The organism is Emticicia sp. (assembly GCF_043780375.1).
GTDB lineage: Bacteria > Bacteroidota > Bacteroidia > Cytophagales > Spirosomataceae > Emticicia.
Genome location: NZ_JAYWCU010000160.1, coordinates 1 through 47,125, shown reverse-complemented (window position 1 = coordinate 47,125; position 47,125 = coordinate 1). Strand labels below are relative to the sequence as shown.

Genomic DNA, 47,125 nt, shown 5'->3' with positions numbered 1-47,125 from the left:
TATTAGAAAAATACGATTTGAGGCTGTTTTTCTGAAATCACTCAAAAATTCTTTATAATTTTATATATTTTATTGAAAAATTATAATTAAATCACCTGAATAGTAACAAAGGCGATAGTTTTTTAGGAGCTTTCAGCTCCTAAAAAAAATCTTCTATAGATTGACTGAATGTCCACTCCATCTCAAAACTTTTCCTTAGTTTCTACTTTAAAAGAAAGGAAATTTTCGTAGTCTATTTCATCAAAAATAAAGTCGTCAGGTACTTTATCTTCGGCACTGTGATTGACAATCATATTGTAGTACTTGAAGCTGCTCACAGGCACCGATAAGCGATAGTGTACTCCTCGCTCAAAACTCGTATCTTCAATTTTCCAAATAGCCAAATGAGTCTTTTCATCAAGTACTTTTATGGTAAATTTAGACCCTTGAAAACATTCGATGATGATTGAGTTTTGAACTTTCTTTACCGATTTGATGAAATAAGTATTTGGGCCTTCTCCTTTACTAACAATAATTGTGGAGTCGGTGAGATGGAAATAATAATGACCTTTCAGTACTTTTGGGCAGAAAATATAAGTTTTTCCATTGAGTTCTTGTGCTTCAAACCATTTTTTTGGAAGAGAACTATACACAGGATCGTCTTTAAATGACCACAATTGTTTTATTTTTTTTGAAGCCTTAAAATCTCGACACGCTCGATAAATTAGTGATTGGTGATAATCATCAAATTCGGTTCGTTCGTCGAGGTTTTTACAGAAAACCGAATTTCGAGTTGTGTCAATAAATACGCCATAACGCTTCTTAATCACTTTTTCAGGATTATCTGGGCGAATGGTAATGGTTTCGTTATAGAAGCTGCGATATACTGACTCCGAAAGTATGCTATTTGTTTGAGCAATTGATTGGTTAATCAATAAACACAATATTAAATTTTTAGCAGTTTTTTTCATAAATAGACGAATTGTAGTGTCGTTTTGTTACTAAATGGAGCAAAAATCGTGCTAAAAACAATTTACTATTGAAATATTTATTTTGAAGTATAATTATTTAATAATCAGTTATTTATGTAGTATATTGATGTTATTCAATAATAATGAAGGGTCTTCGGAATGGTAATTGATAAGTAGTATTTACGTTGTTTTATAATTAAAAAGGTGTATATCATTTCTATTAGATGTACACCTTTTTTGGTCATACCAACAACGAACAGGGCTTTGCGATAGTGGGGATTGAGCATTCCGTCGCTCATAACTGAATCGAACCACCGATGCGGCACAATAGAATTACAAATGTTGGGGCTTATTCCGTCAAGCCTCACTATTTCAAAACCTAATGTTAGCAGTAGTGGCTCTATTAATTATTTGTTTGTATGCACCATCCCAAAGGTCAATACGCTTTTGTAAAGATTCGATAATCGCATTTTCAGCTTCTTTCCAAATTTGTTCGTCTGACCCGCATAGGTTTGATGTCATTTGTAATGCAAGATGACTATGATGGTCTCCGTCAACCTCTATATGTCTTTCAAGATAATATTTGAAAATTGAAATACTATCTGGGAAGTTTTTATGAATGTCATTTACTATAGAAATAAACATTCCAGGGATAAGGTCTTCACGTCCAAATGTGAATATTGCCGATTGTAAATAGTCTTTATTGCTTCTGATAATTTTAAATGTAAATTCAACAAAGTTACGAGCTTCTTTAGGTGTTTCGGAAGCAATAAAAGCTGAATTAAAGTCTTCTGTCTTTTTTAATACTGTTATAAATTTTTCAATTTGAGAAATGTCTGCTCCGCATTGGTGCATAGCGTCCAGATACAGTTCAAAATGACTTTTCCTGTTCCCAAAACTATCAATGTCAGCTTCTTCACCAACAACTATTTCATTAATAAGGTGTCTTGTGTCTGCCGAACCCTTAGGAAACCAAGGCACGGAAGTACAGGTCAAACTGTTTTGTAAAGATTTTAATAATGACATAAAGTCCCAAACAGCAAAAATATGATATTGCATAAAAACCTTCAAGTCGTCGATGTCATTGATTGCTGAGTAAACTTTATGGTTAATAATTTGCTGTCTTAAAGGTTCAGTTACTTTTTTAATTTTCTCTAAATGGTCGTTCATATTTTGTGATTGGTCGTTTTTTTAAATTATTTCTAACTATTCTCTTTGTTTTGGTTCGTATTTTTCGGGAGCGTACAAAAACCCAAAAGCCTCTGCACCTTCTTTTGTATGTACTTTGTGGTGAATGTAATGAGCGTGCATGATTCTCTTCATGTATTTGCTTTTGGCTACAAATTTTATCTTCACTCGACGATGCACAATAATATCATGAAAAACAAAATAGGCAATTCCATAACAAGTTACGCCCGCACCAAACCAAGTTAAATACCAGAAATCGGCGTGGGTATTGCCATAAATGATTGTTGATGAAGCAACGATACTAAAAACGATTGCGTAATAATCGTTTTTCTCGAAAAAACCTTTGCGATGATTATGATGGTCGGCGTGCCACCCCCAGCCAAAACCGTGCATGATGTATTTATGGGCAAACCACGCCATAAATTCCATGAATGCAAATGTGCCAAGCACTATTAAAAACTTTAGAAGCATAATATAATCAAACAAATTTATACAATAATAACACAAAATTACAAATGAATGTTTGAGTTAAGCAATAAAAAAGTCCCTATTTGAAAACAAACAGAGACTTTTCAAAACAATCACTAAAGCTTTTATTTCTTAGCAAACGAAAAGTTAGTCAAATACGAAATCCTTACCGTCGGGTTGCTTTCTTCAATCGTATCAGAGAAATTCCAAATATTTTGATGAATATAACTCAACTGTATTTGATGATGCGGATTAATGATATAGCCCAAGCCAGCAATAATTCGGTTTTGGTTCATGAAAGTCTTCCCTACGTTGTTTTTACTTAAATCTGTTCCTAAAGCACCAATATTCATGAATACCTCATCACCTAAAATACCAAACAAGGTGGTTTTTTTGTCTTTTTTCAAGATTGGATAGGTTGCTAAAACCATGTAACGGAGACGATTTCGGTATTTATAATCGTTTATCGAGTATTCAGTAGAACCGCTTGGAGCAGATGCAATGCCTACAAAACGAAATTCGTCTCGCAAACGGTTAGTTAGTTTCAAATCACCAAATTGATGGTTTAAAGTACCTTGTAGCCAAACATGGTTTTCGGGAATTTGTCTTTTATTAATGGCAGGACTTCCATAGACATAAGTATTATAATGGCTATATCCAATACTCCCCAAAAAATGCTTAGTTAGTTGATAATCAAACGATGGGCGAATGAAATATTGCTGTTTTTGACTGAAACCATTGGCATATCGCATAGAGCCTTCTAAAGTAAAGGATAGCTTTTTGGTAAGCATATTTTTGCCGACATAATGCAACCAAATATCATTGTTTTGACTTTTGATTTGAGCTTGTGAAGGCAAGCCAAAGATGGCGATTAACAAAAATATTTTTAGGATTATATTTTTAAAAGTTTTCATAAATTAGTCAATTTTAGTTTTGCTGATAAATTTCATTTAAACACACGTTGATAGAAAAACGATTATATGTGATTGGTAGCAGGAAAGTGAATTTTTAAAATTGGTGTATAGAAATATCAGCTATGAGAACAAAAGAAGTGAAAGTACATAATTTAAGCGATTAAGCCTTCAAATTATACCTTCAATACTTCTTTTGTTTCAGTAGCTTATGTTCTATTTTTGTTTCAGTAGCTTATGTTCTATCCTGTAAAAATATTTATGATATTTGTTTTTTTCTGGCAGCTAAATGATGCTTCGAAACTGGCGTATGAGATTCATGACCAATGATAGAAACATGACCACCATTTGCATTATAATCATGCTCGAAATGATGAAGATTTTCCATTACCGAATGGTCAATCAATTTGGTGTTTTTTAAGTCAATCGTTATATTAAAGCCTGGAGGAATAGCATCTAATTTACTTTTAATTCCTAAATAATTAGTAAATACTGCTGATTTTTCAATCTCAACTAAATAAGAATCTTCAGTAAATGAAACAATTACTGGAGCTTTGAAAAGCGAACCAATAGGAGCTCCGTTGAACAAGTGAATGATAATTTTGAGTAACATACCTGCGGCGATTCCAACCAATAAATCCTCAAATAATGTAAAGAAAATAGTAACTAAAAAGATAGCTAATTGTTCTTTTCCGATTTTAAAAGTTTGAATAAATTCTTTTGGATGAGCTAATTTGATACCGACCGTAATCAACATGGCTGCCAATGCTGTATTTGGAATGAGTTCGATAAGATGCGAAGCTAATAATACAAAGCCCAAGATAAAAAATCCGTGAAAGAAATTGGCCCAACGGGTTTTTGCTCCATTATTAACGTTTGATGAGCTACGAGCTACTTCAGAAATCATGGGTAAACCACCTAAAATGGCGGCTAAAGTATTACCAATTCCAATTGCAATTAAGTCTTTATTGGTATCAGATTTGCGACGAAATGGGTCGAGCATATCAATCGCTTTTACTGTCAGCAACGACTCCAATGTTCCTACCAATGCAAACATAATTACATATTTGATGAAAACACCTGTTTGTGCAAAACCTGCAAAATCGACATTAATTTTAACGTTTTCTAATAGATTTCCGATATGAACCAAGGCATAAGCAGGCTCTGTTTTTTGAAAATCTAACATCAATTCGGCGGGAACTGCGAATAAAAGAACCATCAACGGAGCTGGTATTTTTTTGATTGGGTGATTGATAAATGGCCAAATCAACATGATTGTTAAACTCACCAGACCAACCAAAGTAGCCTTAGGATCCATGTGCATTATAAAAGTAGGAATGGAAGCCAACAATTCGATTGGTCCTTTTCCTTTTACCATTGCAGGTGCAACATCTAATAAAACTGGGATCTGTTTGGCAATGATAATCAAACCGATGGCGGCCAGCATTCCATGAATTGCCGAGAGGGGAAAGAAATCGGCTAACTTACCTAATTTGAAAACACCAAATAAAATTTGAACAATACCAGCAACTACCATTGCTCCGAGAGCGAAGTGCCAGCCTATTTCGCCACCACCAAACTCGCCAACTGCACCTGCTACAATCACAATTAAACCTGCGGCAGGCCCTTTAATTGTAAGGCGAGAGCCCATAAAAAAACTAACTATTATACCGCCAATAATGGCAGTTATTAAGCCCATTATTGGGGGAAATTCTGATGCTTTGGCAATTCCTAAACTTAGCGGAAGGGCCAATAAAAATACAATAAAGCCTGAAATTGCATCAGTTGAAAAATTTTCCTTCAAGCCAGCCAAGCCGTCGAGAGGAAGTTTTAGGTTTTTGTTTTCTGTTTCCATTTTTTGCGTTTTGCTATTATCCTGTTTTTAAATAATATTTCAAAATGATACTGATAAAATTCTTGAAAGCTAAAGGCCATGTAGCTCACAGCTAACTGTCATTTTTTAACTACTTCTATAAGCTACTTCGTGATTCATTTTATAGTGAGGCCCCAAAAATAAGCGAGCATAAATTCGGAAAATAGCTAAACCATCGAGAATCAAACTCATGGCAGTGAGCGTAATCATGAGATATTGATTTTGATGAATATGGCCCAAGATGATATCTTCACCGATAAATGTAGGCGTGATAGGAAAACCTGATAAACCTAAACTAACAATTAAGAAAACAAAGCCTAATGTTGGATATAAATAAGAATGTCCGTGAAAACCATCTAAAGAAACCGATTCTTTTTCTTTCACTAATTTTCTTAATATTAAATAGCCAATTATTCCTGAGACAACGATTCCGCTCAGATAGAGATGAATTTGACTAAACTCAAATTGTTCGTTGAAGGCAATTGATAAGGAAGTAAATAACTGATTGAGAATGATTAGTAACCAAGCCATTCGTGCATCTTTTCTTTCAGTAAATGCTTTCAGAATCATTATTAAACCAATAATTGTGTATAATATTGGCAAATAACCTTTAATATTTACAGGGATTAAGTGGTCGTTATAAACCAAAAATAAGCTAATGGCATAAACAGGAACAAAGAAGAAGAAAATGCCTTTGTTACTAATAAAAGTCAATGAGTTTCCTAATGATTTCAGAGGATTCCAAAGGCATTTGTACATAAACCAATCTAAATTCCATTCTTTTATTGCCAAAACATAAATCGTCATTCTGATTTTTCCCCAGAAATTTGTCTTGATTTGATTTTGTGGTTTAATGAAGTTGAAAAACTGGTCGTGAATCATATAACTTAGCACCGATGGAGAAACTAATAATTGATAAGTTCTCAAAAATGTATTTCCTGCAAAATGGAAAAGTGCTAACCAATGCCAACCCAAAGCTACCTCGACAAACATAAGTCCGATTTGGGCAATAGAAGAATAGGCAATTTGGGTTTTTACGGTTGATTGAACTCTTGCAATTCCGTTGGCTGTAAATGTCGTAAACAGTCCAAAACAGACAACAATTACTTTAAACAAAGTATTGTCTTCCCATAATGGCGAGGTGCGAAGAAGCAAGAAAACCCCAATATGCACCGATAGCGAACCATAGAAAATAGCACTTGACGTTGTGGGCCCTTCCATTGCTCGGGGTAACCAAGATGAGAATGGAAACTGAGCCGATTTTATCAAAGCTACCACCAAAAATATCAAAGGAATAGCTAATTTGAAGGCATCATTTTCGATAATGGGTAGATGCTGTACTTGCAAATCATGTAATTCTTGGAAGGTTATACTACGCTCAAATACATGGTGGCAAACCCAAATACCCAATAACAAGAAAATATCGGCCAAACGATAGAATGAAATTACTTTCAAGGCATTTTTAACAGGCAAATATCTATCTCTGTAAAACGAAATCAAGAGAAATGAAGCAATACCGATAACTTCCCATCCTATGAAAAGCGTTTCGAAATTTCCTGCAAAAATGATGATATTAATTCCAAGATAAAAGAACAAAACGTTATTAAAAAAACGCTTAAAACCTTTGTCACGGTGCATATAGGTACGACTGAACTTGCTCACCAAAAAAGTAATTATTGAAGCTATCATGCCATAAAAGACAGTGATTTTGTCGAAATAAAAATCAATCGAAAAATGGGTGTTGCTGGTCTTGTACAGGTCAATTCCTTCATAAAAAATGGTAGAATCTTTTCCTAGAAGCCAAAATATGGTAAAAGCCAATGCCCCAAGCACATGAGTAACAATGGTTGTGATCGTAATTCCGTAAATAATGGATTCTTGTTTGTTGGCAAAAAATGAACTCAGAATCAGTCCAACAAAAGGAATTAATATAAAATATATTAGCAATTGATTTATCATATCTATTTTTCGATTATGTGAATAGGAAGGTTTTCTTTAGTAGCATGCGAAATATGGTTGGTTACCATTTCCATTCTTTCGGCAGCTTCCAAAAACTTGTTTACATCACTGAAAGTTTTGACTTTATCGCCTATTGGAATATATTGAGTAAATTCACCATTTTTGAAGTAATAAAACTCACTTGTATCAGGGTGAATAGCTACCAACTGTACCCATCCATTATTAAACCATTCGTATAAAGTAGCTTCAGTTTGAATAGTTTTCAAAACAACCTCTGGATAATGTTCTACCAAAATCATCAGGCGAACAGGGTCATGCACTTCAATCATTTGTAGTGGTAAGCCTGGGCGTAAATCGCCATCACTACTATTGGCTACACCAATCAGCCCAACCACATTATGAGGTAGTTTTGTGCCGGCACCCAATTTGTAATTATCCATTCGGGAGAAATAATATTCCAAATTTATACCGCCACAAACGGGTGGTAATGGTCGCATCACTCCTAAGAGCAATTTGCCCGTAGGGTCGGTTTTATAATCATACGAATTCATGAAAGCACGTCGGTCTAAAAACAAATCTTTGGTCAAACTTCTATGCCCTACAAAACACAAAGCATTTGTGCCGTGTCCTAATTCGGGGCGAGGCTCAAACAACGAAACCGATCTTTTACGAATTGCTTTACGTACTTTTTTGATGTCTTGTTTGGTATCAATCGAAGCAAACCTACGTGAACGCTCTTTGGCATTAAGGTCTAAAGCATTTTCGAATGCTTCTTTGTTTTTTATATGATAAGCTGCATTATTGGTTGATAGAATAGACTCATCATAGAAGGCAATTTCATCGCTGGCGGTGTCGTGCAAAGCACCAACAAATTGAGTTTCGTCAGGAATGACCAAACCATTTTTAGCCAAAATCGCTCTTACTTTAGGATGATTTGCCATTGCCGAAAACACTCTGGCATTGACCGAGCCTGGTCGTCCGCTACAAGCACCGCAATCGTGAGCTCCATGATGCGGATTATTGGCACTGCTCGAACCATGAGCAGTTATATAAACAATAGGAGCGAAGTCTTTAATCATTCCGATGCCTCGAAGTAAGTTTTCAACTCTCAATGCCATCTCGTCTATGGTAAAGCCTAATTGTAAACCATTTTCTTTATCATCGGGGCTTTTATTTTCAAAATGTAATTGTCCATTCAAATTCATATGAGCAAAGGCATCTGAAATGGCAGGACTCATTTTAGGACTAAAAATATTTTGTACCAATCTAAATGCAGCTACTGCTCCTAAAGAAAGCGAAATAAAAAATCCTTCAATAAACGAATGGGTTTTCTTTGTGTATAAGAATTCGTGTTTACGCTTTTCTTTTACATCGTATTCTTTTATCAAATACTTTGGAGTAACAGGTGCTGGACAAAGTTTTTCGTAGAACATTCCATTTTGTGGCTGGAAATAAAATTCGACACCAAAGAAACCAGGACAACCTAAAGTTTCGCAATCGGGATCAGTTCCTTCCAAATGTCGGCGTAGTGAATCTTCTCTTTCATCAATACAAAAAATACCTTGGAAAGTCTTCTTGACTATGTCTTTTTTGTCTTTCTTGTTTTGTTTGGTGTGTTTCAGAGCCGAAAGCACTTCGTCATAATAGCTCCATTCGAAAGAATCTTGCCAAATCATCAAAACTTCATGCAATTCGCTGGTTTTTATATCAGCAAATAAATCAAGTGGTTTTGTACTAATATTGGCACATAATGGTTGCCAACGGTCTCCTAAAGTGGTATCTAAGGCATCAATTTCGAACAGAAGGTCTAAAACGATTAGGTCGTGTAAGGCAATTTTTTTAGGATATAATACACTGTCTGGTTGGTCTTCAATGGTAGAAACCATACCACTCCAACCACGATGGCTAAATTGTTGGTCGAATATATACTGCTCGAAATATTCTTCCTTACCAACTACAATAGACAATAATTTTTCGATAGAACTATTTTCGTCTAATAAAAGCTGTTTGGCTCTGGTTGATTTAAAAAAACTGCTCATGCTATTTTCTTCAAGTTCTTTGATCGCATATAGCAAACCTTTATCTTCATTCGGAAAATGCCATAAGGCAATGCCTTGGTCTAAATAACTACTCAGGATTCTGAATAATAATGGTTGAACAAGTGTATCTAAATCAATTTTATAAATTGATTTCCAATTGGCTCTCAAACGACCCACTCTTGGTGCAAATGGGTCAGTATATTGTTTGGTGAGTGCATTTTTTTTCCAAAACGCCGAGTCTTTTTCTCCTTTTCTTTCATTGATTACTTTGGAAAGAATGTCAGCACGAATTCGTCCGTTTCGATACAATTCTCGATAATCGTCGACTGGAAATGTAACTTCAAAACCAAAAATTTCGGACGCTTTAAAAATAGCATCATAAAACTTCATTCCCTGAAAAGCGTGTAGCGTATTGTGGTGGATAAAGTCTTTGAGTGGCGTTTGCGTTGGTAAATAATGCTTCAATTTATCGATAACATGATGTTCATCAAATTGTAGCGGCAACCCTTCTGAATGTTGTACTTTCATAGACATACTATTAGTTTTATTGACAGAAATACTGAAACAGATTCACGAATGATTAATTGCTGAGACAGTGTGGTTTTCTTTGTAGAATACTGACTAACAATAAATTATGAGTTTATTGCAAGGCAGAATTATGCTGAAATGTTCAGGATTGTAGATGAAATTTTGTAAAATCAAAGACGAAAATTTAAAAACAGCCTATAAAGCTGCTGGCAAGAATGCGGTTGCGAAGAATATGCCCAAATAGGGTTGCTTAGTGTAAGTAGTGAAGAAAAGAAATCATGGATACGAAAACTTGATTTCTCTACAATGGTGTGTTTCGAATCATTTTCAGATTCTTCGGTTTCATTCAACTCTTCGTCAAAAGAAGCAATATTAACAGCATTTTGAAATTCTTTGACAATGGGTGTTTTCGTGTCTAATGAAAACATAGCTTTTCCATTGCCTACGGGAAAGGCGATGAGCTTAAAACTAATGAATATCAAGACAAAAAAAGTTTTCATAAATAGCTTAAATTCTTCTAATTAACCTACATGTTTAAAGGTTTAACACACAAATTTATCTTTTTGAATGAAACAAAATAAAAATGGAGGGTTAAAATTCAATTAAAGTTGTACTATTTGGTGATTATTACTATAAAATATTGAAATCGGTATAGTTTTGTTTTCTGTTTTGAATTATTCTTTTTAATAAATTAACGATGCTTCTATACGTTTCTAAAAGAAGATAACTATTTTTGAGGCATCAACCACTTTTTTAATCATCAACATGAAACATTTAATTTATCTGATTCTTTTAATAACATTACCGCTTTTCGTTTTCGCTCAAAAAAAGAAAACGGTTGTTTATGCTGCCAAACCAAAATTAGTTTTGGGAATAATGGTTGATCAAATGCGTTACGACTATCTCTATCGTTATTATGATAAATATAGCGAAGGCGGTTTCAAAAGACTCATGAATCAAGGTTTTAATTGTAAAAACAACCATTATCACTACGCAAGCACCGTTACAGGCCCAGGGCATGCCGCTGTTTATACAGGCTCAGTACCAGCTGTTAATGGTATCATTGGCAATGAGTGGTACGATCCTTTGGCAAATCGCTCGGTTTATGTAGCTGAAGATACAACTGTGCGTGCAGTTGGAACAGATGTTACAGCTATTGAAGGCAAGCGATCGCCTGTAAATATGCACACGACCACCATTACAGATCAACTTAAATTAGCTACATCGTTTCGTTCGAAAGTTATCGGAATAGCAGTGAAAGATAGAGGAGGTATTTTACCAGCGGGACACTCAGCAGATGCTGCCTATTGGTTCGATGCTAAATCAGGGAATTGGATTAGCAGTACCTACTACATGAAGGAATTGCCACAATGGATGAAAGATTTCAATGCTCAGAAAATGCCCGATAAATTGATTTCTCAGAAGTGGGAAACCTTGCTGCCAATTGAGCAATATACCGAAAGTGAAGAAGATAACCAAGAATATGAAAATGTGTTGTCTGGCGAAAAATTGCCAGTTTTTCCGCACACAGTTAGTAACTATGGTGCATTATTAACTTCGCCTTATGGTAATACAATTACGAAAGAAGTTGCATTGGCAACGCTAAAAAATGAAGCTATGGGTCAAGGAAAAGAAACTGACTTCTTGTGTCTGAGTTTTTCAACGCCTGATTATGTGGGTCATGCAACGGGTACTCATTCGATTGAAATTGAAGACACCTATCTTCGCCTTGACCGCGATATTGCTGAAATTCTTAGCAATTTGGACGCTACCTTGGGCAAAAATAATTATTTGGTTTTCTTAACCGCCGACCACGGAGTAGCGGATATTCCTGGATTTTTGAAAAAACACAAGATTCCAGCAGGTGTTGGCGAGGGAGCGAAGGAATTTAATTATCTGAATGGGCAAATGGTTGAAAAATTTGGAGAAGGAAAATGGATAAAAGCCCAAGATAATTATCAGATATATTTAGACCATTCACTGATGAAACAGAAAAATGTGACAATGAGTCAAATGTATGAATTTGTGAAAGAGAAAACCCTTACGCTTGGCTCATCGGTTTATCAGGTTGTAAATCTACATGATTTAAGCTCAGCCGTTATTCCCCCATATTATAAAGCACTTGTTGAAAATCTTTATAACCCCAAACGTAGCGGTGATATTATGCTTTTGCTTGAACCAGCATGGTTTTATGGTTCAAAGAAAGGAACAACTCATGGAACGATGTGGCAATACGATCGCCACGTACCCTTGCTCTGGTATGGCTGGAAAATTCCACAGGGAGAAACTGTTGAGCAAACTTATATTTCAGATATTGCAGCAACATTGGCAGCTTTGCTCAATATTTTAGAGCCAAATGGCTGCGTAGGAAAGCCGATCAAAGATGTTTTTGTGAAATAAAAAATGATAATCATTAAAGGGGTTCCATTCAAAAAAATACAAGGAATTACGCTTTTTCCGTTCATTATTGTTCAACCAAAAAAGCCGAGTATGGTTTTGCTCAACCATGAGCGAATCCATATTCGGCAACAATTAGAATTATTGATAATTCCTTTTTATATCTGGTATTTAGTAGAGTGGCTTTATCATTATGCCCAATGCCGAAGTGGTTGGGCGGCTTATCGACAAATCAGTTTTGAGCGTGAAGCCTACGAAAATGAAGAAGATTTTAGCTACTTAAGAAATAGAAAACTTTGGACTTTTTGGAAATATAGATAGTTGATTGTTGATAGTCTATCCAATAAGTTTTTAAAAATATTGGGTATCGTTTTTCATTCAACTATCTATTAACTTTTGTATTTACTAGCCATAAGTAATCAATTATTGATCACTTTAAATCTTCACATCTGCCCAGTTTTTGCCTGTTTTTATGCGATAAATTGCCATTTCTGACAAACCAAATTGTTTCGCCAATATTGTTTGCTTAGTTTTTCCTTCGGCAAGTTTCTTTTTAATAAGTCGTACTCTATCAACATTCAATTTTAGCCCCTTGGTTCTTGGCTTGAATGATGGGTCTGCTTTTAGATGTGCCAAGGCTTCATCGAGGGTTGCCCATTTCAAGTTTGAAGCAAAATTATTCGTCTTATCATAGTCTATATGAAGCACTCTCTTTTGGTCGGGGTCAGTTTTTTCTAAAAATTGCCCAGCAACCAAATTGTGAACTGGAAAAGACTGATTTTCAGCTACACTTTTAGCATTATCATCTTTATAATATCTTTTAAGCGAAATTTTTAACCCACTTTTCACCTCTCCACTCGTCAATTTTAAGATATACCCATCTATATTTACATCTTTATAAAAAGAAGCTACTCGTCCTAAATTTGAAACCATATAACGCCTCGTTTGTCCTTCGGGAAAAAACTCCTTCCAAATTTCTGTGGGATAAGTTTTAAATGGTATTGTAGCTCTTATTGGAGGGATAACTTTTTTTGACTCTTTAATTTCTTCCATTTTCTTTATCAAATTTCATATTCATTAGAAATGAATAAAAAACCATCTTTCAGTCATTAGCAAAATAAATGTATAAACATTTAAAAGTCTGAATTATTAGCATTATTACAGCATTCAGACCTTTAAACTTAATCGAACGCTTTTTTAAATTGCGAAAGTAATCCTGACCAAGATTTATCTTCTTTTGGTTGTGAAATAACCTTTACTTTGGGAAATTCCTCTTTTACGTCTTTTGCCAAAATATCGGCCGATAGTTTATTTAAATCTATTCCACCAAATGTACCAGAAGACATCATCAATAGATTGGTTTGATACCAGTTTTGACTCATTAAAAAATCTCTAAGTTGCTGACTATCAGTAAAAATCATTAAGTTTTCATCGCCAAATGCCTTTTTTATTTCTTCAGGCGAAATGATGGCCAAACGTTTCATTTCGAGCGTATGTGGCGAATAGAAAACAATTGCCAAGTCGGCATCTTCCATTTTTTGGTCATATTGGGGCAAGAAATCTTTGTTCAAACTACTAAATGTATGCAATTCGTAACAAGCAATCAGTCGACGATTTGGATGCAGTGACTTGGTGGCATTTGTAGTTGCCTCAAGTTTTGATGGTGCATGAGCAAAATCTTTATAAACCAAAGTATTTATATTTTCTCCAAGTTTTTCCAAGCGTTTAGATGCCCCAGTAAAATGCTTTATAGCCTCATAAAATTCTTCATCGGTCACTCCCAATCGGTCGAGAATAATTTTTGCTCCGTTAAGATTTTTCATATTATGCTCTCCAAAAATCTCTAATGGCACTTCACCTTTATCAGTCAGCAAAACACATCTTCCATTTTCTATTTTATATGGATGAGATTTATAAGGAAACTTAGATACATCGGCACGGTCTTTTTCACCTATAACTTTGGCAATATCGTCGGTTTCATCATAAATAATTGTTCCTGCTTTTGGCAAACCATCTGCCAATTCTTCAAAGGTTTGTACATAACTTTCAAAAGTTGTAAAAATATTGAAATGGTCCCAAGCAACGCCACTTATCAAACAAATGTGTGGATGATAGAACAAAAACTTTGATTTGAGATGAATCTTCGACTCAGGATATTCATCGCCTTCGATAATAATTACTGGCGAATCGTCATTGAGTTCAACCATTATATCAAAACCTTCGATTTGAGCCCCAACCAAATAATCAAATTTTCGGTTATAAAACTTCAAAACATGCAGAATAATGCTTGTAATGCTGGTTTTACCATGACTTCCCGCTATTACAACCCTTTGTTTATTAAGGCTTTGTTCATAGATATATTCAGGAAAAGAATATATTTTCAAACCTAATTCTTGGGCTTTTGCTAATTCTGGATTATCAACAAAGGCGTGCATTCCTAAAATAACGGCATCTAAATCTGTCGTTATTTTTTCAGGAAACCAACCAAGTTCAAGAGGCAAAATACCTACTGCCGTTAAGCGGCTTTTTGATGGGTCGCTTATTTCATCATCCGAACCAGTAACTTGATACCCTTTTTTGTGTAAAGCAAGGGCGAGGTTGTGCATCACAGCACCGCCAATAGCAATAAAATGTATTTTTTTGGACATAAGAAAGGCTATTAGCCGTTAGCGTTTAGCTATTGGCTTTTAAATTTTAATAGAAAACTTTAGTTTCTCAATTTGAGAGAATCTTATTTTAAGCTAAATGCTAATAGCTAATTGCTAAAAGCCAAAAGAAGCTAATAAATTCATTGCAAAGTTCTTAATTTAATATGACATTTGCACATATTTTTCAAATTTCCAGTTGACATGAAACGTTACATAGATCTTATAGAACAAACATTTGAATTTCCAACTCGGGAATTTGGTGTTGATGATAACCATACACTCCTTTTTAATAACGTTCGTTTGACTGATATTATCAAGCAATATGGCACGCCACTGAAAATAAGCTATTTGCCAAAAATAGCCGAGCATATTGATAATGCCAAATTGCTTTTCAGAAATGCTATGAAAAAGTATAATTATAAAGGTAACTATACTTATTGTTATTGTACGAAATCATCACATTTTAAGTTTGTGATAGAAACTGCTTTAAAGAGTAATGTGCATTTAGAAACTTCATCGGCTTTTGATATTAATATTATCAGGGCTTTGTATGAAGAAGGAAAAATTAATAAGAGTACTTATATCATTTCAAACGGTTATAAACGACCGAAATATTTGGAAGATATTTCAGCCTTGCATAATGATGGCTTTACAAATTGTATTCCTATCTTAGATAATCTGAAAGAAATTGATTATTATCTCGAAAACTCTACCGCCGAAACTGTTAGTGTAGGCATCAGAATTGCGACTGACGAAGAGCCAAATTTTGCTTTTTATACTTCTCGTTTAGGTGTGCGTTACAATGATATTAATAGTTTGTATTTGGAAAAAATTAAGCCAAATTCACGTTTTAAGCTCAAAATGTTGCACTTTTTCATTAATGCTGGCATCAAAGATAATGCTTATTATTGGTCGGAACTGACTCGTTTTATGTTTAAATATTGCGAGATGAAAAAGATTTGTCCAGAACTTGATTCGATTGATATTGGTGGAGGTTTACCGATTCAAACTTCGTTGGTTTTCAATTACGATTATCAAGCAATGATTGACGAAATAATTGAAAATATTCAATGGATTTGTAATAAAAATAATGTACCAGTTCCGCATATTTTTACCGAATTTGGGAGCTATACCGTTGGTGAAAGTGGAGCAGTTATTTATAAAGTCATCGACAAAAAACAGCAAAATGACCGTGAATTATGGTACATGATTGATGGCTCGTTTATTACGCAATTGCCCGATTCGTGGGGAATTGGTCAGAAATATATCATGATGCCTGTCAATAATTGGGACAGTCCGTATGAAAAAGTAAATTTGGGTGGATTGACTTGTGACTCCGCCGATTTTTATAATACTGAAGCTCACTCCGAAGATTTGTATTTGCCTGTTTTCGACATTGATAACGAAGACCAATATATTGGTTTTTTCCATACGGGAGCTTATCAAGAATCATTGGGTGGTTATGGTGGAATTCAGCACTGCTTAATTCCTGCTCCGCAACACGTTTTGGTAAATTTGGATGATGATGGAAACATCACAACCGAATTGTTTGCGGGAGAGCAAGACAGTGATTCAATGATGAAGATTTTGGGCTATCAATCTGAAAAAAAGACGGAACCCCAAAAATTAGCTAACAATGGTGTTGCCAAAAAGAACAAAAAAGTAATAGAAGAATTGGAAGAAGAGGCGTTGGTGTAAAATAATCCTTTTGAGAATAACGTTTAGAAATAAGATTTTGTGTGGTATTTATCTACCACACAAAACTAAATATATTGAAAAAACCAATAAAAATATTTACCAATGAAGCCTAAATTGTTGATAGTAAGCCTTTTAATGATTATAGCAATGGCGTCATGTCGCCGTCAGCAATGCCCTGCTTATGGCAAAATCTCGCCTAAAAATGCTGTAGAGAAGAAAAATTGTTGAGTTATTTTAAACTGCTTTCGTAATAAACTGTGAAGCTTCCAACAGACTGCTAAATTGCCAGTCGGCTAAATCTGTTGTTTCTTTACCACCAGTGATATGAATTGTTTTTACACCCGCTTTTTTTCCTGCTTTTACATCTCGTTCGGCATCGCCAATCATAAATGATTGTGTAGAGTCTATGTGGTATTTAGCCATTGCTTTTTCGAGCATGAGCGAATCGGGCTTGCGGAGTAGTGAATTTGAAGTATAGCTTGGGTGATGTTTGGCAAAATAAAGGTCGTCAATGAGTCCTCCGCATTTGTTTTGCAAGATATTATGAAAATCTTTTACTAAATTTTCAGAATATATACCCTTCGATATTCCTGCTTGGTTGGTGACAACAATGAGTAAATAACCCGCTTTTTTTAGTAAAACAAGACCTTCTACAACCCCTTCTCTAATTATGAAATCTTCTTCACAACTAACATAGTTATGTTGTTCTTCATTTAATACACCGTCACGGTCAAGGAAAATACATTTTTTCATTCAGCAATATTTTTTGGTACAAAGAAAAGAAAAAATAGAATTAAAATTAGATTTTTCCAAGGAAAAATATTTTTCAGCCCTTTTCTATCTTAATAAGTTAAGAAATGGTGGCAAACTAAATTAAAAAAATCAGGGAAATGAATCTTACTACTCTCGCAAATCTTTTTAATCGTGCTATATTTGTAAAAAAAACTTCAAAAACAATGCTAAAAACGCTACTTACTACTTTTTTATTTTTACTTTCTGCTTCATTATTTGCCCAGTTATTCACCGAAGATTTCAAATATGCCACAGGTAAAACGCTCACGAATAATGGCTGGACTGCCCATAGCGGAGCAGGAATAAATGCCATCAAGGTTGCCGATGGCTTGGTATATACAGGTTTAACAAATATGGACGGTGCCGCAAGTTTGACTACTTCGGGTGAAGACATTAACCGCAATTTTCCTTCGGTAAAAGATGGGACAGTTTATGTTTCGTTTTTGCTCAATGTGTCGGCAGCACAAGATGCAGGCGATTATTTTTTACATTTGGGACCAACTACTTTAAGTTCAATTTTTCGTGGAAAAATGTTTGCAAAAAAAAGTGGAACTGGTTTTCAAGTAGGGGTTGCCAAAGCGAGTAATATGCCAAATTATGCCGCTACTGTCTATGAATTAAACAAAACTTACCTTTTTGTACTAAAATATACCATTAAAAGTGGAAGTACGACCGACGATGAGGTGGTTTTATATGTAAATCCTGTGATTACAGACAAAGAACCAACAACACCGATTTCGACGACACCAACGGCAGAAAGCGACACTGACAGCGATATTGGAACGATTGCACTTCGGCAAGGAACAGCCGCTAATGCTCCAACGGTGCGAGTTGATGGAATCGTGGTGGCTACAAAATGGGAAGATTTATTCAACAAAAATGATGCTCCGAATATCACAATTATAAAAGCACCGAAGCAAGTCACAAGTGCTATAACTGTCGATTCTTTATTATTTTCGGGTGGGAATCTTGCAGGAAATTTGTTTGAAATTATTGGCGATGGCTTAGATTTTTCAACCAAAAAAGACTTTTCAGGCACAGTTTTAAGTACGATTGCTTATCCGATAGATAAAAATGGAAACATTGATAATGGGAAAATATATTTAAGAATTGCCAGCACTCAAAAAAGCAGTATTACTACAAATTTGATATTTAATTTAGATAAAAAAGTAATTCAGAGTAACCCAAAAGTGGCGATTGAATTAGTAGTAAATCCGCCATCGAATGAAATTCAGACTATTAGCAAAGTTAAGACTTTGGTTGAGCAGACATCGGTAAAACTCGCAGGAAGAGTAACTTCGGCTGGTGAAATCAATAATTTGGTTTATATCCAAGATGCTACGGGCGGTATTCCGATTGGCAATGTTTCGACTTCGATTGCAGTGGGTGATTCGGTGCAGGTTTTTGGAAAATTATCCAATATCAGTAAGCAATTATACATTCAAAGTTCAGAATTTACCAAAATCGGCACGACAAATAAAGTTTTAACGCCAAAACCAATTATTACAAGTCAATTATCGGCAAATGAAGGGAATTTGATTTCGGTAAAAGATGTCAGTTTCGCAGATAAAAAGTTCGTTTTCTTACCAAATACAAATTATACTGTTGCCGAAGGAGCAGCGAATGCAACCGTGAGAATCTGGGAAGGAACTGACATTGATGGACGTACAAAACCACAAGCAAATTTTACGATTTCGGGCGTTGTGGGGCGTTTCAACGATGGTTACCAAGTTTATTCTCGCTCACAAGCTGATATTCCAGGTACTGGAAAACCCCAAGGCATGATTTCAACTGTTCCACTCGACAAAACTTTCGACATAGCTGCATGGAATATTTATTGGTACGGAAATACTGCCAATGGTCCAACTGACGAAGCACAACAACAAGCCAATGTTCTACAAACCTTAGATTCGCTCAAATCTGATTTGTTTTTCTTGGAAGAAGTGGCAAATCCAACTGCTTTCAAGAATTTAGTGGCAAAAATGAAGGGCTATGAAGGTGTTTGTTCATCGGCAATTTCGGCGGGCGGTGTAGCGGATGATGCCCAACGAGTTTGCTTTATTTACAAAACCGATGTGGTAAAAAATATTTCGACCCGACCATTGCTCACTGGTGCAACAAATTTGCCTAATTATCCATCTGACCCTGCTCGTTTTTGGGCAAGTGGACGTTTACCTTTTTTGATGGTTGCCGATGTTACGGTTGATGGCGTGAAGCAACGTTTGCACATTATTGGTATTCATGCAAGAGCCAATACAGGCGGAACAACTGGCACTGAAGCCGACCGAGAATTGCAGTATCGTCAAAGAAAATATGATGTAGAAGTGCTAAAAGATAGCCTTGATGCTCATTTTCCGAAAGAAAATATCATCATTGCGGGAGATTTTAATGATGATGTTGATGAAACGGTTTCTACAATTATCTCAACCAAAGAATCAAGTTATAAAAAATACGTGGATGATACCGAGCGTTGGCAAGCCCTCACAAAGGCTCTGAGTGATGATAGCTACCGCACTTATATTTCGCAAGAAAATGTGATTGACCATATTTTTATTTCTAATGAGCTGAAAACCAGTTATTTAGCAAATTCAGTTGGGGTAGGTTTACCGTTTACATTCTTGAAAAACTATGCTTCTACAACCTCCGACCATATCCCAGTTTTTGCTCGATTTCAATTTATCGCTCCGCCAACAGCCACCGAACCCATGATAGCGTTGAATGCAAGGGCTTTTCCAAATCCAACATTGGGCGAAATCGAGTTGAGTTTGGATGAAACTTTGAGTAAACAATCGCTACAAGTCAAACTTTCAAACTCACAAGGGTATTTAATTTTTCAAGGAAATGGTACTTGGGACTCCGTAAAACCATTACTAAATCAAGATTTATCGAAGCATTCGGCAGGAATTTATTTACTCAAAATCGTAGATAAACAACAACATTCAAAGGTATTTAAGATAGTGAAAGAATAAAAAGTAGATATTTTTAAAGCCCTCCCCATCGGGGAGGGTCGGGTGGGGTTTTGTTACATTTATCATTGTTTTATGAAACATTTGCATTATTTTTAGGGTTATAAACTAAAAACCCTATAAGCTTTATGCAACAAATAGTAGATTATTTTGCCACCATACCTTCATCGCACCGTAGTATTATTTTAGTTGGGGGTATTGCCTTCTTTTGGATGGCTGAATATGCCGTTCCGCTTTTCCAGTTTAAATACAATAAAATAAAGCACGCGGGAGTCAATATTTTCTTTACTATTACGTCAATCATTGTCAATTTTGTATTAGCTTTTATTTTGCTACAATCGGCCAACTGGACGGTACAGAATCATTTTGGAATCTTACAATGGTTGCCCGAAATGCCTTTATGGGCTTTCACCATCGTTGGCTTGTTACTTTTAGACTTAATAGGAGCATGGTTTGTGCATTGGACAGAACATAAAGTGAAATGGATGTGGCGTTTTCACCTCATTCATCATTCTGACACTAATATTGATACAACTTCGGCGAACCGTCATCACCCAGGAGAAAGCGTTTTTCGTTTTATTTTCACGACAATGGGCATCGTGATTGCTGGAGCTCCGATGTGGATGGTTTTCATGTATCAGGCAATTTCGGTGTTACTTTCTCAGTTTAATCATGCCAATATTGTTATTCCAAAATGGCTCGACAATGCAATGAGTTGGGTGCTTGTTTCGCCCGATATGCATAAAGTACATCATCACTACGTATTGCCTTATACGGACTCAAATTATGGCAATATCTTCTCAATTTGGGACAGAATTTTTGGAACATTTATGACGCTCGACCGTGATAAGATTGTTTACGGAATTGATACGCACATGAAACCCGAAGAAAATGCCCGCTTGGGAAGTTTACTTAAAATCCCTTTTGAGCAATATCGCAAGGTAGCAAGGGAATAGGGGCAATTTTGAATGAGTGAATGATAGAAAAAACATTCACTCATTCAATAAATAAAGCATTCAAAATTAATTTTGAAACTCCCAAGCACTAAAATATGCATCAATTTTCTGCGAAAAAGCAATAAAATCGGCATAAAAAGGCGAGCTTGCCAGTGTTGCACTATCGCCAATAATAACTAATTTTTTTCGGGCACGAGTCATAGCTACGTTCATTCGGCGAATGTCAGACAGAAAGCCAATTGCTCCTTCGGTATTACTTCTGGTAAGACTTATATAAACAATATCTCGCTCTTGCCCTTGAAAACTATCAATCGTATTTACTGAAATTTTGCTCAAATAATTCTGTAAATCGGGTGAATGTCCGAGTTGTTCTTTTAGAATATTGATTTGCTGTTTATAAGGCGAAATAATTGCAATACTTGGAAAGTTGTCTTTTGAAAAATGAGTCTTTAATTCATTAACAAAAAGATTCAAATGCTTAAATAAAAATGCAGCTTCTTCGGGGTTCGTCGTACTTGTACCATCAAGTTTTTCATCAAAACTACATCCAGCCGTATCAATAAAGGCCAAAGGTGCATCATTGGCAAAAAGCAAATGTTTGGCAACTGATTCATGGGCTTTTAGTTGATTATTATAGAAAACCTTTGACGAATGAGTCATTATTTGCTCATTCATGCGGTATTGTTCTTCCAAAAGCGTTACTGCTTCGGGATGAAGAGCTACGCATTTTTCTAAAAGTGTAGTCGAGAGTCCATTTTTTGCTGCTTCGTTTGACTTAATAGTAGGGGCTAATTGGCAGTGGTCACCTGCTAAAATTAACTTTTGAGCTTTCAAAATCGAGATCCAACAAGCGGGTTCTAAAGCTTGTCCAGCTTCGTCAATAACTACTGTATGAAATTTTATATTTCGCACCGTATAATGATTTGAGCCGACTAAAGTTGCTGTAATTACCTGAGCTTTTGCTACCAAATCATCAATAATATACTGCTCTGTATTGCCCACTTCTTTCATAATTTTGTGGGCTTCTTCAAACAATAACTTACGTTGGTCACGCTCCGATTTTCCAAAACTTTTTTTGTATTTATGAGCCATATTTTTGTATTCATTGGCTTGTTTTTTTAGTATTTTGGCATTTTTTATCATCGGGTGTTCCGACATTTTAGCATCCAAAGTTAGCGACAATAATCGCTCAGTAACCCGTGCAGGATTTCCAACTCGTAGCACATTCAAACCTTCTTCGTGGAGTTTTTCGCTCAATAAATCAACAGCTGTATTGCTTGGTGCAACTACCAATATCTGTTTATGGTCTTGTTTGATTAGTGCTTTGATTGCTTGTACTAAAGTGGTAGTTTTGCCAGTTCCTGGTGGGCCATGCACGATTGCTAACTCATTGGCTGAAAGTATTTTATGAACCGCAGAACGCTGCGAAGTATTGAGTTTTGGAATGTCATATTTTGGCAAATCTAAATGAAATGTTGGCTGCTTTTCACCAGTCAAAACCCTTATCAAATTTCCTTCAGGTTTTTCAGCCGAATCATTTGCAATTTTGAGTGCGGCTTGCATTTCATCATAACTATTATCATCAAAAAGTACGTCAATGCCTAATTTTCCATCACGGGCAAAGTCTGGCAATTCGTCGGTACGAAGTGTAATTTTTAATCGGTTTCCATTTTGGTGAGAAATCGTTCCTTCTACACGGTCGGTTTTTGGGTCGTGATTGCCAAAAAAAACAGCGGGCATTCCTGTGCGAAGTTGGTGCGAAATATCTTGATGCGTGGTTCTTTCTATTTCTACAGTCAGGTAATCGCCACGACTCATTTCTGAGCCTCTGATAGCAACAGGATACCACGTAAGTCCATTGGCTCGTCGCTCGGCAACAGAAGATTGTTCGGTGAGTTTTCGATACTGATTGTGGTCTTCTTCACGCTCAGTTTTTAGCAAATCAAGTAATTTTTTGAAATAATTCATACACAAAGGTACAGAAATATTGATTTAGAATTGTTTTCATAATTCGGCTTCTAATCGTCAGTTAAAGCTCGACCCAAGTCTTACTTGTTTATAAAAACAAAAATTTTATCATTTTTTTTACTCACTTACTTTTTTGAACAACAAATTTCTGCAATTTTGCAAAATGGCAAAGAAACAAAAGTTTTATACCGTTTGGGAGGGTCGTAAGAAAGGAGTTTATGACTCATGGGACGAAGCAAAAAGGCAAGTTGAGGGAGTTCAGGGAGCAAAATATAAGGCTTTCGACTCGAAAAGTGAAGCAGAAAAGGCTTTAGTAGAAAACTATTGGAAGCATGTTCAGAAAGCAGAGCAGAAGCAAACCAAACTCTTAAAATCTGGTTTTCCGCCACCAAATGTAGAGTCGGTTGTAGTTGATGCTGCTTGGAATTCGGTAAAAAAAGATATGGAATACCAAGGTTTTTATCTTAAAACCAAGGCACGACTTTTTCACAAAGGGCCATTTCCTCAAGCAACCAATAATATCGGTGAGTTTTTGGCGATTGTTCATGCTTTGGCTCATTTAAAAAAAAACAATTCTCTCTTACCAATTTATTCTGACTCCCGAACTGCTATCAGTTGGGTAAAAAATAAAAAAGCCAATACAAAATTAGAGGAAGGTGCAGGAAATACCGAAGTTTTTGATTTGTTGGAACGTGCCGTAAAGTGGTTGCAAGAAAATAACTACCCAAATAAAGTGCTAAAATGGGAAACTGATTATTGGGGTGAAAATCCTGCTGATTTTGGAAGGAAATAATTTCTAGATAGGAGATACAAGAATCGGGATACAAGTTTTTTTTAAAATTTGTCTCGAATCCCATATCCCGTATCTCATATTTAATTAAAAATGCCAAATAACTCCTTTACATTCAAACATTTTACAATTCATCAAAATCGCTGTGCTATGAAAGTTTGCACGGATGCTTGTATTTTTGGTGCTTCGACAGATGTTGAAAATGTAAAAAATATTTTGGATATTGGCACAGGTACAGGGCTTTTGGCGTTAATGCTCGCTCAAAGGTCTGAGGCAAATATTGATGCCGTAGAAATTGAAGAAAATGCTTATAGTCAAGCGGTTAACAATGTGTCGGAAAGTAAATTTAGCGATAAAATTACAGTTTTTCATCAAGATATTAAATCGTATTCTTCTCCGCAGGGCTATGATTTAATCGTTTCCAATCCACCTTTTTACCAAAAATCCTTAAAATCGCCTGATAGTCAGGCAAACAAAGCTCTTCATGCGGTTGAATTGACGTTAGAGGCATTAATAGATTCTGTGGTACGCTTATTGAGACCTGATGGTAAATTTGTAGTGCTTTTGCCCCCTTTTGAGGTAGAAAAATTGATTCGATTAGCACAAAAAAAAGAATTATATTTGTCAAAAAAAATATTGATTCGACATGATGAATCAAAACCAATTTTTAGGATAATTGCTACTTTTCAAAACTTACAAATACATGATTATCCCGAAGAAACGTTAGAGATTCACGAAAAAGGTAGTAAAACCTACTCGGAAGACTTCCGAGCTTTATTGAAAGATTATTATTTGATATTTTAAAGAGTTGTTGGCAATTAGCTAAAAAGACACCTTTTATCATCTAAACCGAATAAAAATAGTTAGCAAAAAAAAAACTTTTGCTAACGGCTTAAAGCTGATCGTTAAAAATGAACCAACCGCTTCAAATATCAATCGTTGTGCCTCTTTATAATGAAGCCGAATCACTACTTGAGCTCCATGATTGGATTGTGAGGGTAATGGCAAAGCATCATTTTTCTTATGAAATTTTGTTTGTTGATGATGGAAGTGATGATGATTCTTGGGAAGTAATTAAGGCAATGTCGGCTAATAATCATGCAGTTAGGGGGTTTAAGTTTATTCGTAATTATGGAAAAACAGCGGCTCTTCAAACAGCATTTATTCACACCAAAGGTGATGTTGTGATTACGATGGATGCTGATTTGCAAGATAGTCCCGACGAAATTCCTGAGCTTTATCGCATGATAATAGAAGATGGTTTCGACTTGGTTTCTGGCTGGAAAAAGAAGCGTTACGACCCAATCACAAAAACACTTCCAACTAAACTTTTCAATGGTATTTCTCGTTGGGTATCAGGTGTGCCATTACATGATTTTAATTGTGGTTTGAAGGCATATAAGTCAAGAGTTGTAAAAAGTATTACGATTTATGGCGAAATGCACCGCAACATTCCTATTATTGCTAAATGGAATGGTTTTAAGAAAATAGGCGAGAAAGTTGTTCAGCACCAAGCTCGTAAATATGGTACAACAAAATTTGGACTCGAACGTTTTATTTTCGGTTTTCTTGATTTACTGACTGTTGCTTTTGTCAATAAATTTGGCCGCCGTCCGATGCACTTTTTCGGTACAATGGGCGTGCTTTCATTTTTAGTTGGTAGTATTTTGGCAATTTATTTACTTTTTGAAAAACTATATAATATTAGTCAAGGTTTACGATATAGAAATGTAACCGACAACCCACTTTATTTTCTTGCCTTGGTAGCAATCATCATCGGAACGCAGTTATTTTTGGCTGGTTTTATTGGCGAATTATTTGTCAAACAAAATTTCAAGAAAGACGAATATTTGATTGAGGAAGAGGTATAGTGTGCTGAGTTGAAAAATCCATTAATTATTAATAAACGCTTTTATAAACTATTGAGAGATAAAATGTAGAACTGCAACATTCTATGTTTATAATTGTGCTTTAACACCCATCAACCAATAAAAATGAAAGTATCCCTTCCTGAATTAGAAAAAGGCAAGTACCAAAATATCATTTCCAAAATTTGGAAATATACTAAATATAGCTCTATTGCATTCATTATTTATTTGATTGCCGTAAATTTTAACCTTTTTTGGCTATTTGGTAAAATGCCAAGTTTGGAAGATATTGATAATCCAAAAAGTGATGTGGCTTCCGAAATAATTTCTTCCGATGGCATAGTTATCGGGAAGTTTTTCTACGAAAACCGTAGCCCGATTGATTTCAATGAACTTTCACCAAATGTTATTAATGCTCTTGTAGCTACCGAAGATGTTCGTTTTACCATTCATTCGGGCATTGATGCACGTAGTACCTTGCGTGCAGTTACAGGTGTTTTAACTGGTCAGAGTAAAGGTGGGGGAAGTACAATTTCGCAGCAATTAGCCAAGAATTTATTCAAACTTCGTGAAACAGATTTCTACAAAGGTCCATTTTATTATATTCCTGGTTTAAAGCAATTGCTAATCAAAACCAAAGAATGGATTACTGCTATTAAGTTGGAACGCCGCTATACGAAGCAGGAAATTATGGAAAAATACTTAAATACCGTTGAGTTTAGTAGTAACGCTTTGGGTATTAAATCGGCATCAAAAACTTACTTCAAGAAAGAACCAAGCGAATTGAATCAGGAAGAGGCTGCAATGTTGGTTGGAATGTGTCAAAACCCCTCAAGATTTAATCCAAAATTACACCCAGAAGCAGCAAAAAATCGTCGGAATATTGTTTTTGACCAAATGGTAAAATACAATAAAATTTCACTCGAACAAGGCGAAATGTTTAAACGAAAACCAGTTGTACTTAATTATTCACCTGAAAGTCATAATTCTGGACCGGCACCTTACTTTCGTCAGTTCTTGAAAGATTGGCTAAAAAAAGAAGGTTATACCGAAAATGATATTCATGCAAAAGGCTTCAAAATTTATACAACTATTGACTCGCACATGCAAACTTATGCCGAAGAAGCTTTGCGGGAAAATATGAAAGACCAGCAAAAGAAATTTTATGCTCACTGGAAAGGCAAAGGTCGTCCGTGGTCGTTAGAATCGAAGACAAGAGAAGGGAAATATGTAGAAATACCTAATTATATAGAAAATATTGTCAAAACAACAAGTCGGTTTCGAGAATTGAAAGAAGCTTTTGATGGTAATGAGACTAAAGTATGGCGTGAACTGAATAAACCTACTAAAATGCGGGTATTTACTTGGCAAGGAGAAAGAGATACTTTACTTTCAACATTAGATTCAATTCGGCACTATAAATATTTCTTACATTCAAGTTTCTTGGCAATGGATCCTCGTAATGGTCAAATTAAGGCTTGGGTTGGTGGAATTAATTATAAATATTTCAAATATGACCATGTATATCAAGGTAAGCGTCAGCCAGGTTCTACTTTCAAGCCTTTTGTTTATGTAACGGCTATTGATAATGGCTTTTCGACTTGCGAACAAGTGATTGATCAACCAATTACGATTCCGATTCCAGGGGGAAGTTGGACTCCTAAAAACTCTGATGGCAAATATTCATATCGTTCGCTTACACTTCGACAGGCGTTGGGACAGTCAATCAATACAGTTAGTGCTTACCTTATCAATCAATTTAAGGCTTCAAATGTTATAAAATATGCTCATAAATTAGGAATTAAGAGCTATTTGCCTGAAGTCCCTGCAATATGCTTGGGTATTGGAGATGTTTCGTTGTTTGAATTGATGTCGGGATATTGTGTTTTTGCTAATCAAGGAAAGTTTACCGAGCCGATTTTTGTAACCCGAATAGAAGATAAAAATGGGGAAATAATAAAAGAGTATTACTCAGATAGTAAGGAAGTTATTAGTCAAGAAACGGCTTATAAAATGATACATTTGATGCGTGGAGCTACGCAGCCTGGCGGAACTGCCGCAGGATTGGGAAGATATGGGGTTTTGGATGGAAACGAAATTGCTGCTAAAACAGGTACAACTTCCAACTTTTCGGATGGTTGGTTTATGGGCATTACTCCAACGCTTGTAGCAGGTGGCTGGACAGGTGGCGACGACCCGACGATTCACTTTAGAGATATAAATCTCGGTCAGGGAGCAAGGCTTTCGATGCCAACTTGGGGAGCATTTTTTCAGAAAGTGTATGCCGATAAGACTTTAGAATACAAAAAAGGCACTTTTTTGAAGCCTTCAACAGTATCAATTTCAGGCGACTGCGTTTATACGGCTGGCGAAGGAGGAGGTTACATTGATTCGACTCAAAAATACACGCCACCAACAGTAAAGCCCGCTGATGATGACCAATTGTAGGGAAAGAAATTAACGATTTTTATACTAAGGAACGCTTAAAAAATAACTCCGTTGATTTATTTGCTTTTTTCGCCACTCTGCATCAAAAAAAACTTATTTAGCTTGCTAAATTTCGTCTTTTTTGATTTGGCAAAAAAATTTACTTAAATATTAAACAGAATAATTTTTAAGTATTCCTAAAACAAGTTCATTTTGCCACCAATAAACCCTAAACGCCCCTCTAATTTTCTTTTAATGCTCGTTTTTGCCCAATTCGCTTCAACTACTCTTTGGCTGTCGGGCAATGCTGTGGCAGGACAAATCGAAGCAGAATTAGGCGTAAAATTAGGTGGCTGGCTCACATCAGCAGTACAATTGGGCTTTATTATCGGTACATTACTCAATGCAATCTTTGCCGTACCCGAACGAGTTTTGAGTTCTAGGCTTTTTCTAATTTCGGCAGTTTTAGGAGCATTGGCAAATGTTAGCGTAGCTTTTTTACCGCTTAATCCATTTTTTGTGCTGTCAAGTCGCTTTCTGACAGGGCTTTTTTTAGCAGGAATTTATCCAATCGGAATGAAAATCGCCTCCGATTGGTACGGCAAAGATTTGGGTCGAGCAATGGGTTATTTGGTCGGGGCTTTGGTGCTTGGCAAGTCATTTCCTTACTTGCTGAAAGGTATTAGTTTTGAACTTCCTTGGAAAGATTTTCTGTTTTGGATAAGCCTCTTTTCTCTCTTTGGTGGATTCTTGCTTTGGTCATTTCTACCCGATAAAGCACTTCCTATTCAGCGAAATCAATTTTCAATTAAAGCCTTAACTGCCATTTTTAAATTTCCCGAACTTCGTGCTGCCGCCTTTGGTTATTTTGGTCACATGTGGGAATTATATGCTTTTTGGGCATTTCTTCCAGCAATTTGGAAGATTTATGCACATTTTCACCCTGAATATGTCATTAATATTCCAATGGTAATCTTTGCAACTATTGTAGTTGGTTTTTTGGGCTGTTGGTGGGGAGGATTACTCTCACTGAAATTTGGTAGTGGGAAAGTTGCTTTGTTTCAACTCTTCACTTCGGGCGTTTGTTGCTTGCTTTTACCATTTGTTGTTGGTTCTTCATTGTACATCTTTTCTGTATTAATGCTCATTTGGGGCATTACTGTGGTGGGCGATTCTCCGCAATTTTCTACTTTGGTTTCTCGTTTTGCTTTGCCTGAGCGGCGTGGCAGCATCATTACGCTCATAACAAGCATTGGCTTTGCCATTACTATCGTTTCTATTCAATTGATAGATTTTCTTTTGGCAAAATTTCCCGAAAATTTGGCTGTTTTTTGGGTACTAAGTCTTGGCTCTTTGGTTGGTTTGTGGGCGAGTGGGAAGAGGATTTATGGGGAGTAGTTTTATATCAAATTTTATCAATTAACTAAACAATTACCGCTGATAAAGGGAAAAATTTGCTCGGCATCAAGAAATAGCAAATGAACTCAATATAAACTTCTATTTTGCAAAGCCGTATCATTCATGGGAAAGAGGAGCAAATGAAAATACCAATGGCTTAATTAGACAATATTTTCTCAAAGGAAGGTCATTTGAAAATGTTTCGCTTCAACATGTGGCCGATGTTCAAAATAAACTCAATAACAGACGGCAGCGGCCGGCCGCCAAGAAAAAAAATTAGGATTCTTTTCTTCTAACGAATTTTATAAAATCAATTTCTCAAATAATAATTTGCATTTGTAACTTGAATTTAGCGTATAAATTACCTATGGCATGAATAAGAGAAATAAAACAATTTGAATAGAATTTAGATTTGTGACTACTATATTTTATAAATTTGAGCAAAGAGCAAATACAACGAAATGGTTTTATGAAAAATGCCTTACTCATACTTCTTTTTTTACTTTCAAACCCATCGTTTTCACAAATAAAGATTCATTATCAAGACACCCCGCCAAAAATTGATGGTGACATAAGTGACTGGAAATTAGCGTTTTATTCTTTTAAGCAAACTTCACATTCGGTCAAATCATCAAATACACTACGCTATAATTTTGGTTTTGATGAAGAACATTTATTCGGTATTTTGCAGGTCTTTGACAAGCATTTGACCGACCTTGCCAAAGATAAAAGTGGTAGCCCCAGAATTACATTCAATGATGGTATTGAGTTTTACATTGATACTCAAAACAATAGCCAGACTGTGATGGATGATGATGATTTTCAGCTAATCATGGATTTTATGGGAAATCTGACGGTTTTTCGTGGGGGAGATAATTACTTAATAAAAATTGAAAGATATAAAGTTCCAAAAGATACGGTTACAAATCATTTTGTGATGGATTATGCAACAAAATACGAAGGGACTATCAATAAAAATGCAGACCTCGACTCAGGTTATGTTATCGAATTTCAAATTGCTTGGGCGGCGTTGGGTATTAGACCTAAGCCCAACGAATCATTTAAAATAGATATTTGTCTCAATGATGCTGATGAGTTTTTGGATATTCGTCCGCTATCTGAAGAAGCGATGATTCCTAAATATGCTTTTCAAAGTATTGATGGAGACTCTGATTTTGGTTTTCCAAATAAATGGACAAACGCAACATTGGTTGGTGAGGCTTCTGCTTGGAAAAAAGCAAAAATATTATTTGGACATTGGCTTTGGATAATTGCCATTTTAACTTTGATTGTTTCTACTTGGTTGATTGTCGGTTATTTACGAAAAGAAAAAGAAATAATTACGATAAAAGAAAAGATTTTTCAGGTAGTTGGCGTAAAAGAAAATTTAGATGCTTTTCAAGCAAAATGTAGGGAGTTTATTTTAGAAAATCTCGAAAATGACATTTCACCAGCTGGTCTTGCCGAAAATCTGAATGTCAGTTTGAGGCAATTACAAAGGCAATTCAAAGAAGAAACCGACGCCACGCCAACTGATTTTATTAGAAAAATAAAACTCGAAGAAGCGGCAAAACTATTGGTTGAGGGCAAACAAACCATTGCCGAAATTGCCTATTCGATTGGCTTTTCTGACCCTGCTTATTTTTCAAGAATTTTCAAGAAACATTTTAACAAGACCCCAACGAATTTTCAAGAAAATGCCCAAAAAGCTTAGTTTGACGTAATTATACCAGTAATTGTCGTTTTTGTGAAAGTCTTCTATTATAAGGAAACAGAACTTTGTAAATGTTAATTAAATCAAAAATATGACTATGAAAAAGGTATTCATTTCTTTATTGTTTTTTATGATTTTGAATAATGCTTTTGGGCAGTCTTCAATTCTCATCGAACCTAATGGTAATAACGGTATTTTATCAAAAAATGCTACAACAATCTCTGCTGAACCTGCTGCAATTGCACTACCTGTATCTGGGGCTGGCACTCGTTTTATGTGGATACCAGCTAAAAGTGCTTTTAGGGTTGGAACTGTAGATGGTAATACATGGGATGCTTCGTACGTTGGTACTTGGTCTTTTGCTTCTGGATATAATACTACGGCAAGTGGAGTAAGGTCAACAGCTATGGGATATTTTACTACGGCAAGTGGAGATGTTTCAACAGCCATGGGACTTTATACTAGAGCAAGTGGACTTGTTTCAACAGCCATGGGGTTTTCTAATACGGCAAGTGGACTTATTTCAACAGCCATGGGGGATTATACTACGGCAAGTGGAAATTATTCAACAGCCATGGGAAATTCTACTACGGCAAGTGGAAATTATTCAACAGCCATGGGGAATTCTACCACGGCAAGTGCACTTTATTCAACTACTTTTGGTACTTACAATATTATTCAAGGTACTCCAGGAAGCTTTGTTCCAACGGAGCCACTTTTTGTAATAGGTAATGGTTTAGGAGATGGTGATAGAAATAATGCACTTACATTATTAAAAAATGCTAATCTTGGCATAAATACTTCTACACCTCAATATCCGCTTACTTTTACTAATACTGTGGGTGATAAAATTTCATTATGGGGTGGAAATACTAATAATACGACTAATCACTTTGGACTGGGCATCCAAAACAATCAATTACAAATATATACTCCATCATCGGCCGATAATATTGTTTTCGGGACTGGAAGAAGTGCGGCTTTTAACGAAAAAGTAAGATTCAATGGTAATGGAAAAGTAGGGATTGGAATAAATGACCCTTATCAAATACTTGACATAAACGGACGTGTTAGAATACGAAATAATGGCGAAACATCAGGAATTTGGATGACCAATAGCTCGCATAATCTTTCAGATGCTACAGGTGCATTTTATGGTTTGTTTTCTGATACCGAAGCAGGTATTTTTATTGGAAACAGCTGGCGTTTTTTGATAAATAATTCTGGAAATGTAACTATCGGCGGAACCGTAACGGCTTCATGTGGTTTATTGGTTTGCTCGGATTTGAGATATAAGAAAAACATTACTTCCCTCAATAATTCGTTGTCTAATCTATTGAAAATCAACGGTGTAAGATACAATTATCGTCAAAATGAATTTCCTGATAAAAACTTTTCAAATAATAATCAAATAGGTTTTATAGCCCAAGATATAGAGAAGGTTTTTCCTGAAATAGTTTTTACAGACGAAAAAGGCTATAAATCAGTCGATTATTCTCGTTTAACACCAGTTTTGGTAGAAGCCTTGAAAGAACAAAATAAGCGAATTGACTATTTGGAAAAGGAATTAGCTGAAATCAAATCTCTCTTGAAAAATAGTCTTAATATTGAAGCTAAAAACGCTAAATAACCATGAAAAACGCATATTTTGTTACCATTTTTCTATTACAAATCAGTTGTTATAGCCAAACTATTCCTTCATTCCCTGGTGCTGAAGGCTTCGGTGCAAATGCAACTGGTGGGCGTAACGGCAGCGTTTATTATGTCACAAATCTCAACTGTTCGGGAGCGGGTTCGTTGCAAAACGGATTAAATCAATCAGGAGCGAAATATATTCTGTTTAAAGTTAGTGGCATTATTCCTTGTGCGGCTGAGGTTTTCAAGGGTGATGTAACAATTGCAGGACAAACTTCGCCAGGCGGCATTATTGTTAGAGGTATTATTTTTGATGAAATTTATGAACAAAATACTATTTCTCGCAATGCTATTATTCGTCATCTGCGTTCGAGACCAAAGCCTTCCCAAATTTTGCCCAATCAAGGCTACGTTTTAGATGATGGTTTGAGGCTCGATGGAGCAAGCAATGTCATTGTTGATCATTGTTCGTTTGCCAATGCTATTGACGAAAGTGTGCAAATTTCCAATTCTCGTAATATTACCGTACAAAACTGTATGCTTTCCGAAACCTTGGGCGAGCATTTCAATTTAGGAGGAATGTTAATGAATTATTCTACTTCAGCACATCCGCAAGACAATATCAGTATTCACCACAATGTTTGGAATCGAATAGGAGGGCGTTTTCCTGAAATTTCCTGCGAATCGCCTTATTGTAGTTCAAATCCTTTGAATGTAGAAATTACTTCAAATTTACTTTGGGATCAACAGATTGAAACATGGTATAATTCGTGTACGACAGGTGGTAGCGATTGCAAAAATTTTCGACTGAATATGAATTATACCAATAATTTTTCGGTCGTAAGAAATACATATAATGGTCCTTTAGCGTCGGCCGATTTTTTAAATAATTCAAATAATAAACTCTTTGTTTCTGGAAATAAAATGAATCGTTATGCACAATACGCTGACTATCAGTTGTTTTATTGTTGTAATGATTTCAATACCAATGCACCAAATACCAATCTTGGTGCTGCCCAAAAACTCACTTCAAGAAATACTTTCCCCTTGATTTCGCCAACCATAGCTACAGATTTGAGAGAATATGCGATTAAAAATGTAGGAGCTTTTCCACGTGACCCAATGGACAGACGCTTAATAAATCCGATTTCTCTAAATTCAGTCGCTACTCAAGCGATTAATGGGGTCGATTATTTCAATGATGCCTTTCAATTAGATTTTACTTCGCAACCAACAGCTCCAACAGATTCAGATAATGACGGAATGCCCAACGATTGGGAAACCACCAATGGTTTAAATCCGAGCGTGCAAGACCATAACGGCACGCAACTTTCAAAAAAGTTTACAGGAATTGAGGGCTATACTAATTTGGAATGTTATCTGAATGAGCTTTCTGATAAATTGATAGGCAAAACCAGTGTAATCGTTACGCCACCATCAACAACGGTTATTACGAGTTTAGAACTTAACTCAGCAGAAAGGATTTCGGCAAGTATCAGCCCTAATCCCACTGAGGCAGGGATTTTGATAAAAGTAAACGGTCAAATAAATAATACTTGGCGTTTTGAGTTGATTGATTCTTTAGGTAGAATTTTGACTGAAGAAAGCAGTATTTCAAGTTCAGAAAAGTCATTCCTACTACCTCGTTTGATTCAAAGTGGCACTTATTTTATTAAAATTTATTTAAACGAGTCAATAATCGAACAGAGAGTGGTGGTTTTGAAGTAAGAAAAGAATAAAATTTGTTATAAAGGGAATCTTGTTTTAATGATAAATTGCGAAGGTCTTAAGTTATAGGAAGTTTCTACATAATTGAACGCCCCGTTACTTATGCTGAGGAGTGATTTTGTATTAAAAATATTTATCCAAGTGGCTTCTAAATCTATTTTTTTCGTACCAATAGTTTTTCTAAATATCAAATCGGCAAATAGATTTTTTGTGTTATTGTAATTATTGATGTAAAACTCATTATTAATACCCAAATACCATTTTTGACTTGGGTTAAAGTTAAGTTTTAGGTCATGGGTTTGTTGAATAATGCTTTGTTTTGGCACGTCAGCAACAATATTTTTGAGATTCGATAATTTATAAAAATATTCAAACCCAAACCACTGTGACAGACTTGATGAAATTCGGAGGTTTGGCATGATTCCTCTTACTATTATTTCAACGGTTTGATTATTAATTATTTGTTGACTTTTTTGCTCGAATACGTTGGTCGCTACGTTTATCGTCGTTTTTATTTCTCTAAAACTCTTACTTATACTGCCGTTTAATGATTGAGCATAATTATTGTTTTTTTGCTCAATGGCATTTCTTTCAAGGCTTCCATTTTGACTAATTTTATTGACAAAAAGTAGGTTGTTTTCACGTAAAGAATAACTGTAAAAGAGATTTGCAAAAGTAGCATTAATAGGATTTCGGTAACTCAAACCTATTGAATTAGAAAAATTTACAGCCTGAAATAAGGGGGCATTTGTACGTTTTATATCTCGGTATGAAGTCATAATATAGCCATAATACATTTGACTTATATCGCCAAAGCTATTGTTTTTACTCGAAGAAACCGTAATTTTCCAATAATTGTTCACTTCATAATTGAGTCCAAGTTGAGGCTCAAAAGTGGCACGATTCACTGTTTCTGCTTTGTTGAAAGCTTTATCTTGAATCTTATAAATATAATAATTGATAGGAGTTGAGAGATTGATATTAAGTTTTCCTCTTTGATACCTGCTTTGTAGATTTATATAATATTTTTGATTAAGCCAGTCTAAATCATTGCTAAATTCTTTTCCAATTTTATTTAATTCAGTAGCATTTTGTGAAGAAATATCGCTTAATAAGTTTTGTTTTTCAAGCATAAACCCTATTTGAGTATCAAACGAAATAGCTTTAAATATTTTCATAAACTGAATCGAATTATCAGTAAAAAAGCTCGTCTGCAATACATTTTGTTGTATGCTTTCAAAAGGTTTGTTGCCATTCAATAATCCTGCAAATTGCCCAGGAGAAACAACTAATTGCTGTGGTTTTTTTTCAAGACTAATGCTTGAGTTTAAGGTAAGTAGCAATTTGCCAACCTTAAATAAATCTTTATAATCATTGGCAATAATGTAGAAAGGATTGCTCAATTGTTGCGAAAGTGTACCATTAAGATTTATAATAGTTCCAATTTGGCTGTCCCAATATGCTTTCATTTTCAAACTATTTTTTAGATATTTTCCTTTATCATTTTTTTGAAGTGTTATGTCGGTTTTGAGATTATTGAAAAAAAGCTTATTGGTTTTGTTTTCTAAAAGGCTTATAGTGTCTATTTTAGAGCTAAAAAACAAAGTTTTTGTATAACCTTCTTGTCGCTGAATATCGTTTGAATAATCGCCGATTAGTCGGAGTTCGAGGTTGTTTTTTAGCTTTTTTAGTACATTTATACTCCCAATATGACTATTATTATCAAGCCAACGGTTTTCCTTAAATGATGGATTACTGAGTTTTTGAATGCCAAGCCAATCTTGTTTACTTTCCATTCCCGACTCACTTTTGAAGGTACCAGGCGTGAGTCGCATGAGTTGAGAGGCGTTATTACGCCCCACATTATTAGCTTGATAAGTTGTTAAAAATTGGTTTTTCTTAGTAAAAATCATGGGCGTAAAATTTACGTCCCAAAGTAGCGGACTTAGACCAGCCCCAAAGCTTATTTGCCCAGTAGTAGTAATATTCTTTTTGAGTTTGATATTGAGAGCAGCTTTTTCGGAGTAAACTACGCCATTGAGCATTTTGATTGGCTGATGGTTTTCTATGATTTCTACGTCAGTAACCGCTTCCACATTCAAGTTATCGTTCGCCAATTTGTAGCGTCCTTCGAGCAAATCCATGCCCTCAATGTAGTATTTGTTGATGGGTTCGCCTTGGTATAAAATCTGACCGTTTGGAGTTACTTCTATACCTGGGAGTTTTTTGATAATATCGGCAATTACTCGGTCGTTTTTGTTTTTAAATGCCGCAACTGAATATGAAAGTGTATCACCATATTTTTTGATTGGTTCGGGCTTTACTTTTACTTCTTTTAGTTCTATGGAAGTTTCTTCTAAGGCAAAATTGATGGTTTGTGTTCTGCTCGAAATATTGATGCGTTGGGTAGCATAGCCCAGCATTTTAATACTTAAAGTGAGAGAATCTGTACTTGCGTTGGTTTTAAGTTCAAATTGTCCCGAAGGCTTGCTCAAAGTATAGGCTAAAGTAATTTCGGTATTTAATTTATTGAGTGTAATAATGGCATTTGATAAGGCTTTATTTTGAGCTACATCAGTTACTTTTCCCGAAATGATTATTTGGGCGAATGAGTTAGTGTTAGAAAGTATTTGCAGGAATATTATAAAAATAAATGGAAACCATATTCGTCGTTTCATGCTTGTTTTTAATATCTTTCAATAGAATTGCGTTTTGGAGGAGGAAATTTTGATGGATCTTGACCATCAACGCTCACAACTTTTATCCCTCTATTTTCCATTGACTTTAAAAAATCTTCTTGAAGTTCTTTACTCAAAACTTTAAATTTATCATAAGTTACTTCATAAGTTTTTCGGGTTTGATAAGGCACAGTGTATTTTTTACCAGTATATTTTTCAAAACTTTCTAATGTAAAAGTATATTGATTTTCAGTATCATAAATTTTTATAATTAGCCCAGGAAGTCCCCAAAACTTATATGGCCCATCTGAAATTGGAATTTCGGTCGTGTACCAAGCTATGTAATCTCTTCCTTCGTAAGTTGTGGTGGCTTTGTTACAAATGTAGTTTTTAATCTTTAAGGTATCCGAATTTAATTGCCAAGCTAATTCGTTTTTTTGGTTGTAAATATAATTATCTACTGTTATTAAACTGGCTATTTTCATGCTTTGCTCGCCATAATTTTTCTGGACAAAATGATTAAAACCAGTTTTAGGATATTTATCATTCATCACCTCTTGAGGAGCTAAAACCCCTTCTCTCACTAATTGTTTGATGGAATCTTGCTTATAAGTATTTTCAGTGCTGTATGAAGATTCTTGATTGTTATCAATTATTAGAAAAGCCCTCTCCATCTTCACGGCTTTCGTGTCAAGATTTGATATGAAACTTATTTTATAAATAGCTTTGTAGGAAGTGATTTCAATAAAAGAAAAAAAACTACACAATAATAAGAAAAGTAGGATTTTAGATTTCATAGTTTTTAGATGTTGAACAACCACTCACATCAAAATAATATGTAATGTGAGTGGGTGTAATAATTTTGGATAGAAGAAAAATATTTATGTCAACCGCAATAGCGTTCTTCAAAAAGTTCCCAATTATCCATTGATTGTTCCATAGTAAGGTCTGGACCATATACTTGAGTACAAACAACTTTACAACTTAAAGCATAGCACTCTGGCGTACCTACGGGTTTCGCTAACCTTTTTTCAGATTTAACGATTGGTTGCTCAACCAAAATTTCTTTCGGCTTTTCAACAGAACTAACTGTTTTACTCAAACTTACCACTGGCTTAGTTTCAGCACCAAACGCCAAAGAAATAGAAAGCACTAATGCTAACGATAAAAAAGTTTTTTTCATACCTTTATACTGTTTTATGATTAAAAATAGAACTCATAAGCCTCCCTCGCTCCGCTAAGATTGTTGGGGGGCTTATTACATTGCAAATGTGAGAAGAGTTTTTGAGATAAAAAATTGCTTTTGGGCAAGAAAATAAACCGTTCGACGATTCGATGCGAAAACGCAATCTGTGTTGCTACATATATTCTCATTTTACCATTTTTGCACGTACACGGCTAAGAGTTGAGGGTGTTATATTCAGATAGGTAGCCACATATTTGAGTGGCACACGATTGGCAAGCTCAGGATGAAAATCATAAAACCAATCCAAGCGTGCTTTGGGGCTTTGGCGTAGCATCCCAATATAAATTTTATATTTTTTGAGATTTCTCCCCCGTCAATCTCCCAATGAGGTTGAGATGAGGAAAATCAAGGTACAGTTTATCCATATTCTGCTTCGAGATTACCCAAAGTTTGGCATTTTCAATTACTTCTAAGGCAATTTCAGAAGGTTTTTTCTCAAAAAAACTTTCAACCAAATATACAAAATCATTTTCGGACATTAGCCAATGCGAAATCGTATTGTCTTGGTCTTGGTAAGAAAATTCTCTAAGCATTCCTTTTTCGATAAAATACATTTTATCGTTTACTTGTCTAATATCCGCAATAATTGTTCCTTTGGTATAGCTTTTAGGCTCAAAACATTGTAAAATTTGCTCAATTTCAGTAGTGTTAAACACGCCGAAAGAATCAAATAGTTGGTAAAGCGATATTGTTTGGTATTTCATTATTTTATAAGTACAGCAAATTCATATAAATATAGAAAATACTATTTAGTAATAAGTGTTTAGCTAAAAAATTTATTTAAAGGTAATAAATTGGAAAAGAAAGAAAATTAATCTTAGTTTCAATAAATAGATTTTTCTACCAAATTTCCCTAAAAATCACCATCTTTGCCAATCAACAAATTGATTTTTCCTTGAAACGTATCATAAGATTTCTCCAAAGTATTTATCTATGGAACACAACGGTGTCGTTATATCATGTGTTAAAAATCCTTTGGAAGAAAATTATCACATTCGACATTGACCAACGAGCGGCCTCAGTATCGTATAGTTTTTTGTTGGCAGTTTTTCCTGGAGTTATCTTCTTATTTACGCTAATTCCCTACATTCCGATTCTGAATCTCGACCGACTTATCATGAGTTTTTTGCGAGATGCTATGCCCAGAGGCATTTATGAAAATACTTCCAACACTATTCATGATATTGTGAGTCGCAAGCGTAGCGATATTCTCTCTTTTGGTTTTTTTCTTACAGTTTTTGCAGCAACCAATGGTATGATGGCTCTCATGCGGGCATTCGATATGGCTTTGAACGTAAGTAAGAAACGTACTTATCTGAAAGCTCGAATGATTGCTTTATTTCTGACAGTTTTATTAATTGTAGTATTGATTTGTGCTATTTTGATATTAGTTGTGGGTACAATCTTAATTGATTTTTTATTCGATAAGGGTCTTTTAAGTGAAAACTTCAACTTTTATTTACTTCAAGTTTTTCGATATGGAGGGGTTTTCTTAATTTTTTATTTGGGTATTTGCGTCATTTATTATTTTGCTCCTGCGGTTCACAAGCGGCTCAAATTTTTTAATTTTGGAGCATTAATTGCTTCAATTTTTGAAATTTTAGTAACCAATATATTCTCTTTCTATTTAGCCAATTTCAATTCTTATAATAAACTCTATGGCTCAATAGGCACACTAATTGCCCTCATGGTTTGGATTTATTTGGTTGCTTTAATTTTGATTTTGGGCTTTGAAATAAGTATCTCCGTACGTGATGCATTTACAGTACATGGAGTAAAAGTGGATGATAAAAAAGATAAACTTCAATAAACTGTTTCAGATAAATTATATATTTGAAAAAAAACAAATACCATGTCAAATCATTTATGTGAATCCCAAAAAAGTATTTGTTTCAACCTATATTCGCTCCGAAAACCCTAATATTTGGCTCAATCAAGATTTTCATAGTTTAGAAGATACAATCATCGTTGAAAATTCAAGTATCTCATTATCAGATATTTACAAGAAAATCAAGTTCGAAAAATAAGGAATGGTTTATACAAAAAAGAGTCCGTAAACAAACCGTTTACGGACTCTTTTTGTACTTGATAAAGGCAATATTACAAAGGATTTTGTACTATTGCTTGGTTCGCCTGTATTTCTCTTAATGGAATCAAAAACTCCCATTGTTTGTCGCCAGGAGCAACATCATACAATACAGCGATTGTTGCAATTTGGTTTGTTCCGTTTCTGTTTAAAGGCTGATTTAATCTTTTCAAATCGGTAAATCTTACACCTTCACCCCACATTTCGACTCTTCGATGAAACATGATTTCATCGGTTAAGGCTGTGCCTGTTGCTGTCGAAAGTTTATAACCAGTATCACGTTTGCTTATCAAATCGAATAATACTTTTGCTGCATCAGCACTATTTCCTAAACGTGCTTTTGCTTCGGCTTCTATTAAGTACATTTCGGCAAGCCTCATGTATGGTACATCGCCCATGGCTGAGGTAGAAGGTGTACCTGGAAGTCTGAATTTTTGATTCAAATACGGAACTCTAACACCACCCGTAGGTACAATTGAGTTAGCTGTTGTAGGAGCTTTTACCCACATTTTAGAACGGATATCAGTAGCAGGTATCTTATCATAAAGTACATTATTGATTACTTTAGGATAGGTTCTGATTACAGTAGAGTTATAATTACAAGAAATATACGAATGATAGGCACCAAAAAACTCTGATTGGTCTTCAAGGTGGTCAAAACCCCACATCCATTCTGGATTTGTAATATCAGCAAATCCCTCTTGATATTGAGCTGTTGTCATAATACTTGAACTTGTACTACGTGCTTCTGCTGCAAATTTTGCTGCATCTGCCCATCTTTGCTGCGTTAACGCAACTCTTGCCAAGAAACCTTTCACAACTTCAAGATTGATATGTGATTTAAAACTTCTTGGTGATTTCAATAAAGCTCCTGCATCTGTAAGGTCTTTGTTGATTTGCGTATAAACATCTTCAACTGTGGCTCTTGGAAGGCCTTCGGTTGTTGGTGTAAGTACCAACGGCACACCTAATTGTGCATTTGGTTTTGCCGCAGCATCATAGCGTTTGCCATATAGCTGTACTAAATTAAAATACGCCCAACCTCTCAAAGCCAAAGCTTCTCCTTTTACTTGGTCTTTTTCGGCTTGTGTTCCTACGGCATTATCAATATTAGCAATACCTACGTTGGCATTTCCGATAACTCTATAATACAATTCATAAGGAAAACGAGCCATTGTACCAACATCCGACCTATGGCTTGTCCATCTTGTTTCGCCTACGTGCCAGCTTGCGGCTGTTGTACCAATGATTACGTCATCGCCCAAGTGGTCGAGAATAATCATCATTGCAGGATGTCCCGAATGCCCTTGTGAACCAAGGTAACGGTATATCATTGAACGGTAAATTCCATTAATTGCTGAGGCAGCATTTTTGGTTGTAGCATAAGCCGAGGCTGCATCAACGCTCTCGGTAGGAACTGTATCGAGGTATGTTTTTTCGCATGAAAATGAAAACACACTTAAAACTACGGCGAATAAAATTATTAATCTTTTTTTCATTGTTAATATCAATTAAAGTGAAAATGAAACACCTAATACTATTGATTTTGCAGGACTAAAAGCGTTGCTGGTTACACCATCAAAGTTTTGTTGAACATTCATACCATTTCTGCGAGAAAGTATAATGAAGTTTTCAGCACTTGCATAAATCTGTGCATTTTCTAAAAACACTTTTTTAGAAGCTCTACTTGGGATAGTGTAAGCTAAGGTTACAGTACGTACATTTAGGTAGCTTGCATCAATTAACCAACGGTCAGAGGCTGCATCGAAATCGGCAGTACGACCAGCATCCATTCTCGGAACACTCGTGATATCGCCAGGATTTTGCCATCTGTTTAATATATCTATGTGTTTAGCATTATTATAACCAGTACTCATCAAACTTGCATAAGCACCATCATAGGTTTTACCACCTAATTGATAAATAACTAAAGCTGATAACGAAAGTCCTTTGTATTTGATAGTGTTGGTAATAGCACCACTTACTAAAGGAATAGATGAACCATTATAATGGAAACGTGCATTACTGACCACATTAGTAAGAGTATCGCCCGTTTCTGTAATGCGTGAATTGGCAGGTACAAAATTGATTGCTCTATATTCAACTACACCTGTTTCAGGGTTTATTCCATTGAAGTCTCTCAACCAAAAGTCAAAAATTGATTGCCCTTCTTTTAACTTTTTAGTTCCTTGAATAATTTCTTTACTTGCATCAGGCATTTTTGTGATTTGGTTTTTCAATTTGGTTGCATTCAAATTGATATTCCACGAAAAGTCTTTGCTTCTTACAAGAGCAATATCCAATTCAAGTTCAACTCCTTTGTTGAACATCGTACCGATGTTACGAGTTTGAGTAATGATACCTGCCGAAAGTGGTAAAGGAACATCAAAAATTAAATTGCTTGAGCGTCTATCAAAATACTCGATTGTACCATTGATACGATTTTTTAATAAACCAAATTCTAACGCTATATCAAAAGCATTACTCGATTCCCACTCAAGTTCTCTATTCCCCAAACTTGATTGCAAAATACCTGCTTCGGTTGCATTATTTGCACCCAAATCATACAATGGCTGCCAAGCGTAGCGGCTTATATCTCCGTCATTACCAGTTTGTCCATAAGAACCTCTAAGTTTTAATGTACTTATAAAAGGGAGTTCTTTAATAAATGCTTCTTGGTCTAAACGCCAAGCTGCACTAACTGAGTAAAATGTACCCCAACGAGTATCTTTATAAAATTTACTCGAACCATCTCTACGAGCAGAGAATGACGCAAAGTATTTCTCATTAAAATCATAGTTAATTCTTGAAAAATAACCTTCTACTCTTCTATCTCTTCTACGAGAGTCGAGGTTAGTAGTTGTAGTAAAGTTTAGGAGTTCAATATTTCCATCTAATATTTGACCTGACCTCGAACCATTAAGTCTGTTATCTGTTTCATTATAATTTTCGTGACCAAGTAGTACGCCAATGCTATGGCTACCAAGCGATTTATTATAGTTTAATAACTGCGAAAGGTTATAGCTTGTAATGTTTTCAAATATATGGGTAGCTCTTCCAGCAGGAGCACCATCACCTACGATTGGATTACCATAAGTAATATTGTTGACATTCGTTATATCTACGCCAAGATTAGTAGTAAACTTAAAATCTTTCAAGAATGAAATTTCAGCATAACCACGACCACCTACTACATTTCTACGGAAAAAGTTTTGATTAAGTACAGTTTCAGCAAGAGAATGACGACCGCCATTTTGTGGTCTATTTGGTAAACCCAAAGCACTTAAATTACCAAAGTCATATTTTTTGGTTCCATCTTCATTCAATAAGAATGTGCTAGGATTGGCAGGGTCAAAGGCATATACAGGGTAGATTGGGGCCATACCTCTTGAAAAGAAGAATGGATTTACAAAATTTGTATTACCGTCGGCATCTGCTTGATTTGATTTGATAATTGTCGTTGAGAGGTTTGTTCCTACTTTAAACCAAGATTTTATTTGGTTATTGACATTCAAACGAGCGGTATAACGGTCATAATCAGAACGAATCAGAAAGCCTTTGTCTTTTAAGTAAGATAATGAAAGGAAATAATCTGATTTTTCTGCTGAACCAGAAAAGCTTATGTTGATTTCATCACGATTCCCTTGACGCATCAATGGTTTTTCCCAATTTAAATCATCTGCACTATAAATCATAGTCGCACTTGGATTAAGCTTTCCGTCAGTACCAACCAATTGATTGAAAGGAACATTGTAAACATTATAGCCTACAATACTACCCAAATTATTGGTAGCATTAGTGCTAGCTGTTGCAATCGCAATAGGGTTTGCTACTCTATAAGCAAAATTATTACGGTTTGCTTCCCACATCAATGGATAATAATCTGCTGGCCCTACTCTCTCATATTCTTGTAATCCTCTACTATTAAAGCCTTTTGTGTATCTTACACTGATGTTGTTTTTGCCTTTTGCACCTTTTTTGGTTGTTACCATTACAACTCCATTGGCGGCTCTTGCCCCATAAAGTGCAGTAGAAGCGGCATCTTTCAATACTGTAATAGTTTCGATGTCATCACTGTTGAGGTTGGCGATACTTGCACTATAAGGTACACCGTCAACTACATAAAGTGGGTCGTTTGAAGAAGAAATAGAACCGAAACCTCTAATTCTGATAGCAGGTGCAGTTCCAGGCTGACCGCTACCCACAGTTGCCTGAACTCCCGCAGAAACTCCCGCAAGGGCTTGTCCTATGTTAGTAATGGGTCTTGGGCCAATCTTTTCTGCCGAAATAGTTGCAGCTGAACCTGTAAACGAAGTCTTTTTAGCCGTACCGAAAGTAGTAACAACAACCTCGTTGAGGGTTTCGTTGCTCGACATTAAGCTTACATTGATTGTACTTTGATTTCCAACGTTGATTTCTTGACTAGTAAATCCAACGTAGCTAAATACCAAACGACCGTTGTTTGGAACACTTATGCGAAAATTTCCATCGACATCGGTGTTAGTACCTTTGGTAGTACCTTTTATCGTTACTGTTACACCTGGAAGTGTTGAACCATCGTCTGCTGTTACTTTTCCTGTAACAGATTTCTCTTGGGCAAATGACGGAATCGCCAAAATAGCCCAAAAGAAGAAAAACAATTGTAGAGTTTTCTTCATGAATTTTTGGTTTGTGATGAAAATTTAATTTAAAATTAATTAACAAATATATATCAAAAATGTTTTTTTTGTTGCAACAAATATTGTGTTTGTAATAAATATTTGAGTTAAAAGCTACAAAAACCTAAAAAATGGCTATGAAAATGGTGGAATAAGCTACTAAATGATGAAATAATTTTACTAAGGTTAGACTTCTTATAAAAAAACTCTTCAATTAATGATTTAAGGAGTTTTTATGAAAAATATTGTATTTTTGAAACATTTTATTTTCAAAAACTTTCGTCATTCATTGCTTTAGTTAACTTTTTACCTAACTCATCAGAAGCTTTTACTAATGGTAAGCGAACTTCAGAGCTACAAATACCTTTTATTTCGCAACACTTTTTGATACCTACAGGATTTGATTCGACATATAGTAATGTGTCAAAATCTAAGAAACGATGTTGTATTTCAGCAGCTTTTTCGAAATTCCCTTTTAATGCTGCCCAAGTCATCTCGCTAAATTCTTTCGGGAAAGCATTGGCAATAACTGAAATAACGCCATGAAAACCAATGCTTATGGCTGCCGTAACGAGGTTGTCATCACCCGATAGCAAAATAAAATCTTTTGGGCAACGTTTTGCTAATTCTATCGCATTTTCGATGCTACTTGCATCTTTAATACCGATAATATTTGGATGTTTTGCTAATTCCACAACTGTCGAAATCTGCAAATGAGTAACCGTTCGTCCAGGCACATTATATAACAATACTGGTACAGGAGAGGCATCTGCAATGACCGTAAAGTGAGCAATTAGTCCTGCTTGTGATGGCTTGTTATAATATGGGCAAACCGATAAAATAGCTGCTACGCCCGTCAAATCTGTATTTTTTATAGTTTCGAGAACTGCTTTGGTATTGTTTCCACCAAGTCCATAAACTATTGGTAGATTTTTAGTATTATTTTGTTTTGTGAATTTCAGTAAATCGGTTTTTTCTTGGGTTGTTGTAGTTGAAGTTTCTCCCGTTGTACCTTGTACCACCAAATAATCTACGCCACCATCACTTGTAAATTCGAGTAAGCGACGAAAACCATCGTAATCAATTTCGTGGTTTTGGTCAAATGGTGTAATTAGAGCGACACCAACGCCCATCAATGGATGTTCCATTATTTTATTGTTAATTTTTCGAGTTGTAAAATAAGCCAGAAAATTGGATTAAAGAAAGATTTTTGCTTGAAAAGTTTATGTAAAATATGAATTTAGTTATTTTACAACATTGCTTGATAAACTAAAATTCTGAATTTACGTACAATTTCAGAATAGTGTACATAAGGGTGAACATTGGTAAAAACCAGCATAATTGTCTCTTCTTTTGGGTTTTTGAAAGCAGGAATATATTTTGAAATTGGTTCATCTAAAAAGAATTTCCCTTCTTCAAAAAGGATTAAAAGTCCAACGGTTGTAATGGCTTTTGACTGTGAAGCAATTCTGAAAATGTCATCTTTTTTAAGAAGTGTTTTTGATTCAAGATTACTGTAACCAAATGCTTTATAATGAACAATTTTGCCTTTTTTT

36 protein-coding genes and 2 pseudogenes are annotated in these 47,125 nt (G+C 35.3%); 17 read left to right on the top strand and 21 right to left on the bottom strand.

From position 1 onward, the window contains the following. Positions 1–182: 182 nt before the first annotated feature. The 8 genes from ACH2CJ_RS12875 to ACH2CJ_RS12840 all read right to left on the bottom strand — a co-directional run bounded on the left by ACH2CJ_RS12875 (position 183) and on the right by ACH2CJ_RS12840 (position 10,416). Positions 183–950, bottom strand: coding sequence for a hypothetical protein (locus ACH2CJ_RS12875; protein ID WP_394993221.1), 768 nt, complete (start codon positions 948–950; stop codon positions 183–185). Positions 951–1,322: 372 nt separating this feature from the next. Beyond that, positions 1,323–2,120, bottom strand: coding sequence for a DUF3050 domain-containing protein (locus tag ACH2CJ_RS12870; protein WP_394993220.1), 798 nt, complete (start codon positions 2,118–2,120; stop codon positions 1,323–1,325). Between the two features lie 36 nt (positions 2,121–2,156). Then, positions 2,157–2,609, bottom strand: a complete 453-nt coding sequence (locus ACH2CJ_RS12865; protein ID WP_394993219.1) for a beta-carotene hydroxylase — start codon at positions 2,607–2,609, stop codon at positions 2,157–2,159. Positions 2,610–2,731: 122 nt separating this feature from the next. After that, entirely contained in the window at positions 2,732–3,520 is a 789-nt protein-coding gene (locus tag ACH2CJ_RS12860; RefSeq protein WP_394993218.1) for a DUF2490 domain-containing protein, read from the bottom strand. Positions 3,521–3,776: 256 nt separating this feature from the next. Next, positions 3,777–5,372, bottom strand: coding sequence for a SulP family inorganic anion transporter (locus ACH2CJ_RS12855; RefSeq protein ID WP_394993217.1), 1,596 nt, complete (start codon positions 5,370–5,372; stop codon positions 3,777–3,779). A gap of 105 nt (positions 5,373–5,477) precedes the next feature. After that, positions 5,478–7,349 carry a proton-conducting transporter membrane subunit gene (locus tag ACH2CJ_RS12850; RefSeq protein ID WP_394993216.1) on the bottom strand — a complete coding sequence of 624 codons (1,872 nt, stop codon included), beginning with the start codon at positions 7,347–7,349 and terminating at the stop codon, positions 5,478–5,480. A 2-nt stretch (positions 7,350–7,351) separates the two neighbouring features. Then, positions 7,352–9,916 (bottom strand): YbcC family protein, encoded by a 2,565-nt coding sequence (locus ACH2CJ_RS12845; protein WP_394993215.1) that lies wholly within the window; start codon positions 9,914–9,916, stop codon positions 7,352–7,354. Between the two features lie 170 nt (positions 9,917–10,086). Beyond that, positions 10,087–10,416 (bottom strand): hypothetical protein, encoded by a 330-nt coding sequence (locus tag ACH2CJ_RS12840; RefSeq protein WP_394993213.1) that lies wholly within the window; start codon positions 10,414–10,416, stop codon positions 10,087–10,089. 265 nt (positions 10,417–10,681) lie between these two features. Between ACH2CJ_RS12840 and pafA the strand changes: the two genes are divergently transcribed. Further along, on the top strand, positions 10,682–12,316 hold the full coding sequence (pafA, locus tag ACH2CJ_RS12835) for an alkaline phosphatase PafA (RefSeq protein ID WP_394993212.1): 1,635 nt from the start codon (positions 10,682–10,684) through the stop codon (positions 12,314–12,316). 3 nt (positions 12,317–12,319) lie between these two features. After that, the gene (locus ACH2CJ_RS12830; protein WP_394993210.1) at positions 12,320–12,634 is read left to right on the top strand and encodes a hypothetical protein; all 315 of its coding nucleotides are present in this window, start codon (positions 12,320–12,322) and stop codon (positions 12,632–12,634) included. Between the two features lie 114 nt (positions 12,635–12,748). On the opposite strand, the gene ACH2CJ_RS12825 is transcribed toward ACH2CJ_RS12830, so the two are convergent. Beyond that, a complete protein-coding gene (locus tag ACH2CJ_RS12825; RefSeq protein ID WP_394993209.1) occupies positions 12,749–13,366 on the bottom strand; it encodes an NUMOD4 domain-containing protein in 618 nt (205 codons plus the stop codon). Positions 13,367–13,494: 128 nt separating this feature from the next. Further along, positions 13,495–14,961, bottom strand: a complete 1,467-nt coding sequence (gene murC / locus ACH2CJ_RS12820) for a UDP-N-acetylmuramate--L-alanine ligase (RefSeq protein ID WP_394993207.1) — start codon at positions 14,959–14,961, stop codon at positions 13,495–13,497. Between the two features lie 201 nt (positions 14,962–15,162). Between murC and ACH2CJ_RS12815 the strand changes: the two genes are divergently transcribed. Both ACH2CJ_RS12815 and ACH2CJ_RS12810 read left to right on the top strand, forming a co-directional pair. Further along, positions 15,163–16,659: an arginine decarboxylase gene (locus tag ACH2CJ_RS12815; RefSeq protein ID WP_394993205.1), complete on the top strand. Its 1,497-nt coding sequence runs from the start codon at positions 15,163–15,165 to the stop codon at positions 16,657–16,659. Between the two features lie 102 nt (positions 16,660–16,761). After that, positions 16,762–16,887, top strand: a complete 126-nt coding sequence (locus ACH2CJ_RS12810; RefSeq protein WP_394993204.1) for a hypothetical protein — start codon at positions 16,762–16,764, stop codon at positions 16,885–16,887. Between the two features lie 6 nt (positions 16,888–16,893). Here ACH2CJ_RS12810 and ACH2CJ_RS12805 read toward each other — a convergent pair whose 3' ends face one another. Continuing rightward, positions 16,894–17,412 (bottom strand): D-glycero-alpha-D-manno-heptose-1,7-bisphosphate 7-phosphatase, encoded by a 519-nt coding sequence (locus ACH2CJ_RS12805; protein ID WP_394993203.1) that lies wholly within the window; start codon positions 17,410–17,412, stop codon positions 16,894–16,896. A 203-nt stretch (positions 17,413–17,615) separates the two neighbouring features. On the opposite strand from ACH2CJ_RS12805, the gene ACH2CJ_RS12800 reads away from it, so the two are divergent. Together ACH2CJ_RS12800 and ACH2CJ_RS12795 are read left to right on the top strand one after the other, a co-directional pair. Next, positions 17,616–20,420, top strand: coding sequence for a DUF5689 domain-containing protein (locus ACH2CJ_RS12800; protein ID WP_394993202.1), 2,805 nt, complete (start codon positions 17,616–17,618; stop codon positions 20,418–20,420). Between the two features lie 125 nt (positions 20,421–20,545). Then, positions 20,546–21,373: a sterol desaturase family protein gene (locus ACH2CJ_RS12795; protein ID WP_394993201.1), complete on the top strand. Its 828-nt coding sequence runs from the start codon at positions 20,546–20,548 to the stop codon at positions 21,371–21,373. A gap of 66 nt (positions 21,374–21,439) precedes the next feature. On the opposite strand, the gene ACH2CJ_RS12790 is transcribed toward ACH2CJ_RS12795, so the two are convergent. Beyond that, a complete protein-coding gene (locus ACH2CJ_RS12790) occupies positions 21,440–23,341 on the bottom strand; it encodes an AAA domain-containing protein (protein ID WP_394993200.1) in 1,902 nt (633 codons plus the stop codon). 163 nt (positions 23,342–23,504) lie between these two features. Here ACH2CJ_RS12790 and ACH2CJ_RS12785 point away from each other — a divergent pair, with 163 nt between their 5' ends. The 9 genes and pseudogenes from ACH2CJ_RS12785 (at position 23,505) to ACH2CJ_RS12745 (ending at position 34,901) form a co-directional block, all read left to right on the top strand. Then, positions 23,505–24,134, top strand: coding sequence for a viroplasmin family protein (locus tag ACH2CJ_RS12785; RefSeq protein WP_394993199.1), 630 nt, complete (start codon positions 23,505–23,507; stop codon positions 24,132–24,134). 90 nt (positions 24,135–24,224) lie between these two features. Further along, complete coding sequence (locus ACH2CJ_RS12780; protein ID WP_394993198.1) at positions 24,225–24,935, top strand: tRNA1(Val) (adenine(37)-N6)-methyltransferase; 711 nt, start codon at positions 24,225–24,227, stop codon at positions 24,933–24,935. Between the two features lie 107 nt (positions 24,936–25,042). Continuing rightward, a complete protein-coding gene (locus ACH2CJ_RS12775) occupies positions 25,043–26,002 on the top strand; it encodes a glycosyltransferase family 2 protein (RefSeq protein ID WP_394993197.1) in 960 nt (319 codons plus the stop codon). A 123-nt stretch (positions 26,003–26,125) separates the two neighbouring features. Continuing rightward, the gene (locus tag ACH2CJ_RS12770) at positions 26,126–28,447 is read left to right on the top strand and encodes a penicillin-binding protein 1A (protein WP_394993196.1); all 2,322 of its coding nucleotides are present in this window, start codon (positions 26,126–26,128) and stop codon (positions 28,445–28,447) included. 192 nt (positions 28,448–28,639) lie between these two features. Then, positions 28,640–29,824 (top strand): MFS transporter, encoded by a 1,185-nt coding sequence (locus ACH2CJ_RS12765; RefSeq protein WP_394993195.1) that lies wholly within the window; start codon positions 28,640–28,642, stop codon positions 29,822–29,824. A 29-nt stretch (positions 29,825–29,853) separates the two neighbouring features. Further along, positions 29,854–30,104: pseudogene (locus ACH2CJ_RS12760) on the top strand (IS30 family transposase); the annotation flags it as partial. 189 nt (positions 30,105–30,293) lie between these two features. Then, positions 30,294–31,538 carry a helix-turn-helix domain-containing protein gene (locus tag ACH2CJ_RS12755; protein ID WP_394993194.1) on the top strand — a complete coding sequence of 415 codons (1,245 nt, stop codon included), beginning with the start codon at positions 30,294–30,296 and terminating at the stop codon, positions 31,536–31,538. A 97-nt stretch (positions 31,539–31,635) separates the two neighbouring features. Further along, the gene (locus tag ACH2CJ_RS12750; protein ID WP_394993193.1) at positions 31,636–33,168 is read left to right on the top strand and encodes a tail fiber domain-containing protein; all 1,533 of its coding nucleotides are present in this window, start codon (positions 31,636–31,638) and stop codon (positions 33,166–33,168) included. Positions 33,169–33,170: 2 nt separating this feature from the next. Further along, positions 33,171–34,901 (top strand): T9SS type A sorting domain-containing protein, encoded by a 1,731-nt coding sequence (locus ACH2CJ_RS12745; RefSeq protein ID WP_394993192.1) that lies wholly within the window; start codon positions 33,171–33,173, stop codon positions 34,899–34,901. Between the two features lie 17 nt (positions 34,902–34,918). Here the strand turns inward: ACH2CJ_RS12745 and ACH2CJ_RS12740 are convergent, their stop codons facing one another. From ACH2CJ_RS12740 to ACH2CJ_RS12720, 5 genes are all read right to left on the bottom strand, one after another. Continuing rightward, the gene (locus tag ACH2CJ_RS12740) at positions 34,919–37,579 is read right to left on the bottom strand and encodes a carboxypeptidase-like regulatory domain-containing protein (protein WP_394993191.1); all 2,661 of its coding nucleotides are present in this window, start codon (positions 37,577–37,579) and stop codon (positions 34,919–34,921) included. 8 nt (positions 37,580–37,587) lie between these two features. Then, positions 37,588–38,376: a GLPGLI family protein gene (locus ACH2CJ_RS12735; protein ID WP_394993190.1), complete on the bottom strand. Its 789-nt coding sequence runs from the start codon at positions 38,374–38,376 to the stop codon at positions 37,588–37,590. Positions 38,377–38,465: 89 nt separating this feature from the next. Then, positions 38,466–38,762, bottom strand: coding sequence for a hypothetical protein (locus ACH2CJ_RS12730; protein WP_394993189.1), 297 nt, complete (start codon positions 38,760–38,762; stop codon positions 38,466–38,468). Between the two features lie 187 nt (positions 38,763–38,949). Next, positions 38,950–39,099, bottom strand: coding sequence for a hypothetical protein (locus tag ACH2CJ_RS12725; protein ID WP_394993188.1), 150 nt, complete (start codon positions 39,097–39,099; stop codon positions 38,950–38,952). 13 nt (positions 39,100–39,112) lie between these two features. Next, positions 39,113–39,529, bottom strand: a complete 417-nt coding sequence (locus ACH2CJ_RS12720) for a Crp/Fnr family transcriptional regulator (RefSeq protein WP_394993187.1) — start codon at positions 39,527–39,529, stop codon at positions 39,113–39,115. Between the two features lie 191 nt (positions 39,530–39,720). Between ACH2CJ_RS12720 and ACH2CJ_RS12715 the strand changes: the two genes are divergently transcribed. Both ACH2CJ_RS12715 and ACH2CJ_RS12710 read left to right on the top strand, forming a co-directional pair. Then, positions 39,721–40,635, top strand: coding sequence for a YihY/virulence factor BrkB family protein (locus ACH2CJ_RS12715; RefSeq protein WP_394993186.1), 915 nt, complete (start codon positions 39,721–39,723; stop codon positions 40,633–40,635). Between the two features lie 58 nt (positions 40,636–40,693). Continuing rightward, positions 40,694–40,852, top strand: a complete 159-nt coding sequence (locus tag ACH2CJ_RS12710; RefSeq protein WP_394993185.1) for a hypothetical protein — start codon at positions 40,694–40,696, stop codon at positions 40,850–40,852. Between the two features lie 73 nt (positions 40,853–40,925). Here the strand turns inward: ACH2CJ_RS12710 and ACH2CJ_RS12705 are convergent, their stop codons facing one another. The 4 genes and pseudogenes from ACH2CJ_RS12705 to ACH2CJ_RS12690 form a co-directional block, all read right to left on the bottom strand. Beyond that, the gene (locus tag ACH2CJ_RS12705) at positions 40,926–42,410 is read right to left on the bottom strand and encodes a RagB/SusD family nutrient uptake outer membrane protein (RefSeq protein ID WP_394993184.1); all 1,485 of its coding nucleotides are present in this window, start codon (positions 42,408–42,410) and stop codon (positions 40,926–40,928) included. Between the two features lie 12 nt (positions 42,411–42,422). Further along, positions 42,423–45,569 (bottom strand): SusC/RagA family TonB-linked outer membrane protein, encoded by a 3,147-nt coding sequence (locus ACH2CJ_RS12700; protein ID WP_394993183.1) that lies wholly within the window; start codon positions 45,567–45,569, stop codon positions 42,423–42,425. A 269-nt stretch (positions 45,570–45,838) separates the two neighbouring features. Further along, positions 45,839–46,717 (bottom strand): 4-hydroxy-tetrahydrodipicolinate synthase, encoded by an 879-nt coding sequence (gene dapA, locus ACH2CJ_RS12695; protein WP_394993182.1) that lies wholly within the window; start codon positions 46,715–46,717, stop codon positions 45,839–45,841. A 203-nt stretch (positions 46,718–46,920) separates the two neighbouring features. After that, positions 46,921–47,125: pseudogene (locus ACH2CJ_RS12690) on the bottom strand (serine hydrolase domain-containing protein); the annotation flags it as partial.

Coding starts and splice junctions, on each gene's coding strand:
- ACH2CJ_RS12875 (WP_394993221.1), bottom strand. CDS start 950: ATGAAAAAAACTGCTAAAAATTTAATATTGTGTTTATTGATTAACCAA.
- ACH2CJ_RS12870 (WP_394993220.1), bottom strand. CDS start 2,120: ATGAACGACCATTTAGAGAAAATTAAAAAAGTAACTGAACCTTTAAGA.
- ACH2CJ_RS12865 (WP_394993219.1), bottom strand. CDS start 2,609: ATGCTTCTAAAGTTTTTAATAGTGCTTGGCACATTTGCATTCATGGAA.
- ACH2CJ_RS12860 (WP_394993218.1), bottom strand. CDS start 3,520: ATGAAAACTTTTAAAAATATAATCCTAAAAATATTTTTGTTAATCGCC.
- ACH2CJ_RS12855 (WP_394993217.1), bottom strand. CDS start 5,372: ATGGAAACAGAAAACAAAAACCTAAAACTTCCTCTCGACGGCTTGGCT.
- ACH2CJ_RS12850 (WP_394993216.1), bottom strand. CDS start 7,349: ATGATAAATCAATTGCTAATATATTTTATATTAATTCCTTTTGTTGGA.
- ACH2CJ_RS12845 (WP_394993215.1), bottom strand. CDS start 9,916: ATGAAAGTACAACATTCAGAAGGGTTGCCGCTACAATTTGATGAACAT.
- ACH2CJ_RS12840 (WP_394993213.1), bottom strand. CDS start 10,416: ATGAAAACTTTTTTTGTCTTGATATTCATTAGTTTTAAGCTCATCGCC.
- pafA (WP_394993212.1), top strand. CDS start 10,682: ATGAAACATTTAATTTATCTGATTCTTTTAATAACATTACCGCTTTTC.
- ACH2CJ_RS12830 (WP_394993210.1), top strand. CDS start 12,320: ATGATAATCATTAAAGGGGTTCCATTCAAAAAAATACAAGGAATTACG.
- ACH2CJ_RS12825 (WP_394993209.1), bottom strand. CDS start 13,366: ATGGAAGAAATTAAAGAGTCAAAAAAAGTTATCCCTCCAATAAGAGCT.
- murC (WP_394993207.1), bottom strand. CDS start 14,961: ATGTCCAAAAAAATACATTTTATTGCTATTGGCGGTGCTGTGATGCAC.
- ACH2CJ_RS12815 (WP_394993205.1), top strand. CDS start 15,163: ATGAAACGTTACATAGATCTTATAGAACAAACATTTGAATTTCCAACT.
- ACH2CJ_RS12810 (WP_394993204.1), top strand. CDS start 16,762: ATGAAGCCTAAATTGTTGATAGTAAGCCTTTTAATGATTATAGCAATG.
- ACH2CJ_RS12805 (WP_394993203.1), bottom strand. CDS start 17,412: ATGAAAAAATGTATTTTCCTTGACCGTGACGGTGTATTAAATGAAGAA.
- ACH2CJ_RS12800 (WP_394993202.1), top strand. CDS start 17,616: ATGCTAAAAACGCTACTTACTACTTTTTTATTTTTACTTTCTGCTTCA.
- ACH2CJ_RS12795 (WP_394993201.1), top strand. CDS start 20,546: ATGCAACAAATAGTAGATTATTTTGCCACCATACCTTCATCGCACCGT.
- ACH2CJ_RS12790 (WP_394993200.1), bottom strand. CDS start 23,341: ATGAATTATTTCAAAAAATTACTTGATTTGCTAAAAACTGAGCGTGAA.
- ACH2CJ_RS12785 (WP_394993199.1), top strand. CDS start 23,505: ATGGCAAAGAAACAAAAGTTTTATACCGTTTGGGAGGGTCGTAAGAAA.
- ACH2CJ_RS12780 (WP_394993198.1), top strand. CDS start 24,225: ATGCCAAATAACTCCTTTACATTCAAACATTTTACAATTCATCAAAAT.
- ACH2CJ_RS12775 (WP_394993197.1), top strand. CDS start 25,043: ATGAACCAACCGCTTCAAATATCAATCGTTGTGCCTCTTTATAATGAA.
- ACH2CJ_RS12770 (WP_394993196.1), top strand. CDS start 26,126: ATGAAAGTATCCCTTCCTGAATTAGAAAAAGGCAAGTACCAAAATATC.
- ACH2CJ_RS12755 (WP_394993194.1), top strand. CDS start 30,294: ATGAAAAATGCCTTACTCATACTTCTTTTTTTACTTTCAAACCCATCG.
- ACH2CJ_RS12750 (WP_394993193.1), top strand. CDS start 31,636: ATGAAAAAGGTATTCATTTCTTTATTGTTTTTTATGATTTTGAATAAT.
- ACH2CJ_RS12745 (WP_394993192.1), top strand. CDS start 33,171: ATGAAAAACGCATATTTTGTTACCATTTTTCTATTACAAATCAGTTGT.
- ACH2CJ_RS12740 (WP_394993191.1), bottom strand. CDS start 37,579: ATGAAACGACGAATATGGTTTCCATTTATTTTTATAATATTCCTGCAA.
- ACH2CJ_RS12735 (WP_394993190.1), bottom strand. CDS start 38,376: ATGAAATCTAAAATCCTACTTTTCTTATTATTGTGTAGTTTTTTTTCT.
- ACH2CJ_RS12730 (WP_394993189.1), bottom strand. CDS start 38,762: ATGAAAAAAACTTTTTTATCGTTAGCATTAGTGCTTTCTATTTCTTTG.
- ACH2CJ_RS12725 (WP_394993188.1), bottom strand. CDS start 39,099: ATGCTACGCCAAAGCCCCAAAGCACGCTTGGATTGGTTTTATGATTTT.
- ACH2CJ_RS12720 (WP_394993187.1), bottom strand. CDS start 39,529: ATGAAATACCAAACAATATCGCTTTACCAACTATTTGATTCTTTCGGC.
- ACH2CJ_RS12705 (WP_394993184.1), bottom strand. CDS start 42,410: ATGAAAAAAAGATTAATAATTTTATTCGCCGTAGTTTTAAGTGTGTTT.
- ACH2CJ_RS12700 (WP_394993183.1), bottom strand. CDS start 45,569: ATGAAGAAAACTCTACAATTGTTTTTCTTCTTTTGGGCTATTTTGGCG.
- dapA (WP_394993182.1), bottom strand. CDS start 46,717: ATGGAACATCCATTGATGGGCGTTGGTGTCGCTCTAATTACACCATTT.